The organism is Photobacterium kagoshimensis, from assembly GCF_050337045.1.
Classification (GTDB): domain Bacteria; phylum Pseudomonadota; class Gammaproteobacteria; order Enterobacterales; family Vibrionaceae; genus Photobacterium; species Photobacterium kagoshimensis.
The window spans coordinates 1-57,671 of the sequence record NZ_JAKJSO010000019.1; the positions used below are offsets into that span (position 1 = coordinate 1).

General features: G+C 46.1%; 48 protein-coding genes and 1 tRNA gene (1 of these 49 running past the window's edge). 22 read left to right on the plus strand and 27 right to left on the minus strand.

From position 1 onward, the window contains the following. Positions 1–476: 476 nt before the first annotated feature. From L4C35_RS17510 to L4C35_RS17545, 8 genes are all read right to left on the minus strand, one after another. Positions 477–2,132, minus strand: a complete 1,656-nt coding sequence (locus tag L4C35_RS17510; protein WP_428464106.1) for a methyl-accepting chemotaxis protein — start codon at positions 2,130–2,132, stop codon at positions 477–479. A 224-nt stretch (positions 2,133–2,356) separates the two neighbouring features. Next, positions 2,357–2,441: transfer RNA gene (locus L4C35_RS17515), tRNA-Leu, on the minus strand. Between the two features lie 177 nt (positions 2,442–2,618). After that, positions 2,619–3,614 carry a LacI family DNA-binding transcriptional regulator gene (locus L4C35_RS17520; protein ID WP_428464107.1) on the minus strand — a complete coding sequence of 332 codons (996 nt, stop codon included), beginning with the start codon at positions 3,612–3,614 and terminating at the stop codon, positions 2,619–2,621. 106 nt (positions 3,615–3,720) lie between these two features. Beyond that, positions 3,721–4,452, minus strand: a complete 732-nt coding sequence (gene chbG / locus L4C35_RS17525; protein WP_428464108.1) for a chitin disaccharide deacetylase — start codon at positions 4,450–4,452, stop codon at positions 3,721–3,723. Positions 4,453–4,533: 81 nt separating this feature from the next. Continuing rightward, positions 4,534–5,844 carry a 6-phospho-beta-glucosidase gene (locus L4C35_RS17530; RefSeq protein ID WP_428464109.1) on the minus strand — a complete coding sequence of 437 codons (1,311 nt, stop codon included), beginning with the start codon at positions 5,842–5,844 and terminating at the stop codon, positions 4,534–4,536. Further along, positions 5,837–6,166 (minus strand): PTS lactose/cellobiose transporter subunit IIA, encoded by a 330-nt coding sequence (locus L4C35_RS17535; RefSeq protein WP_428464110.1) that lies wholly within the window; start codon positions 6,164–6,166, stop codon positions 5,837–5,839. Before L4C35_RS17535 ends, L4C35_RS17530 begins: the two co-directional genes overlap by 8 nt. 62 nt (positions 6,167–6,228) lie before the next feature. Next, positions 6,229–7,563, minus strand: a complete 1,335-nt coding sequence (locus L4C35_RS17540; RefSeq protein ID WP_428464111.1) for a PTS sugar transporter subunit IIC — start codon at positions 7,561–7,563, stop codon at positions 6,229–6,231. Positions 7,564–7,671: 108 nt separating this feature from the next. After that, entirely contained in the window at positions 7,672–7,986 is a 315-nt protein-coding gene (locus tag L4C35_RS17545; protein ID WP_428464112.1) for a PTS sugar transporter subunit IIB, read from the minus strand. 441 nt (positions 7,987–8,427) lie between these two features. On the opposite strand from L4C35_RS17545, the gene L4C35_RS17550 reads away from it, so the two are divergent. Next, positions 8,428–8,919 (plus strand): RDD family protein, encoded by a 492-nt coding sequence (locus tag L4C35_RS17550; protein WP_428464113.1) that lies wholly within the window; start codon positions 8,428–8,430, stop codon positions 8,917–8,919. 67 nt (positions 8,920–8,986) lie between these two features. Here the strand turns inward: L4C35_RS17550 and lptG are convergent, their stop codons facing one another. Both lptG and lptF read right to left on the minus strand, forming a co-directional pair. Then, positions 8,987–10,057 carry an LPS export ABC transporter permease LptG gene (gene lptG, locus L4C35_RS17555; protein ID WP_428464114.1) on the minus strand — a complete coding sequence of 357 codons (1,071 nt, stop codon included), beginning with the start codon at positions 10,055–10,057 and terminating at the stop codon, positions 8,987–8,989. Beyond that, a complete protein-coding gene (gene lptF, locus L4C35_RS17560; protein ID WP_428464115.1) occupies positions 10,050–11,156 on the minus strand; it encodes an LPS export ABC transporter permease LptF in 1,107 nt (368 codons plus the stop codon). Before lptF ends, lptG begins: the two co-directional genes overlap by 8 nt. Before the next feature lie 196 nt (positions 11,157–11,352). Here lptF and pepA point away from each other — a divergent pair, with 196 nt between their 5' ends. The 4 genes from pepA (at position 11,353) to L4C35_RS17580 (ending at position 16,878) form a co-directional block, all read left to right on the plus strand. After that, the gene (pepA, locus tag L4C35_RS17565) at positions 11,353–12,861 is read left to right on the plus strand and encodes a leucyl aminopeptidase (protein ID WP_428464116.1); all 1,509 of its coding nucleotides are present in this window, start codon (positions 11,353–11,355) and stop codon (positions 12,859–12,861) included. 54 nt (positions 12,862–12,915) lie between these two features. Next, positions 12,916–13,368, plus strand: a complete 453-nt coding sequence (locus L4C35_RS17570) for a DNA polymerase III subunit chi (RefSeq protein WP_428464117.1) — start codon at positions 12,916–12,918, stop codon at positions 13,366–13,368. Between the two features lie 28 nt (positions 13,369–13,396). Then, positions 13,397–16,270 (plus strand): valine--tRNA ligase, encoded by a 2,874-nt coding sequence (locus L4C35_RS17575; RefSeq protein ID WP_428464118.1) that lies wholly within the window; start codon positions 13,397–13,399, stop codon positions 16,268–16,270. A 194-nt stretch (positions 16,271–16,464) separates the two neighbouring features. After that, on the plus strand, positions 16,465–16,878 hold the full coding sequence (locus tag L4C35_RS17580; protein WP_428464119.1) for a DUF2061 domain-containing protein: 414 nt from the start codon (positions 16,465–16,467) through the stop codon (positions 16,876–16,878). Positions 16,879–16,896: 18 nt separating this feature from the next. Here L4C35_RS17580 and L4C35_RS17585 read toward each other — a convergent pair whose 3' ends face one another. Next, positions 16,897–17,895 carry a M48 family metallopeptidase gene (locus tag L4C35_RS17585; RefSeq protein ID WP_428464120.1) on the minus strand — a complete coding sequence of 333 codons (999 nt, stop codon included), beginning with the start codon at positions 17,893–17,895 and terminating at the stop codon, positions 16,897–16,899. 435 nt (positions 17,896–18,330) lie between these two features. On the opposite strand from L4C35_RS17585, the gene L4C35_RS17590 reads away from it, so the two are divergent. Continuing rightward, on the plus strand, positions 18,331–19,236 hold the full coding sequence (locus tag L4C35_RS17590; RefSeq protein WP_428464121.1) for a bifunctional helix-turn-helix transcriptional regulator/GNAT family N-acetyltransferase: 906 nt from the start codon (positions 18,331–18,333) through the stop codon (positions 19,234–19,236). A gap of 81 nt (positions 19,237–19,317) precedes the next feature. Here L4C35_RS17590 and rraB read toward each other — a convergent pair whose 3' ends face one another. After that, the gene (gene rraB, locus L4C35_RS17595) at positions 19,318–19,719 is read right to left on the minus strand and encodes a ribonuclease E inhibitor RraB (protein ID WP_048899478.1); all 402 of its coding nucleotides are present in this window, start codon (positions 19,717–19,719) and stop codon (positions 19,318–19,320) included. A gap of 541 nt (positions 19,720–20,260) precedes the next feature. Between rraB and L4C35_RS17600 the strand changes: the two genes are divergently transcribed. The 10 genes from L4C35_RS17600 (at position 20,261) to L4C35_RS17645 (ending at position 30,952) form a co-directional block, all read left to right on the plus strand. Beyond that, positions 20,261–20,479 (plus strand): hypothetical protein, encoded by a 219-nt coding sequence (locus L4C35_RS17600; RefSeq protein ID WP_428464122.1) that lies wholly within the window; start codon positions 20,261–20,263, stop codon positions 20,477–20,479. Between the two features lie 168 nt (positions 20,480–20,647). Next, on the plus strand, positions 20,648–22,093 hold the full coding sequence (locus L4C35_RS17605) for a YfcC family protein (RefSeq protein WP_428464123.1): 1,446 nt from the start codon (positions 20,648–20,650) through the stop codon (positions 22,091–22,093). A 1,091-nt stretch (positions 22,094–23,184) separates the two neighbouring features. Next, on the plus strand, positions 23,185–24,405 hold the full coding sequence (gene arcA / locus L4C35_RS17610; protein WP_428464124.1) for an arginine deiminase: 1,221 nt from the start codon (positions 23,185–23,187) through the stop codon (positions 24,403–24,405). An 86-nt stretch (positions 24,406–24,491) separates the two neighbouring features. After that, the gene (gene arcC / locus L4C35_RS17615; protein WP_062691832.1) at positions 24,492–25,403 is read left to right on the plus strand and encodes a carbamate kinase; all 912 of its coding nucleotides are present in this window, start codon (positions 24,492–24,494) and stop codon (positions 25,401–25,403) included. 124 nt (positions 25,404–25,527) lie between these two features. After that, entirely contained in the window at positions 25,528–26,538 is a 1,011-nt protein-coding gene (gene argF / locus L4C35_RS17620; protein WP_428464125.1) for an ornithine carbamoyltransferase, read from the plus strand. Positions 26,539–27,015: 477 nt separating this feature from the next. Then, positions 27,016–27,945 (plus strand): aspartate carbamoyltransferase, encoded by a 930-nt coding sequence (gene pyrB, locus L4C35_RS17625; protein WP_428464126.1) that lies wholly within the window; start codon positions 27,016–27,018, stop codon positions 27,943–27,945. A gap of 16 nt (positions 27,946–27,961) precedes the next feature. Continuing rightward, the gene (pyrI, locus tag L4C35_RS17630; protein WP_048899472.1) at positions 27,962–28,426 is read left to right on the plus strand and encodes an aspartate carbamoyltransferase regulatory subunit; all 465 of its coding nucleotides are present in this window, start codon (positions 27,962–27,964) and stop codon (positions 28,424–28,426) included. Positions 28,427–28,642: 216 nt separating this feature from the next. Then, positions 28,643–29,677, plus strand: coding sequence for a S1 family peptidase (locus tag L4C35_RS17635; RefSeq protein WP_428464127.1), 1,035 nt, complete (start codon positions 28,643–28,645; stop codon positions 29,675–29,677). 240 nt (positions 29,678–29,917) lie between these two features. Continuing rightward, on the plus strand, positions 29,918–30,412 hold the full coding sequence (locus L4C35_RS17640) for an arginine repressor (RefSeq protein WP_084711813.1): 495 nt from the start codon (positions 29,918–29,920) through the stop codon (positions 30,410–30,412). Positions 30,413–30,565: 153 nt separating this feature from the next. Continuing rightward, a complete protein-coding gene (locus L4C35_RS17645; RefSeq protein ID WP_048899471.1) occupies positions 30,566–30,952 on the plus strand; it encodes a Rid family detoxifying hydrolase in 387 nt (128 codons plus the stop codon). A gap of 57 nt (positions 30,953–31,009) precedes the next feature. On the opposite strand, the gene idi is transcribed toward L4C35_RS17645, so the two are convergent. The 8 genes from idi to nudF all read right to left on the minus strand — a co-directional run bounded on the left by idi (position 31,010) and on the right by nudF (position 39,476). Further along, entirely contained in the window at positions 31,010–31,546 is a 537-nt protein-coding gene (gene idi / locus L4C35_RS17650) for an isopentenyl-diphosphate Delta-isomerase (RefSeq protein WP_428464128.1), read from the minus strand. A gap of 102 nt (positions 31,547–31,648) precedes the next feature. Beyond that, on the minus strand, positions 31,649–32,371 hold the full coding sequence (locus L4C35_RS17655) for a 1-acylglycerol-3-phosphate O-acyltransferase (protein ID WP_428464129.1): 723 nt from the start codon (positions 32,369–32,371) through the stop codon (positions 31,649–31,651). A gap of 163 nt (positions 32,372–32,534) precedes the next feature. After that, positions 32,535–34,802: a DNA topoisomerase IV subunit A gene (gene parC, locus L4C35_RS17660; protein WP_428464130.1), complete on the minus strand. Its 2,268-nt coding sequence runs from the start codon at positions 34,800–34,802 to the stop codon at positions 32,535–32,537. A gap of 105 nt (positions 34,803–34,907) precedes the next feature. Beyond that, positions 34,908–36,791, minus strand: coding sequence for a DNA topoisomerase IV subunit B (gene parE / locus L4C35_RS17665; protein ID WP_428464131.1), 1,884 nt, complete (start codon positions 36,789–36,791; stop codon positions 34,908–34,910). An 83-nt stretch (positions 36,792–36,874) separates the two neighbouring features. Next, the gene (yqiA, locus tag L4C35_RS17670; protein ID WP_428464132.1) at positions 36,875–37,468 is read right to left on the minus strand and encodes an esterase YqiA; all 594 of its coding nucleotides are present in this window, start codon (positions 37,466–37,468) and stop codon (positions 36,875–36,877) included. 2 nt (positions 37,469–37,470) lie between these two features. Continuing rightward, entirely contained in the window at positions 37,471–38,295 is an 825-nt protein-coding gene (gene cpdA / locus L4C35_RS17675; protein ID WP_428464133.1) for a 3',5'-cyclic-AMP phosphodiesterase, read from the minus strand. A gap of 105 nt (positions 38,296–38,400) precedes the next feature. Beyond that, positions 38,401–38,847 (minus strand): DUF1249 family protein, encoded by a 447-nt coding sequence (locus tag L4C35_RS17680; protein WP_428464210.1) that lies wholly within the window; start codon positions 38,845–38,847, stop codon positions 38,401–38,403. Further along, positions 38,832–39,476 (minus strand): ADP-ribose diphosphatase, encoded by a 645-nt coding sequence (gene nudF / locus L4C35_RS17685; protein ID WP_428464134.1) that lies wholly within the window; start codon positions 39,474–39,476, stop codon positions 38,832–38,834. The genes L4C35_RS17680 and nudF overlap by 16 nt, the downstream gene beginning before the upstream one ends. Positions 39,477–39,762: 286 nt before the next feature. Here nudF and tolC point away from each other — a divergent pair, with 286 nt between their 5' ends. Next, positions 39,763–41,064: an outer membrane channel protein TolC gene (tolC, locus tag L4C35_RS17690; protein WP_428464135.1), complete on the plus strand. Its 1,302-nt coding sequence runs from the start codon at positions 39,763–39,765 to the stop codon at positions 41,062–41,064. 106 nt (positions 41,065–41,170) lie between these two features. Here tolC and hldE read toward each other — a convergent pair whose 3' ends face one another. From hldE to L4C35_RS17705, 3 genes are all read right to left on the minus strand, one after another. Further along, a complete protein-coding gene (gene hldE, locus L4C35_RS17695; RefSeq protein WP_428464136.1) occupies positions 41,171–42,601 on the minus strand; it encodes a bifunctional D-glycero-beta-D-manno-heptose-7-phosphate kinase/D-glycero-beta-D-manno-heptose 1-phosphate adenylyltransferase HldE in 1,431 nt (476 codons plus the stop codon). A gap of 86 nt (positions 42,602–42,687) precedes the next feature. Further along, positions 42,688–45,570, minus strand: coding sequence for a bifunctional [glutamate--ammonia ligase]-adenylyl-L-tyrosine phosphorylase/[glutamate--ammonia-ligase] adenylyltransferase (gene glnE, locus L4C35_RS17700; protein WP_428464137.1), 2,883 nt, complete (start codon positions 45,568–45,570; stop codon positions 42,688–42,690). Between the two features lie 142 nt (positions 45,571–45,712). After that, positions 45,713–47,314 (minus strand): methyl-accepting chemotaxis protein, encoded by a 1,602-nt coding sequence (locus tag L4C35_RS17705; RefSeq protein ID WP_428464138.1) that lies wholly within the window; start codon positions 47,312–47,314, stop codon positions 45,713–45,715. Between the two features lie 167 nt (positions 47,315–47,481). On the opposite strand from L4C35_RS17705, the gene L4C35_RS17710 reads away from it, so the two are divergent. Further along, complete coding sequence (locus L4C35_RS17710) at positions 47,482–48,300, plus strand: potassium channel family protein (RefSeq protein ID WP_428464139.1); 819 nt, start codon at positions 47,482–47,484, stop codon at positions 48,298–48,300. Between the two features lie 75 nt (positions 48,301–48,375). Here the strand turns inward: L4C35_RS17710 and L4C35_RS17715 are convergent, their stop codons facing one another. Further along, positions 48,376–49,890, minus strand: a complete 1,515-nt coding sequence (locus tag L4C35_RS17715) for a CYTH and CHAD domain-containing protein (protein ID WP_428464140.1) — start codon at positions 49,888–49,890, stop codon at positions 48,376–48,378. 186 nt (positions 49,891–50,076) lie between these two features. Here L4C35_RS17715 and L4C35_RS17720 point away from each other — a divergent pair, with 186 nt between their 5' ends. From L4C35_RS17720 to L4C35_RS17730, 3 genes are all read left to right on the plus strand, one after another. Further along, the gene (locus L4C35_RS17720) at positions 50,077–50,757 is read left to right on the plus strand and encodes a TIGR00153 family protein (RefSeq protein WP_428464141.1); all 681 of its coding nucleotides are present in this window, start codon (positions 50,077–50,079) and stop codon (positions 50,755–50,757) included. Between the two features lie 32 nt (positions 50,758–50,789). Continuing rightward, positions 50,790–52,058, plus strand: coding sequence for an inorganic phosphate transporter (locus L4C35_RS17725; RefSeq protein WP_428464142.1), 1,269 nt, complete (start codon positions 50,790–50,792; stop codon positions 52,056–52,058). A 115-nt stretch (positions 52,059–52,173) separates the two neighbouring features. Continuing rightward, positions 52,174–52,791, plus strand: coding sequence for a TIGR04211 family SH3 domain-containing protein (locus L4C35_RS17730; RefSeq protein ID WP_428464143.1), 618 nt, complete (start codon positions 52,174–52,176; stop codon positions 52,789–52,791). Between the two features lie 123 nt (positions 52,792–52,914). On the opposite strand, the gene L4C35_RS17735 is transcribed toward L4C35_RS17730, so the two are convergent. Together L4C35_RS17735 and L4C35_RS17740 are read right to left on the minus strand one after the other, a co-directional pair. After that, the gene (locus L4C35_RS17735; protein ID WP_428464144.1) at positions 52,915–53,886 is read right to left on the minus strand and encodes a general secretion pathway protein GspB; all 972 of its coding nucleotides are present in this window, start codon (positions 53,884–53,886) and stop codon (positions 52,915–52,917) included. After that, positions 53,886–55,499 (minus strand): ExeA family protein, encoded by a 1,614-nt coding sequence (locus tag L4C35_RS17740; protein ID WP_428464145.1) that lies wholly within the window; start codon positions 55,497–55,499, stop codon positions 53,886–53,888. Before L4C35_RS17740 ends, L4C35_RS17735 begins: the two co-directional genes overlap by 1 nt. Positions 55,500–55,642: 143 nt before the next feature. Here L4C35_RS17740 and L4C35_RS17745 point away from each other — a divergent pair, with 143 nt between their 5' ends. Further along, entirely contained in the window at positions 55,643–56,881 is a 1,239-nt protein-coding gene (locus L4C35_RS17745) for a multifunctional CCA addition/repair protein (RefSeq protein WP_428464146.1), read from the plus strand. 84 nt (positions 56,882–56,965) lie between these two features. Here L4C35_RS17745 and L4C35_RS17750 read toward each other — a convergent pair whose 3' ends face one another. Next, positions 56,966–57,671, minus strand: the 3' portion of a protein-coding gene (locus L4C35_RS17750; protein ID WP_428464147.1) for an undecaprenyl-diphosphate phosphatase. The gene runs 98 nt beyond the window's last position; 706 of the gene's 804 nt are visible here — the last part of the coding sequence; its start codon lies off the right edge, out of view; it ends in the stop codon at positions 56,966–56,968.

Genomic DNA, 57,671 nt, shown 5'->3' on the forward strand with positions numbered 1-57,671 from the left:
ATCTGAGCCATGATCAAACTCTTCAATTTAAAGTTTTTGATGGCTCAATGAATACTGATTGAATATCGATAACTAGAAGCTAGTCATGATATTCGAATTGACTGTGCCAAATAATAAGTAAACTTAATATTTGTATTGGTCACTCAGTTCATTGATGCCAAATTCATTCTTACTTAAAAAGTAACAATGAATAGTTTTGACTATTCATTTCACGAGTGCCCACACAGATTGCATGGTCAAATTGTTAAAGAACAAACTGACTTATCGTTGCTGGCTAAGCGCCTTGCTCCGTGTCAGTGAGGACGCATTATAGAGATTACGATCGCATTGGCAAGTGTAAATTACAAAAAAATCGAAAATAAACACCAAGCGTTCAAAATGCAATCAAGAGGGGTGAATTTGACCAAATTCGAACCACCTCTTGTTGTGTTTCCTTTATATCGTCCATTAAACCAACAGGCATCAATTGGTGCGAGTTACCCTCGTGGTGCTGATTGCAGCTTAAATTTAATCAGTGAGGCTTTCAGGTGAGCAACCTGTTGTAATAAGACTTCCTGTTGTTGGCTACATTGGCTGATAACCTCATTATTATGGACTGCAATATTCGATACGCTCGATACGCTCTCCTTTATCGTCAAGCACGTTTGGCTTTGCTCATTAGCCGAATTCGATATCGCAGCAGCTTGCTCCTCTATAATAGAGAGAGATTGCTGCAGCTGCTCAATGGCATCGCTACTGCTCTTAACCCCACCGATATTCGCCTCTGTCGCTGCTGTGGTTTTTTGCACAATCGCAAGCGCTTCTTGTGAGCTTTGTCCTAAACGCTCAATAATGCCATCAACACTCGCGGTACTTTCTTGAGTTCGAGTGGCTAATTGTCTTACTTCATCCGCAACCACAGCAAAGCCTCGTCCTTGTTCACCCGCACGCGCAGCTTCAATGGCTGCATTTAATGCCAGTAAATTTGTCTGCCCTGCAATCCCACCAATTTCGGTGACAACACTTTCAATTTCATTAATGTCTTTATTCAATGCTGTCATGGCGGCGACTAGCTGATCGATATCAGACGATAATAGAGACATCATGTGAACAACATTATTTGTCATGGTCTGCGTATCACTGCCTTGATTCGAACAATGTAACGTCTCAGTAGCAACATGCTCTGCACTATGTGTAAATTCATTAGAAACTTGAGACAAATTATCGATGGCTTTTGCAAGTAATTCCGTTTCAACGGTTTGCTTATGGGCATGTTGGGTGAGGTCATCAAACGAATTTTTAGCCTGGCGAGAGTTTAGCTCCAACTGCTCGGCCATCATGACAGTATTATTGACGGTTTGGTTAAGGTCATTTCTCATTGAAATGAAAGCCGTATAAATACTGGAAGCGTCGGCTGAAGAGTTTTGCTCTGAAGGATGTACAGTGAGATCCCCGTCTTTCACACGCATCGCTAAGCGCGCTAAAGTTTCAGGCTCAGAGCCGAGTTGCTTCAATACCGCCTGAATTGAAAACCAAATGATGGCCCCCATCAATAAGGCAACCACAAGGCCGAGCGTCAGACGAAGAGAGATTTGCTCAATAAACTCATTGAAAATATGATCATTAGCAATACCATTGCCTACATACCAGCCCCAAACACCCGTTTTAATCGCAACAGAGTGGATCAGCGCTTCACGATCACCGTTTCGCGAAGACCAAACATAATCGACCATGGTGTTCGTTTTATTGCCAATGGCTCGCGCCAGAATTTCGCCAACATCATTATTATTGGCATCACGCAAAATATTAAAGTTTTCGCCTTGGATTTCAGGATCCAGCGGCGCAGAGATAAAGACACGATTCTCATCTGTTACCCAAACATACTCTGTCGGTGTATAGATGTTGGTTCTGAGCACCTCTAACGCAAGTGCTTTCGCTTCATCTTCAGGCAGGGTTCCGTTTTGTGCGAGGTCTTCAAAGGTATTCACTATTTTGCTGGCACTCATCAGCAGTTGCTCTACGCGTTTATAGTTGGCAGCTTCCAGTGCTTGTTTTTGACTCGTAGCACCCAAGTAAATACTGCCTAATAACAAGACGACCAAACTCACCACGAGAATGATGGCTTTGCGCTGTAAAGTCATTGATTGTTGCATCGTGCACCCCACATAAAAAATGTGCACCCTAGCGAATATAATTATGAGGTTCAATCACTATTGATTCAAAATAAAACCTTATCCTTTTAGCGCATATTACCGCTCTAAAAATACAAATATATGATTAAAAATATTATGAAAAAGAATAGTAAGAAGAGCGTTACAGAAGGGGATCGCCAGATGCAAAAAAGCCCCAGCGTAAGCTGAGGCTTTTCTACGAAAATTGGTGCCCGAGGACGGACTTGAACCGTCACGCTCGAAAGCAACGGATTTTGAATCCGTCGTGTATACCAATTTCACCACTCGGGCAGATGCAGCTCATTATACGTATGGACTTAACCTAAGCAAGCCTTTATTTTGAAAAAACAGTATCAAACCAGCCAACTGCTGAATAAACACACAGCCAGAGAGAAAACTGAACGTTTTCGACGTCTATTTTACTGATTTCACACTAAATATCTTAGTTAACCCTCGTGAAATTCAGAATTATCGCGGCAGGACACTCTGTCGAGTCATCAATTGTGGTAAAAAATGGCGCTCTATATCCGTTTCTTGCTTATTCAATAGATGATGAAGTACAGCAACTGCCGTTCGTGCCATATCACTAATAGGGAAATGTACTGCTGTCACCGTAGGATAAAAGCTGGCACACAAATCAACGCTATCAAAACTGGTAACAGATAGCTGTTCGGGCACTGCGATCTTATGTTGATGAAAGAATTGTAATGCCCCACTCATCATTTCTTCACTGCATGAGAATAACGCTTCCATGTCTTCATGTTGTTGGAAGAGTTTCTGCGCGGCTTGATAACCGCTTTCACGCCCATAGTTTCCTTCGCCCGTCAGGGAAGGATCAAAAGGAAGCCCAGCTGCGGCTAATGCATTCTTATATCCTTGAAAGCGCTGCCTGCTTGTTTCTCGGTTCAACGCCCCAGAGATACAAGCAATTTTCTGGTGACCTTGCGCTATTAGGTGGTTAACCGCTAATTGTGCCGCGAGGGTATGATCGAAAGTAATACACCTATCTTCCAACCCTTCCACTAACCGATCCAGCAACACAAAGGGCGTCGGCTGTTTTGCCAACTCGCGTAGTTCTTCATCGCTTAAATGGCGACTATGCAGAATATAGCCATCACAACGTAAATCGAAAAAGCGCTGAATGGCCTCTCGCTCACCTTCCGCACTATGATGACCTTGAGCCGTGATCAAAAACTTACCATGGCAATCTAATTCAGACTGCACTTGATCCATCATTTCACCGAAGAAGCCCCCTGTATAATAAGTCACTAACAGCCCAACCATATTCGATGACGCCGTTGCTAACGAACGCGCGATAGCACTGGGACGATAATTCAGTTCAGCCATGGCTTGTTCAACTTTGCGTTTAGTATCAGCACGAAACTTGCCTTCGCCATTGATGATTCGCGATACCGTTGATCGATTGACGCCTGCGAGTAATGCGACATCTTTTATTCTTGCCATACAGGCTTCATTCCTTTGTTTTGACACTATTCGTGCAAGCTATTGAACCATAGTCGCGAGAGCAACAACCAAACACGCTCGACAACACGACAAGGTATCAATCATCTCATGAAAAAACAGAGTAATCGCACAATGTAATACCGCGTTGATCTAATTGTTCTTGGAAGTCAGGATCCGTCAACACTGCCAATTCTTTCGCTCTTGGTATTGCATAACCACTGCATTCCAGCAACGGCTGATCGATATAAGCAGGATGGCACATGATTTCTAACACATCACAAGTTTCTCTATGTTGATCGACGAGGCTTAACAAGCTATCGAGAGCCACGGCGGTATCGTAAAATTTATCGCTAAATTCATAACGACAACCTTTCATTGGCTCACTGTCGTAAAGTCCGCGCACAGGCAAGTGATGAGAAGCGGCAATGGCTGTTATTACGGGTAAAATTTGAGGATGAAAATGGGCATGGTGATGACTATCTAAATGACTTAGTGGGATCCCCAATGCTTTAAATGCCTGGATCTGTGCTTCAATTTCATCAGCGAGTTCTACCTCATCAAAACCTCGATAACCCTTCATCACTTCTTTAGACCAACACTGGCCTTGCGGATCCGCTAATGTACGGCCAGATGTTAATGGTTTACCAGCCGTAAAACGCAGGTGTAATCCAATATTTAACGGCAATGACGGTTTTAACAAGCTCAGTGCATGCTGCTCGGCTGGCATCCCTACCATCAACGTTGTGGAACGCACCGCACCGTATAGGCTTGCATCGACAGTGCCAAGGTTTACGCCTTTTGTTAACCCAAAGTCATCGGCATTAACGATCAGTTTCATCATTTATCCTTTTAAACGACACACAGGTTTGCCTAGCCTTGTAACCACATACGAACAAGGCTAGCCAGTTCCAATTACACCCTAGCGAAATTGCGGTAGGTAGTCATAATTTGTTCGTAAAATATCGTCTAAGATCGCCTTTGCTTTACTGATATCAGGCACCAAAGGATTATTGGTCAATGCCATTAACGCTTTGTCATAGTCACCATGCACTGCAGCCTCGACGGTTAATTGCTCATAGGCTTTCACTTGGTGGATCAAGCCCGATACCGCTGGGCTTAATGATTCAATAACCAGTGGTCTCGCGCCCGCACTGCCGACAACAGCGCTACATTCGATAACAACATCATCAGGTAAGAAACTTAACGTGCCGTTATTTCGCACGTTCACCACATTGATGGTATTTCGGTTATTGTACAGCGCATCCACTAAGTTTAAGGATGCATCAGAATAATAAGCGCCACCGCGCTCTTCTAACAATGCAGGCTTTTCATCCAGCGAAGTATCTTGATAAAGCTCAAACAAGGCTTGCTCTGTTACCATGACTTGCTCTGCTCGCGTCCCGCCATGTGCTGCCGTTTCTTTTTCTTCAGCGAGCATTGCTTCAGTTTGATAAAAATAACGATGATAAGGACATGGGATAGCGCCAAGTGCATGTAAGAAGTCAGGATCCCAAGGCTCCTCAAAGATATTCTTCATACTGAAGTTGGCACCATCCCCGACTTTCTCGAGTACCTGCTCGGTTATATCCTCACCATTGAGCCAAGCGCGATGCGCCCACAGCAAATGATTGAGGCCAGCACTTTCCAACGTCAGTTCCTCTGGCTGGCACCCCATCATTTCGGCAATCATCATGGTCATAGAGACAGGTACATTGCATAAACCAATCGTTTTTACTTGGGTGTACTTCAGTACAGCTTCAGTGACTAACCCAGCAGGATTGGTAAAGTTAAGCATCCAAGCATTGGGGGCTAATGCTTCGATATCTTTACATACATCGAGAATGACAGGGATAGTGCGCAAGGCTTTGGCAAAACCACCAGGTCCTGTCGTTTCCTGTCCGATCACATCATATTTGAGCGGGATCCGCTCATCATTAGCACGAGCTTGTAGCCCTCCGACCCGAAACTGGGTCATCACAAAGTCAGCGCCAGTAATAGCCGCACAACGATCTAACGAGGCATTGATCGTTATGTCTGCACCACATTTTTTAACCATGCGTTTCGCTAATGCAGCAATAATCTCTAACTTCGCTTGCCCAGCTTCAACATCGACAAAATGAATTTCTTTAACCGGTAAATACTCCAGTCGCTTTAACACCCCTTCCACCAGTTCAGGGGTATAGCTACTACCACCACCAATGATAGCTAACTTTAATGCACCTCTAGCCATGTTGAACTCCTTGTTCCACTTGTCGCAATTCGTGTAACACCACCAACTCAGTAGCAAGCTCATGGGCAAGAATTGTGGTCATCAAGTGATCTTGTGCGTGAACCATCACAAGCGTCATTTTCACTTTGCCCTCGCCTTCATCAGCTTCAATCAATTTGGTTTGCGTTAAATGGGCACGGTTCAAACACGCTTTTGCTTGCGTTAAACAATCACGCGCAGTCTCAATCTGTTGCTTTCTTGCCTGCGCCAAAGCTTCAAAGCATAGGCTTCTCGCTTCCCCTGCATTAACAATAATGTCCATCACTACAGCTTCTTGATCCATCTTGATTCTCCCTTTTCATGTTCTTCTTTGAAGAGGCAATGCCTCACCTCCTCGCTCATCCATTAAGCTGCAATACCTTCGCCTGCTGGGGTTGCTGTTGCTTCATTGGCTTTTTCTACTTTGCTCTCCTCCTCCAATAATTGTTTTTCAAACATTTTGAAGAAAGGTAAGTAGATAAAAATATCCATAATCAACAAGGCAACAACTAACAACACAGGGGAAAGCGTCCAACCTGCTCCCCATGACGCCCCAAGCAAAGCAGGTGCTGTCCAGGCAGTTTGTGAAACCGCCATCCCCACAATGCCCATGTGAACGGCGGTATAAGCAATAATGGCGTTAACAACTGGCGCGAAAATGAAAGGAATGAACATGGTCGGGTTTAGCACAAGTGGGCTACCGAAAATAACGGGTTCATTAATTTGGAAGAAACCAGGCACAACACTCATGCGGCCTAAACTACGAAGGTGAATGGATTTACTAAACACCATCAAAATCACCAAGGCTAACGTGGCACCGGAACCACCAATGAAGATATAGAAATCCCAAAAAGGTTGGGTAAAGACATTTGGGATCGGCTCACCCGCTAAAAACGCTTCTTGGTTAGCACCAATATTGGTGAGGAAGATAGGAGACAACAAGCCAACCACGATGGCTGCGCCATGAATACCTGCAAACCATAGCAGCTGACACAGTAATAAAGCGCCAATGATGGCAGGCAGTGAGTTAGAAGCGCTCACGAGTGGACGGAACATTTCCAACACCAGATCAGGAATTAACATATCGAACTGCGTTTGGAAGAACAGGCTCAGTGGGTAGACAGTCAAGAAAACAAACAGCACAGGGATCAGAATTTCAAAGGAACGTGCTATCGCTGGCGGTACTTGCTCTGGCAATCGGATAGTGACGTTATATTTATTCAAAATACGGATAAGTTCGACCGAGAAGAACGCACTGATCACTGACGTAAATATCCCCGTCCCCGATAAATGACTCGTCGACAACGCACCATCTGCTACCGGTGCTGATGCCACTAAAAAAGTCATTAAAGATAACGATGCACTGGTAATGCCATCCATATTATAGGCTCGAGCGAGGCTATAGCCGATCCCCATCGATACAAAAATCGCCATCAAGCCCATGGTCATTTCGTAGGGCAGCATAATATTGTCAAAATTCGCCGCAGCAAAATCTAACCATGCACGCCCAAAAGTATTCTGCGTATCTTCAGCAAAAGGAGGAAACGCAAATACCAACATGAAACTACCCACAATAATAAAGGGCATGGCAACAATAAAACCATCGCGCATCGCGCGTATATGTTTTTGGTTACCGACCTTCACGGCGATTGGTGCGATCTTCCCTTCAACAATTTTTATTATTGAATCGTAGAGCTTCATAACATGAATCCTTTTTTGAATATGAAACATCCCACCCCACATAAATAAATGCAGAGTAAATTTACTTTAAATAAAACCGCTAAATAACTTTAGCGGCTATAAATAGATTTAAGCGATTTCAGGCAATAAAGATAACGCCAGCGCGAGTGTTTCCTCACCTTTCATCATGCCGTACATTTGAGGAGGAATCGGCGCAACCTGCTTGTGGTACATGTCGGCAACTTTCTGAAGTTCTGCTTGTTGAAAGCGTACCTGCGGCCCCAGAAGGCAAACATCAAACTCCTGAATTAGCTCATTAAAATGAGTGACAGCATGCGCCTCTATCAAGCAAGCGACACCTTGCTTTTCAGCGGCTTGCTGCATTTTTTTTACCAACATACTGGTCGACATCCCCGCACTACAGCATAACAAAATCTTTTTCATTTTCTGCTCCTTGCTTTCTGTTATTCATCTTATTTTCACTGTGTACAAATTGTATACAAGACAAACAAAACTTAAAAGCGCAACCGGTTGCGTTAACATTAAAAAAGGGTGAGAAAGATCGAAGTTCAATTATTTAAAAATGTAAACTTTTACATTTAAACACATCGCTATATTTATTTAATTTCAAAAAATAAATATAAAATACAAATAAAAACGTTCATTATTAACTTAATCAAGCCATAAAGATTAATTATTTAACTGCTACTTACTAAAAGTTACTCACTTAATATCAGTAACTTACAATAGCGTTCCTTTATTAGCTGTAACAATCTTTGTCTGTTTCAGAAGAAACAAATAATGATAAACTGCCCTTAGAGCAAGCAATATTACCGTCATAGCTACAGCTATCGGTGATCTGTAGATGGAATTATCGGAGTTATCATGAAAAAAAAGCAGCAAAATGTGCAACCAGCTAAAGAGTACGCCACTTTACCTCGCCGACTAGGCGCTTGGCTCTATGATGTATTGATTGTTGCCGCTGTACTTATGCTCGCTGGCGGGGTAGCCATGGCACTCGTTGCCGGACTACTTCAGCTGGGCCTACTGGATATCTCTGGTTATGAAGATGCTAGCGCCTATCTAGGTAAACATCCTGTTGCGGGTATGCTTTACTCGGGCTATTTAGCCGCGGTTATCATCGCTTTCTATGCCTTCTTCTGGTGTAAAGCAGGACAGACCTTAGGCATGCGAGCATGGAAACTGCGCTTACAGAACAGCGATGGTTCTAATATTCGCCTCACACAAGCTTTCATTCGTATGGCGACATCTGCCTTTGGCTTGGGCAACTTTATCGCGCTGTTTAGTAAAGAAAAGCAATCTTTCCAAGATATTATGGCTGAGTGTGAAATGATCATCACACCAAAGGTTCACTGATCCCTTTTCTTCCAATAAAAAAGGAGCTTCACGCTCCTTTTTTAATCATGCTGTTTTGCGCTTCGATTTATAACTTACGGCGCAATAGATAGATAGTGATCAGCAAGAACACCACACTCGGCCCCATCGCCCCGATAATCGGCGGCAAGCTATACACCAAGCTCATCGGTCCAAACACTTCGTTTGATATATAGAAAGCAAAACCAAAGATCACCCCTGATAATACGCGAGCCCCCATGGTGACGGATCGTAATGGACCAAACACAAACGAGAGTGCAAGTAACATCATTACCGCAATCGTCACAGGCTGTAAGGCTTTGCGCCAAAAAGCCAATTCATAACGAGAAGCATCTTGCTTCGACTCTTTGAGGTAAGAGACATAATCATAGACACCAGATAACGCAAGCTCTTCAGGCTTCACTGTCACTACAGCCAGCTTATCTGGCGATAATACCGTATCCCAAATCTTACTCTCAAAATGAGTATTAGTTTGGCGATCTTCTTTAAAGGTGGTTTCAGTTACATCGCGTAATTGCCACCCTTCATCGGCTAAGTACTGCGCAGAGCTGGCATAAACCGATTTTTGCAGTTTATCGTTATCATCAAATTCCCAGATGTTAACGCGCTCTAGTCCCTGCTTTTCTTTGACCCGCCCGATATAGATAAAATCATTGTTATCTTTTGCCCAGACCCCGCTTTGCACTGACAGCATACTGCCACCAGAAGTCCAAATAGTACGAAGTTCACGCGCCATCTTCTGCGCTTGAGGTGAGCCCCACTGCCCTAGTGCCATGATAATAAGCATCAGAGGCACGGCGGTTTTTAGTACAGACAAACCGATATCGAGTTTTGAAAAGCCTGCCGCTTGCATCACCACCAGCTCAGAGCTTGACGCCAGCATACCAAGGCCTATCAAAGCCCCCAGCAATACCGCCATCGGGAAGAACATTTCAATGTCACGCGGAATACTCAAGGCAACAAAGCCTAATGCTTTCCATAAGTCGTAGGTGCCCTCACCCACTTTACGTAACTGCTCTACATACTTGATGATTGCAGATAGCCCCACCAATGTGGCCAGTGTCAGCGAAGAAGTCGCAATGATGGTACGGCCGATGTACCAATCAAGGATCTTAAACATTACCACGTCTCCGGAACTTATCTTTTAATACACGAATAGGCATGGTGTCCCACATATTCAGTACGATAGCCACCAGCAGCGTCACCACATTCACCGACCATAAGCCAATATAAGTCGGTATTGTCCCGTCTTCCAATGCTGATTTAGCCGCACTCATTGCTAAGAAGTAAGCAAGGTAAATCATGATCGCAGGGAATAATTTCGCAAAGCGCCCCTGTCGAGGGTTAACCGCTGACAATGGCACGACCACCATGGTTAATAGTGGAATACATAAGAACATCGACACCCGCCACTGGAACTCAGCAACGGCAGAAAGATTCGATTGTTTAAGCAGTTCAACCGTCGGCACCGCTTCCCACGAGCGGGTTTTCTCACGCACAGCACGCTGACCAATCAGTGCTTGGTAATCTTCAAAATCAGTGATGGTGTAATCCAAACGGGTCGGTAACCCTTCGTAACGGGTACCGTCTTTAAGATCGAGTACCTGTCGACCATCGGGTAATTCACTCACATAACCACGATCAGAGAACGTAATGCTAGGACGCAGTGTATCGGTAGAGAAGGGCTGAGCCACAAACACTCGATGCAGCTTCTTACCACTCTCTGTAATGTCATCGACAAACACCACGCCTCGCCCATCAGGCGAACCTTGGAATTGGCCTTTAACTAACAGGTTCAGCCCTGAATCGGACTCAGCTTGTTCCATCACCTTGGTTTCTTGCTCTGCTGCCCACGGGGTTAACCATAGGGCATTAAAAGCCGCAAAAGTACCCGAAATCAGCGCCAGTAATAGCGCCGCTTGGATCAGAAATTTATTACCTATCCCCGTGGCATTCATCACAGTGATTTCACTTTCGGCATACAATCGACCGAATGTTAGTAAGATCCCGATAAATAAACTCAGCGGTAGCATCATTAACGCCATGTATGGGAAGTAAAGCCCCATAATGGTCAATATTAGATCACCAGGCAGCGAGCCTTCCGATGCGGAGGCTAAAATACGAATAAACTTTTGACTGAGAAATATCAAAAAAAGCACAAAAAGAATCGCAAATTGGCTCTTTAATGTTTCACGTGTCAAATACCGAACAATAATCACGCTTTATATACCCATAGAAAACTTGTTTTTTTGCTGGAATAACTATAGTTTCTCGGTAAACCAGTTATTTTTTTATCTTTCAGCTAAATGTTAGCCTGCACTTTAGATCCTATACTGTTACAGCGATCCAGCAAGTCAGTACGGCATTATCCAACATTTAGCCCTAATTGTCTTTATATAGGATGTAGGAGTACGCATGGAGTTCAGTGTTAAAAGTGGCAGCCCCGAGAAACAGCGCAGTGCCTGTATTGTCGTGGGTGTATTTGAACCACGTCGACTTTCTCCAATTGCTGAACAACTAGATAAGATTAGTGATGGCTACATTAGTTCCCTACTTCGTCGTGGTGATCTAGAAGGTAAGCCTGGCCAAATGCTACTGCTTCACCATGTACCTAACGTACTGTCTGAGCGTGTACTACTTGTCGGTTGTGGTAAAGAGCGTGAACTTGATGAGCGCCAATACAAGCAAATCATCAAAAAAACGATCAGTACCTTGAACGAAACAGGTTCAATGGAAGCGGTATGTTTCTTAACTGAGCTGCACGTTAAAGGCCGCGATACTTACTGGAAAGTACGTCAAGCGGTAGAAACAACCAAAGACAGCCTCTACACCTTCGACCAATTCAAGAGCAACAAGCCGGAAACGCGTCGTCCACTACGCAAGCTAGTATTTAACGTTCCGACTCGTCGTGAGCTGTCACTTGGCGAACGTGCAATTGCCCATGGTCTAGCTGTTGCCTCTGGCGTGAAAGCAGGTAAAGACCTAGGTAACATGCCACCAAACGTGGCAAACCCAGCTTACCTAGCTTCTCAAGCTCGTCGTCTTGCTGATGATTTTGAGACAGTGAACACCAAGATCATTGGTGAACAAGAGATGAAAGAGCTAGGCATGACTTCGTACCTAGCCGTAGGCCAAGGCTCGAAGAACGAAGCCATGATGTCGGTTATTGAATATAAAGGTAACCCAGATTCAGACGCGAAGCCGATTGTTCTTGTGGGTAAAGGTCTGACATTCGATTCAGGCGGTATCTCCATCAAGCCAGGCGCGCAGATGGATGAAATGAAGTACGACATGTGTGGTGCGGCAACCGTCTTCGGTGCGATGAAATCACTGGCGAAGCTAAACCTACCAATTAATGTAGTGGGTATTCTTGCTGGCTGTGAAAACATGCCTGGTGGCAATGCCTACCGCCCAGGTGACATCCTAACCACTATGTCAGGTCAAACTGTTGAAGTACTTAACACTGATGCAGAAGGCCGCTTAGTGCTGTGTGACGCGCTAACTTACGTTGAGCGTTTTGAACCAGAATGTGTGGTTGACGTTGCCACCCTAACCGGTGCTTGTGTTGTTGCCCTTGGCCACCACATTAGCGGTCTTATCGCTAACCACAATCCACTGGCACACGAACTGATCAACGCATCAGAACAAGCGGGTGACCGCGCTTGGCGTCTACCAATGGCTGACGAATACCAAGAGCAACTGGCAAGCCCATTTGCGGATATGGCCAACCTAGGTTCACCTGGTGCAGGTACTATCACCGCGGGTTGCTTCCTGTCGCGCTTCACGAAGAAGTACAACTGGGCGCACCTTGATATTGCTGGTACCGCTTGGGTCGGTGGCAAAGCCAAAGGCGCAACAGGTCGTCCCGTCCCATTACTAGTCCAATTCTTACTTAACCGAGCTGGCCTAGAGAACGTCGAATAAGACGAATCATAGAACAAGGGCCTAAGGGCCCTTTTCTTTTAGCGAGTAAACACGATGACTCATGCTACATTTTATATACTTGAAGACACCCATTTAGCCACTGATAATAACTATCAGTTGCACTTCGCCTGTCATCAAGCAGCATGGAGTTATCAGCAAGGTCAAAAAGTCTATATTCTTGCCGAGAGTAAAGACCAAGCAGAACAGATAGATGAATACCTTTGGCAACAAGAGCCCGATAATTTCGTGCCCCACAATTTGATTGGTGAAGGCACTCGCGGTGGCTCTCCAGTTGAAATTGGTTGGCAAGGTCTTCGTCATACTGGTCGTCGTGGTGTCTTGATTAATTTAAGCCCAGATGCACCAAATTTTGCGGTTACCTTCGCACAAGTGATAGACTTCGTGCCTTGCGACGAAAAACTCAAGCAGCTAGCACGCGAACGCTATAAAGCTTATCGGCTAAATGGCATTCAATTGCAGACAATCGCTGCCCCTGAGACGCCCTAATTCCCATATAGATCCTTCTAAGAGCGCTATGGAAAAGACATACAACCCACAATCAATTGAACAGGCGCTATATCAGCGCTGGGAAGAGGCTGGTTACTTTAAGCCTCACGGTGACACATCTAAAGATGCTTACAGCATCATGATCCCACCGCCGAACGTCACGGGTAGCCTACACATGGGCCACGCGTTCCAGGATACCATTATGGATACCCTGATCCGTTGTGAGCGTATGAAAGGCAAAAATACCCTTTGGCAAGTCGGTACCGACCACGCAGGTATCGCAACCCAAATGGTTGTGGAGCGTAAGATTGCAGCCGAAGAAGGCAAGACTAAACACGACTACGGCCGTGACGCTTTCATCGACAAAATCTGGGAATGGAAAGCGGAGTCTGGCGGTAACATTACCCAACAGCTTCGTCGCCTTGGTGCATCGGTAGACTGGGATCGTGAACGCTTCACGATGGATGACGGCCTATCCAATGCAGTACAAGAAGTATTCGTACGTCTTTACGAAGACGACCTTATCTACCGTGGTAAGCGTCTAGTTAACTGGGATCCTAAGCTACACACTGCGATCTCAGATCTAGAAGTTGAAAACAAAGATAAGAAAGGCCACATGTGGCACTTCCGCTACCCGCTTGCGGACGGCGTGAAAACAGCCGACGGCAAAGACTACATCGTAGTCGCTACCACACGTCCAGAAACCATGCTGGGTGATACAGGTGTTGCTGTTAACCCTGAAGATCCGCGTTATCAAGATCTGATCGGTAAAGAAATTCTACTGCCTATCGTCGGTCGTCGTATTCCAATTGTTGGCGATGAACACGCTGATATGGAAAAAGGCACAGGTTGTGTGAAGATCACCCCTGCGCACGACTTCAATGACTATGAAGTAGGTAAACGTCATAGCCTGCCTATGATCAACATCCTAACTTTCAATGCAGACATCCGTGATGCGGCTGAAGTTTTCACCACTAACGGTGAGCCAAGCACAGCATACAACACAGATTTACCAGCGAAATACCACGGTATGGAGCGCTTTGCAGCACGTAAAGCTATCGTCGCTGAATTTGAAGAGCTTGGTCTACTTGAAGAGATTAAAGATCACGATCTAACCGTACCTTACGGTGACCGTGGTGGCGTTGTTATCGAACCAATGCTAACTGACCAATGGTATGTACGTGCTGCACCTCTTGCAGAAACGGCAACCAAAGCCGTAGAAGATGGTGAGATCCAATTCGTACCTAAACAATACGAAAACATGTACTTCTCTTGGATGCGTGACATTCAAGACTGGTGTATCTCTCGTCAACTTTGGTGGGGCCACCGCATCCCAGCTTGGTACGATAACGAAGGCAATGTATACGTTGGCCGTACAGAAGAAGAAGTACGTGCAAACAACAACCTTGCACCTGTTGTTGTCCTACGCCAAGACGACGATGTACTGGATACATGGTTCTCATCAGCATTGTGGACATTTGGTACACAAGGCTGGCCTGAGCAAACACCCGATCTTAAAACCTTCCACCCGTCTGACGTGTTGGTAACAGGTTTTGACATCATCTTCTTCTGGGTTGCTCGCATGATCATGATGACCATGCACTTCTGTAAAGATGAAAACGGCAAACCACAAGTACCATTCAAAACCGTTTATGTTACTGGCCTTATCCGTGACGAAAACGGCGACAAGATGTCGAAGTCGAAAGGTAACGTTATCGACCCAATCGACATGATTGACGGCATCGGCCTTGAAGAGCTAGTAGAGAAGCGTTGTGGCAACATGATGCAGCCAAAACTAGCGGCTAAGATCGAAAAACAAACGCGTAAAACGTTTGAAAATGGCATTGAAGCATACGGTACGGATGCACTGCGCTTTACCCTAGCTGCAATGGCATCAACCGGTCGTGATATCAACTGGGACATGAAGCGCCTAGAAGGTTACCGCAACTTCTGTAACAAGCTATGGAACGCAAGTCGTTACGTGCTAATGAACACAGAAGATCAAGATTGTGGCATGACAGCTGATCTGACTAACGCTGCTGAGATGGAATTCTCACTGGCTGACAAGTGGATCGAGTCTCAATTTGAGCTAGCAGCAAAAGATTTCAACGCACACATCGAGAACTACCGTCTTGATATGGCAGCGGGCACAATCTACGAGTTCATCTGGAACCAATTCTGTGACTGGTACCTAGAGCTAACGAAACCGGTTCTATGGAAAGGCACTGAAGCACAACAACGTGCGACACGCTACACCTTGATCACTGTGCTAGAGAAGACATTGCGTCTTGCTCACCCTGTACTGCCGTACATCACAGAGTCAATCTGGCAGAGCGTGAAGCCATTAGTGGCAGGCGTTGATGGCGAAACCATCATGACGCAGGCACTGCCTCAGTTTGAAGAAGCAAACTTCAACGCTGATGCTGTTGCTGATATCGAGTGGGTGAAAGCCTTTATTACTAGCATTCGTAACCTACGTGCTGAATACGATATCGCGCCAAGCAAAGGCCTAGACGTCATGCTGAAAGTGGCAGACGAGAAAGACGCTACACGCCTTCAAGCAAACAGTGTGGTTCTACAATCACTGGCGAAGCTAGACAGCATTAAAGTGTTGGCTGATGGTGAAGCAACACCAGCATGTGCTACGTCTCTTGTTGGTAAGTCTGAGTTAATGATCCCAATGGCGGGTCTTATCGATAAAGATGCAGAGCTAGCGCGTCTAGACAAAGAAGTCGCTAAGATCCAAGGCGAAATCAAACGCATCGAAGGCAAGCTAGGTAACGAAGGTTTCGTTGCTAAAGCCCCTGAAGCGGTTATCGCGAAAGAGCGTGAAAAACTAGAAGGCTACCAAGAAACACTGGCTAAACTAGAAACGCAAAAAGTAACGATTGCTGCGCTGTAAGCCATACAGCACAAGCGTATAAATAGCATTAAGCCCGACGATAACTCGTCGGGCTTTTTTTGATCACGATAATCCCTCATCAAGCTCTTCACTTTAAATCAATAGCCACTAGCTATCAAAACAATAAAAACAATCGAATTTAACTATGAAAGTAAAAAGGAAATAATGACGGCATAAAGAATGAGGACACCACCATGAAAAAGACCATTAGCTTTGCCGCAATTCACTTTACCGTTGCCTTTACTGTTGCTTACCTACTGACAGGTGACATTTTGATCGGTAGCCTGATTGCGATGATCGAACCTATGGTTAACACGGTGGCGTTTTACTTCCATGAAAAAGCATGGCAAACCAAGGCGCTTAAACAGTCTCATTACAGTGCGCCTGCAAGTAAAACGATCAGCTTCGCTGTTGTTCACTTCACCGTTGCCTTCACCGTGGTTTACCTATTAACAGGCGATATCTTGATCGGTAGCGTGATGGCAATGATTGAGCCTGCTATCAATACCCTAGCCTACTATTTTCATGAACGTGTATGGCAGAACAAAGAGCAAAAGCAGAGCCAACCAACGTCTAACCTCTTCGAAATAATGCTTTGCCAACACTAAGCTTTTCATCAATATGAATTACTCGCCCAACCTTTCCACCCGAGTTTCGAGTGCAGGATGAGTATTGATCCACTCTGGTAACTCATTCGCGAGGCCATTCGGCGTCATAAAAAGCTGTAACATTTGCTGCATGGGTTCTGTTGTGCCATATAAATCCAGCATCGACCTTACCGCAAATTCATCGGCTTCCAACTCGGCCTTTCGTGAATAGCCTTGCATCACAAAAAACACGCCCGAGCCGTTAAAAGTATCAATCAGTTCAGCATGATCATCCGTTAATAGCGCAACGGATGTTGAAAGTAACGTCGACCGCACTATCGATTTCATCACATGCTGGTGCTGAATATGCCCCAGTTCATGTAGCAAGATGCTGTCTAGTTGCTCTGGGGTTTTCGCTAATGTAACCAAGGCATCAAATACCACAATTGAGCCATCACTCAACGCTAGCGCATTGGGTCTTGCGTGCCAACGACGAAAACGGAGCTGTGGTTTAACGGGCATAGGCGGTAATTGTGCCACCATAGTTTGAAACCGTTGTTTCATTAGCGCTTGCTGCACCATACTCAATTCTGTCGGGGCCAAAGCCTTTTCATCAAGTGTCTGCAACACATGCTGGCCCACTCGAACAGAGATATCCTGAGGCAAAGCTTTAACAATACCACTGGTCAACCACGGTAGACCATGAGTAAAAAACAAAGCAAATAACAGCCCCATCAGCACTAATCCACTCGCGATAATAGGAAGGTAACGCTCAATCCAGTGTAACCAGGTCCGTTTTCTTGCTTTCAACACCCCTTCCAACAATAAAGAGTTGTAAGGTATGAATTGCGAGCCATCAGGAAAAGCAAGGCGGATAGGTAAACGCCCCAAGGGTTCACTGATATTCACCACCTCTAATGGCATGACATGATGCCCTTGAGCTGTGCTTAACTGAAGCCGCCCTTCAGACAATAGCATCACACTCGCCGCCTGCTTTTCAGTACTACGTGGAGGATGGCAAAAGCCTCTGATGATCATCTCGTCCCCCTTTTAGAGTCACAGCCTTCAACCTCAAACATGCTTACTGCCTGTGGTATATTCATAATCCAATCACGACTAAGTTCACGGACTTGGCCATCATCAACCCGAACTCTATTCTCACTATTCACAGCCCGCTTCGTCTCTCTATGCGTTGTCCTGCAGCGAATTTCGACAAGTCATCTGATTGAAATATCAGTAAATTGTCTGCACATCGCCACATTATCTGCTGAGCTAACAACGTTTAAAAATAAAAAACCAGATCTGAATAATGACACCCTATAACCCGCTAATAAGTGCTTATCGGTAATATTGGAAGATAGATCTCGATGTTTGTCGATAATGGAAAATAAAAGGCATAAGCGAACAAATATTGACATGGTTGCGGTGCGCAATTAAATTTGGTTGTATATCGCAACCAACAAGGGAAGGTTTATGCAACCACAACATCTTCGTCAGTTATCACGACAACTTGTTCGCCAGTTAGGGATGCTTGATAGCCATTGCGGCTCATTCAAACTCACTCCCGTTCAAGCACATACGCTGATAGAACTAGAAAAAACGCCTTGTACTGTTAGTCAGATGGCTGAAAAACTCAATGTTGATAAATCCAATGCAAGCCGTACTCTCGCCATTTTGTTGAATCTCGGGTTAGTACAAGCAACCAGTAATCCAGATGACAAACGTAGCCAGTTGTCACAACTCACAACAGCAGGCCAGCAAACACTCACGGCGCTGCACCAACAATTGAATCAGCAGGTGCAAGGTATTTTAGATCAAATGGACTGCGATGAAATTAATCAGCTTGAAAGCAGCTTACATCGCTATTCACGTTCAATTAGCGCGGTAGATAAACAGCAAGACGTTATTGTACGCTCGCTCACACCGAGTGATGATCCTTCGGTAGCTGCTGTTATTCGCCGCGTATCAGCGGAATATGGTTTAACCGAAGATAAAGGGTATGGCGTCGCCGATCCGACATTGGATAGCATGCACCGCGTCTATGCCGAGGCTAAAAGTCATTACTGGGTGATCGAGCAAGATCAACGGATTTTAGGCGGTGGTGGTGTCGCGCCACTGGCTGGCTCAGACAATTTGTGCGAATTACAAAAAATGTACTTTCTGCCGCAATTACGCGGTAAAGGACTCGCGCGCATGTTGGCAGTGAAAGCGCTGAAATTTGCCCGAGAACAAGGCTATAACGGCTGCTACTTAGAAACTACGGCCAACCTCAAAGAAGCCATTGCCTTGTATCAGTCATTGGGGTTTGTTGTTATTCCGCATGCGTTAGGCAATACCGGGCATGATGCCTGCGAAGTCCGAATGCTAAAAACCTTCTAGCCATTATTAACATCATTAATTTCAGGTATAAAAAAGTCGGCCAATAAGCCGACTTTTCATACTTAGAACAGCAAAACGCGATTACTCGTCGTCGTCTTCACCGTCTTCGTCTTCATCTTCACCCGACTCGAAGTATGTACCCCAGCCGTCGTAATCAATGTTGTGTTTTTCAGCAAGCTGAATCATTTTTTCAGCTTGTTCGTCAATTAGTTCTACTTTTAGTGCTGATTCCATTACGGCATCAAAACAAACAACTTTACCACCACCATCTTCAGGCGCCAGTTCAAGTTCTTCTGCTTCCATCACCTCGTAGCCCATCTTGAATGCTTCTACAGCCGCTGCTTCAAGCTCTTCAAACGTATCTGCTGAAAAGTGGTGCTCAATAGTGTAAAGCGCTTCAGGCTCGCTGCCATCTTCTAAGATAGCGGCAATAATTTCGCGAGTCTCTTCCTTCTGCTCTTCAATCAGTTCTGCATAAGACATGGGGTAACTCCAACTATGGAATAAATTTGCTGGCAAATATCGCATGGATTTAGACGAATTACCATCCTGTTAATGTTACGAGAAGGTAAAATTGATTTTAATCAAAAATATTGTCGATTTATTATTGCACTAAGCCGCCTAAGTCCCAATTTAACGAGTGAATAAAGTTTCAACTTATGCAAAACACCCCAAACCAGTGAATGCGTAATTAAAAAGAAAAAACGCATAAGAAAACGGAGATGTTATAAAACCTAGGCATAATTTATCGGTTTTATGCGGTCTTTAGGCTAAAAATTAACATTCTGATGAATATTTACCCTCTTATAGCACAACACCAAAAAACATATTCATCCATTAATTAATGGGAAATACCCCAACACACAAAGTGTGTGGTTATTTCCGCCAAAATGGCCTTCTGGAAAAGTGTGAACGGCTGCAAAGTTACCTATTTAGTAGCAGATTACAATCACTGCGTCCAAAGAGATATGACTCGGTGGCAACAACCAACCGGGCACTATATAAAATAAAGAGAGATACGATCATGAGTAAGTTCACTATCGATACAGGAGCACGCAACGTCCGTCGACGAAGTCAACTCCACCGTTCTCGAAGAGCGCTCACTCCATTCACCCACTCTGACCATAGTGTGCCGTTGCCTTTCGAGGTATTGGTTAACGATAAAGGGGTGACTGAGCGTTACGCGCCCAAAGTCATAACTTCAATAGCCGATAACCATTTCGCTTCGACGTTACCCAATTAAGTAACTCAAGCAAACGTGGTTGTGTGTAACAACACACACCAAGCTAACTTCCAATAACACGTTTTACTGAACGCTACTGTTCAGGGAGCCCTTTTGCGCCTACATCATTGTTCGGCGTACTGGATCACACCCATACACCACCACAAATATGGGTGCAAGGAGATAAAAATGACGACTCAAACGGTACAACAAGAAGAGAAAGGCGGCTTCTTTGCCAACTTTAAATTCCCTTCTGCCTACACCATCCTGTTCGGCCTCATTGCGTTTGTCGCACTGTTAACCTGGATTGTTCCAGCGGGTCAGTATGAGCGCGTAATGAATGAAGATCTTGGCAAAGAAGTGCCAGTAACGGGCACCTACCACGCAGTAGATAGTAACCCTCAAGGCGTTATTGATGTACTTATCGCACCGATTGATGGCTTCTACGATCACAATACTTACGAAGCTGCTGCAATCGATGTTTCACTATTCATTCTTGTTATCGGTGGCTTCCTTGGTCTAGTGACTAAAACAGGTGCTATCGATGCGGGTATCGAACGTGTAACTGCTCGCTTACAAGGGCGAGAAGAAATGATGATACCTATCCTGATGGCATTGTTTGCTGCGGGCGGTACTATCTACGGTATGGCGGAAGAGTCACTACCTTTCTACACCCTACTTGTTCCAGTAATGATGGCGGCACGCTTTGACCCAGTCGTAGCAGCAGCAACTGTACTACTTGGCGCTGGTATCGGTACGCTTGGTTCAACCATTAACCCATTCGCAACAGTAATCGCAGCAAACGCCGCGGGTATCCCATTCACAGACGGCATCATGCTTCGTGTTGCTATGCTGGCTATCGGTTGGGTAATTTGTGTTGGCTACGTAATGCGTTATGCAAAAATGGTTCGTGCTGACAAAACTAAATCTATCGTTTACGACAAATACGAAGAGAACAAAGCACACTTCCTAGGCAACCAGTCTGGCGAAATGTTGGAGTTCACTACAACACGTAAAATCATTCTTGCTATCTTCGCTGCATCATTCGGTATCATGATTTACGGTGTATCTGTTGCGGGTTGGTGGATGGCTGAAATTTCAGGCATGTTCCTAGCGTCAACAATCATCATTGGTCTGATTGCTCGCATGAGCGAAGAAGAATTCACGTCAAGCTTTATCGATGGCGCACGTGACCTACTTGGTGTTGCACTTATCATCGGTATCGCACGTGGTATCGTGGTAATCATGGACCGCGGTATGATCACAGATACAATTCTGTTCGCAGCTGAAAGTGCTGTAACAGGTCTGTCTTCTATCGTGTTCATCAACGTAATGTACTGGTTAGAAATCGTTCTTTCATTCCTAGTACCTTCTTCATCTGGTCTAGCTGTACTAACCATGCCTATCATGGCACCACTTGCTGACTTCGCAGGCGTGAGTCGTGACCTAGTAGTAACGGCTTACCAATCTGCATCAGGTATTGTAAACCTAATGACCCCAACATCTGCGGTTGTTATGGGTGGTCTGGCTATCGCACGCGTTCCTTACGTTCGCTGGGTAAAATGGGTAGCACCGCTACTAGGTATGCTAACTGTACTTATCATGATTATGCTAAGTGTGGGCGCAATCCTTTAAGCAATACTGGCTTTATCTTCATCCCCTCCAAACCGCCTTCGGGCGGTTTTTTTATAACCCCCTCCATTTTATGCCTCCCTCCCCGCTTCTTTGCCATCTTTGCATCACCATGACATCACTACTCGTTATCATGCCCATAACGCCGCCTAGGTCAGCGTCCTGTTAGCTTCCTTTCCCCCCTTCTGCGGTAGCACTATTTTGCTGAGGGCAATTAATCTATAGCCCTACTGACTTACAGACTTATTTGCCTACAATTCTACTTATCTGAAGGCCTGCTTTCCTGAGCTCCTATTAACCAATAGCCCTACCATTTGGCGTTCGCAATACACTATCTAACTCACAAGAGTAAGCCCCGTTCCTATTTAATCCCCTCACAACCAATGCTGCTATTACATAATTATCCTCACACGAGAAATTAATGCTCTGCTTTTAAATAGTCGTTGTAATAAATAATTACCAAAAACGGCAACTTATACACCACAAAATAAAACAACCAACTGTGGCAGTATTAATATTTACTTACATCATCATGACAGCAATATTACCGACCTAGTAGAAAGCAGCCCTCGCAATATTAATAACAATCAATATAAACAGAGTAAATTAAAGCTATTTACAGAATGTTTTAAAATTACAAAAACAGTTTTAGATCAAATTAAAAGAAAAAGTTTTGTTACCAACAGATTAACAAACCCATGTTTTTTAGATAGACAGCCATTTTATGTGCATAAGATTGTATTTTAAGCATCAAACCTTCGACATAAAAAATGCATAAAGTCTCCACAAAAAAACCAAAACACATAAGAAACAACAAGATAAAACAACAAAGACGTGCATAAACCCACTTAAACAACATAAATTCCCAGCCATGAAAACTAATAACAAATGCATTGAAAATGTTAAAAAAATAGCGAGATAAGTTATTTTGTTATTATATAAAGTGTGACAAACCTCTAAGACTAATACCCCGTTAAGAGTAGAATGATTCACAACAAAGGAGAGCAGGGAAATAAACAAACGTTGGTTTCCCCGCCATAAAATAAATAAAGCCAACCGGATTTAGTTGGCATATTAAATAGAGAGATACGATCATGAGTAAGTTCTACGTAGGTTCTGAAATAGGTCAACTACGCCGCGTTCTAATTCACCGTCCAGAACGTGCGCTGACTCACCTAACTCCATCAAACTGTCACGATCTACTATTTGATGATGTATTAGCGGTTGAGCGCGCTGGCCAAGAACACGACGTATTTGCTAACACACTACGTGAGCAAGGTGTTGAAGTAATGCTTCTTGGTGACCTACTAGCAGATACGCTAGAAGTGCCAGAAGCGAAAGAATGGCTTCTTAACACGCAAATCTCTGACTACCGCTTAGGTCCAGCATTCGCAAATGACGTTCGCTGCTTCCTAGCTGACCTTCCTAGCAAAGAATTGTCTTCTATTCTTCTAGGCGGCCTAAGCTACGCTGAGCTACCAATTAAATCTTCTTCAATGATGCAAGGCCTACACGCATCAAATGATTTCATCATTGAACCATTACCAAACCACCTATTTACTCGCGACACATCTTGCTGGGTATACGGCGGTGTTTCAATCAACCCAATGGCTAAGCCTGCTCGTCAACGTGAAACAAACCACGTTCGTGCAATCTACCGTTGGCACCCAACCTTCGCTGGCGCAGATTTCGTTAAATACTTCGGCGACGAAGAGAAAATCTACGACAACTCTACAATTGAAGGCGGCGACGTTCTAGTTATCGGTAAAGGCGCAGTTCTTATCGGTATGTCTGAGCGCACAACAGCACAAGGTGTTGAGCAACTAGCATCTAGCCTATTCAAACACGGCGAAGCGAAACAAGTTATCGCGATGCAACTACCTAAGCACCGCTCTTGCATGCACCTTGATACAGTAATGACTCACATGCGTGAAGATACATTCTCTGTATACCCAGAAGTTGTACGTAAAGACGTTCAATGCTGGAGCCTAACAGGTGACGAGTCTGGCGCTGTTAAGATTAAAGAAGAAGGTTACTTCGTAACTGCAATCGAGAAAGCACTAGGCGTAGATAAACTAAACCTAATCACAACTGGTGGTGATAGCTTCGAAGCAGAACGTGAGCAGTGGAATGATGCGAACAACGTATTAACTGTTAAACCTGGTGTTGTTGTTGGTTACGAAGGTAACACTTACACCAACGAAAAATACGACAAAGCTGGTATCACAGTTCTTCCAATCCCTGGAGACCAACTGGGTCGTGGTCGCGGTGGCGCACGCTGCATGAGCTGCCCAATCGAACGTGACGGCATCTAAGCAATAGTCTTTCACTAGACAATGCTCAGACGGTTAGCCGGTAACGCTATCGGCTAACCACTTTAAAACCAAGAGAGAATAATCCCATGACTAAGCAAACTGTTGTTGTTGCATTGGGTGGTAACGCACTACTTCGTCGCGGTGAGCCATTAGAGGCTTCAACCCAACGAATCAATATCGCAAAAGCTGCACAAACTATCGCGGCTATCGCAGAAGAATACAACGTGGTGTTAGTACACGGTAACGGCCCACAAGTTGGTCTACTAGCACTTCAAGGTTTGGAATACAAAGCTGTAAATCCATACCCACTAGATGTACTAGGTTCAGAAACACAAGGCATGATCGGCTACATGCTGATGCAAGAGCTGAAAAACCTACTACCAGAACAACACGTTTCATGCATGTTGACGCAAATGACTGTAGATCCAGCGGATCCAGCATTTATCGACCCAACAAAACCTATCGGCCCTGTATACCAAGAAGCCGAAGCGCGTGAACTAGCAGAAAAATACCACTGGACAGTAAAACCTGACGGCGAATACTTCCGTCGCGTAGTACCAAGCCCACAACCAACCGGTATCGTAGAAGACGATGCAATCACAGCACTGATTAAACAAGGTCACCTTGTAATCTGTACTGGTGGTGGCGGTATCCCAGTGAAGAAAGTCGACGGTAAATTAGTTGGCGTAGAAGCTGTAATCGACAAAGACATGTCAGCAGCCTTCCTAGCGAAACAACTTGAAGCTGATGCACTGTTGATTCTGACAGATGCACAAGCGGTATTCCTGGATTGGGGCAAGCCAACGCAAAAAGCATTGAGCAGCACTACTCCAGCAGAATTAGCGAATTACGAATTTGATGCAGGTTCTATGGGACCGAAAATCGAAGCGTCATGTGAATTCATCAATCAAGGTGGCAAATTAGTAGGTATCGGCGCTCTAGAAGACGGCCTACGCATCCTGAAAGGTGAAGCTGGTACGAATATTATTTCAGAATAACAAAATAGTTATTCACAAAAACCCAATAATACGATAAACAATAGATACTACTTACCGACAGCGTAACCGCCAATTACTCGGCCGCTGTCGGCAGAGAGATACCGATTCTTAAAAGGAAATCATCATGGCTTTTAATCTTCGCAACCGTAACTTCCTAAAATTACTAGACTTCACTCCACGTGAAATTCAACACATGCTAGAACTAGCCGCTGAGTTGAAAAAAGCGAAATACAACGGTTACGAGCAGCCTCGCCTAACGGGTAAAAACATTGCGCTTATCTTTGAAAAAGCGTCAACTCGTACTCGCTGTGCATTTGAAGTTGCTGCATACGACCAAGGCGCTAACGTAACTTACTTAGGCCCATCTGGTTCTCAAATCGGTTACAAAGAATCAATGAAAGATACAGCACGTGTTCTTGGCCGTATGTACGATGGCATTGAATACCGTGGCTTCGGTCAAGACATCGTTGAAGACCTAGGCGCATACGCTGGTGTTCCAGTATGGAATGGTCTAACTGACGAATTCCACCCAACTCAAATCCTAGCTGACTTCCTAACTATGCAAGAGCATGGTCGTGGCAAGCAACTACACGAAATGACTTTCGCTTACCTAGGTGACGCTCGCAACAACATGGGTAACTCACTAATGGTTGGTGCTGCTAAAATGGGTATGGACATCCGTCTAGTTGCTCCTAAAGCATTCTGGCCTGAAGAAGCACTTGTTGCTCAGTGTCGTGAAATCGCTGAAGAAACTGGCGCTAAAATCACAATGACTGAAGACGTTCAAGAAGGCGTTAAAGGTTGTGACTTCCTATACACTGACGTATGGGTATCTATGGGTGAAGCGAAAGAAGCTTGGGCTGCACGTATCGACCTAATGATGCCTTACCAAGTAAACATGGACATGATCAAAGCAACTGGCAACCCACATGTTAAATTCATGCACTGCCTACCTGCATTCCACGGTGAAGACACTGTAGTTGGTAAAGAACTAGCTCAAGAATACCCTATGCTTAAAGACGGCGTAGAAGTGACAGATGAAGTGGTTGAGTCTAAGCACTCTATCGTATTCGACGAAGCTGAAAACCGTATGCACACCATCAAAGCAATCATGGTTGCAACACTAGGTCAGTAATCGACTCTCTTGAGTTTTTATTCTGAACGAATAGTAAAGCTCTTATAATTAATGCCAACCTTCGGGTTGGCATTTGCATTTATGGTACGGTAAAACTGCATAGCCGCACTGAATGTCCCCCTCCAAAAAAGCTAAATTTTCAGCAAGTTACCCCCTCACCCACCCATGAAAAATATGCAGCAAAATATGCATAAACTCCCATTAAATGAATAGTTTACGCAAACGCTTGCGCTCGCAAAAAATGGGCGTATAATCCTTCGCAATTTGTCTAAACAGAGATGGAAAATGATGACTATCCTTCAGCAAAATTTGCTAAAGACGCGCCGAAAAATGGCGTTAGTTGCGTTTTTCATTATTTCTGTTTTTTATAAAAAGAGCCTCCTTTTTTAAGGGGGCTTTTTTTTGTCTGTTTTTTACTAAGAAAGAGAGCAGACAGTGTTTCGTTCGTATATTGAATCAACAGAAGGGAAGAGAGCCATGGCGAATTCGCTGTTCCAAAAGCACATCATTTCCATACCGGAATTAAACCGCAGTGAACTAGAACTGATTGTTGAAACGGCTGGTAAATTGAAAGCAGAGCCAAATCCAGAACTACTGAAAAATAAAGTCGTTGCTAGCTGCTTCTTTGAACCATCAACCCGTACTCGCCTATCATTTGAAACGGCAGTACAGCGCCTAGGTGGCACAGTAATTGGTTTCGATAACGGTGGTAATACATCGCTAGCGAAAAAAGGTGAAACGCTGGCTGACTCAGTACAAGTGATTTCTTCATACGTTGACGCTTTCGTCATGCGCCACCCACAAGAAGGCGCTGCACGTCTAGCCTCTGAGTTTTCAAACGGTGTGCCTATCGTTAATGGCGGTGACGGTGCTAACCAACACCCAACACAAACCTTGCTAGACCTGTTCTCTATCTTCGAAACCCAAGGGCGCCTAGACAATCTTAACGTCGCGTTCGTCGGTGATTTAAAATACGGCCGTACCGTACACTCACTAACACAAGCACTATCGAAGTTCGATAACATCAACTTCTTCTTCGTGGCACCAGAAATCCTAGCGATGCCTGATTACATCTGCGAAGAATTAGATGAAGCCGGTATCAACTACAGCCTGCACGCCACCATGGAAGAAGTAATTCCTGAGCTAGACGTGCTTTACATGACTCGTGTACAAAAAGAGCGTTTCGACGAATCTGAATACGCGCACATGAAAGCGGCTTACATCCTAACAGCACCTATGCTGACCGAAGCGCGCGACAACCTGAAAGTACTGCACCCACTACCACGTGTGGATGAAATCACAGTCGATGTCGACAAAACGAAGCATGCTTACTACTTCGAGCAAGCAGAGAATGGGGTTTACGCCCGTGAAGCCCTACTGGCACTTGTACTAAACGAACAACTTTAAGCAGGAGAGCGCAGTCATGACTAAAGAAACTCAACTACAGGTTGAAGCAATTAAGAACGGTACTGTTATCGATCACATTCCTGCGAACGTTGGCATTAAGATTCTTAAATTGTTTCAAATGCACAAAACTAACCAACGTGTCACTGTTGGCTTAAACCTGCCGTCTTCGGCACAGGGTGCAAAAGATTTAATTAAAATCGAAAACGTCTTTATCAGTGAAGACCAAGCAAACCAGCTTGCGATGTACGCACCGAAAGCAACGGTTAACCAAATCGAAAACTACGAAGTCGCGAAGAAACTAAGCCTGACACTGCCAGAGCAAATCAATGCGATTTTCGAGTGTCCGAACAGCAACTGTATTACTCACGGTGAGCCTGTTGATAGCAGCTTTAAAGTGATTAATAAAAATGAAGACGTTCAGCTTAAGTGTAAATACTGCGAGAAAGTATTCTCACGTGAAATCATGACTGAACGCCGCTAAGACATTTTTGCATCGCTAAGCCTTGTATTAAGACTTGGCTTTGGTGCTCAAATAACAAGAAAGCCTGCTCACAAATGAGCAGGCTTTTTTATTCTCATTTCTACCGCAACGCCACTTTGTCGCTATGGCTAGTTTGTTAAAAGCAGCCCACGATAACATCAACATCTCGTCTTTACGTGCTGGCTGCCCATAACAATAATTTATAGGCGTACGGCAATGGCACAGTTAACTTCACCTACAATCAAACATTACGGCAAAGTCTTGCTTACCACACTCTTGGCGATCTCGTTAACACAGTGTATCGCGAGCAATGGCAGCGTCGAACATACTCACTCACATGAAGCCAATAACATGGTGGTGATCGGTGTCCCTATGTTGCTGGGAGGCTTTGGCTCTTCGGTGCCCATCAACGAGCAATATCACATCACCGCCAAACATGTTGCACAGCTGTCGTGGGATCTTGATGTTATTCATCACCCCTATTGTGATTTATCGTTAGTGCGCTCACGTACCTCGGCAGAAGCTATCCCACAATGGGGGCTGATCTATCCCGATCAAGCAGTCAGTCACCAAGGACACTCGCTACTAGGCACCACGATAAAAGGCGAAGGCAAATACTTACAAGACGTACTCGATACCAACAGTAAGTGCTTATATTCGTTAAGTGATGCCCCGAGTATGTCAGGCATGAGCGGCGGCCCTGTTTTTAATGCACAAGGGCAAATCGTTGGGATCACTGTTGCGATCCTCGATAACCCAGAAGATATCCAAAATTTACGACAAGCAGAACGGTATACCCAATTTGTTCCTGCAACGTTAATCTTTGATTGGTTAACCCAATTAGGCGTTGATACCGCCTACGCCAGCCCAGATCTTGCCAACATTCAAGTCGCGCCCTATATCAAACACATTAATACCCCTCACGAATTGCGAGGAAATCGTGCAGAACTAACCGCAACCACTCGTCAACCAACACTCAATCAAATACATAATGATGAAGAAAACACCAGCGCCACCGTCTCTGTTTTCAATCATTACGCCGTCGTACAACACCCTTTAGCTTCGTCGCGCACCTCTTCGTCACCCAGCGTGCTGACACCACAAATAACAGGGGCTCACGACAGTCAAAGAACAACCACTAATTCACAACAAAAACAGGGAGATAAACCACAAAAAGAACAAATAAAAGCATTCCCAAAGACAAACAATAAGCTAATGAATGAAATAGGATTTCAACCTACCTATTGGTAGTGCAACCAGTTCATTATTTTGGTGACTAGGGTCAAACAAACGATACGATCTTACTGGTATGATTCTTGTGCAAGATTATGCAAGGCTTGAATAATCTGGCACACAAAATCCCATAACAAATAAAAGTAACGATTCAGCTCGCTAATGCTGTTGACCTTGCTACACCAACAGACAAACGCTCTGCGCTGAATAGCTACAAGATACGATCTTTGTACCTACTAAAATAAAAAGGAGTTGCCCGTGAATGGATACGAATTACACGGCGCGCTAGAGTTGAGTGCATCTGACGAAGACATCATGACAGCATGTAAGCGTCTATTGCAGCAGCAAAGCTTTTCTACCCAAGATGATATTCGCCAAAGCTTGATCGACATGGGTTATACCGATGTCAGCCAATCAACCGTGTCACGCCTGCTTTCACGTATGGGCGTAGCCAAAGTACCTAATGCCTATGGCAAAAAGGTCTATTGCTTAACGGTTGAAAACGAACCAGTACAAGTGGGTTCTTCAATCGCATCACAGATTGAATTTATCACTCATAACCAACTTGTCGTGGTGGTAAAAACACACCCAGGTGGTGCACAATTGGTAGCGCGCTTAATTGATGTCCAGCCACATGCTGAAATTCTAGGTACCGTTGGTGGCAACGATACCGTGATGGTGGCACCGAAAGACATCAATCGCATTGATGAGTGTGAGAAAGTGGTCAAAACACGTTTAGGGATCCCTGCCTAAATTACCTTTCTCGATTGAAAATCTTTGACCTCAAGCAGTGAGAGTTGCTAGCCTCTAGACTCTCAACTGCTCAATACCAAGCAGCCTAACGGTGAGTGCAGCATGATGGCATGCCGCTTGGTATTTACTTTGATACTTATTTAAGGATTTTCAATGACTCAAGTTCTACACACCGAACAAGCACCAGCAGCAATTGGCCCTTACGTACAAGGTGTTGACCTAGGCAACATGGTACTGACTTCAGGTCAGATCCCTGTTAACCCTGAAACAGGCGAAGTAGCAGAAGACATTGCAGCGCAAGCTCGTCAGTCACTAGACAATGTAAAAGCAGTGGTTGAATCTTCAGGTCTTAAAGTGGCTGACATTGTTAAAATGACAGTATTTGTAAAAGATCTAAACGACTTTGCCGCGGTTAATGAAGTGTATGGTGCATTCTTTGATGAGCACAACGCCCCTTACCCTGCGCGCTCTTGTGTTGAGGTTGCTCGTCTACCTAAAGACGTGAAAATCGAAATTGAAGCAATTGCGGTTCGTAAGTAATGCTCAACACTCATAAAAAAAGCTGCCGATGGCAGCTTTTTTTATAAGTCTAATTAGCTATTGCGTCACATGCGCCAATACAAGTTGCCACACTTGTGGAAACCACGCGGTAAAATTAGCAGGCTTGTCCGCTAAAGCGGTAACCAACTCAGATTCAGGCCACCAGTGATACGCCATCACTTCATCCTCACTCGGGTTAATATTAACTGGGCCACAGTTAGCAATAAGCACATGATCGAGCTCGTGCTCTATCAAGCCATTATCAAGCTCTGCACGGTATAAAAATGTGGCGATGTCTTGCAATGGGATAAAATCCGTAATCCCCATCTCTTCATCAAGGCGGCGAATAGCCGCAGCAATAAAAGACTCACCTTGGCGAGGGTGCGAACAACAAGTATTGGTCCACAACCCACCACTGTGATACTTCCCTAACGCGCGTTGATGCAGCAGATACTCTCGCTCTTCTTGACCATCGCGATACAAGAGTACTGAGAATGCTAAGTGCAACTGACCGTCGTAGTGTGCCTGCATTTTCTCTTGTAACCCAATCGGCTCACCTGCTGGTGTCACAAGTACCACTTGCTCTTTTTTCATACGACAGCCTTACCAAATCATTACGTCTATTTTTTATTTTAAAACAAAAGAAAAAGGACAAGCTAAAAGCTCATCCTTTTCATTGTACAGAGACAAAACAGCTTATGCGGTGCGCTGTGCAACCTCAGCATTCAACTGTTCAAGCTTGTCTTTCATTTGATTACGACAAGACTCAGATAAGCCACGTACATCTTCTTTGGTCAAACCGTCAGTCGACACTGGCGCCATAACTTCAACAATCACGACACCATTATCCCAACGGTTCAGCTTCACGTTTTCCGTCGAGCTACACACAATAGGGACCACAGGTACATTTGCACCAATAGCAGCATGAAAAGCCCCCGTCTTAAATGGCAATAAACCACGACCACGAGAGCGTGTGCCTTCAGGGAACATCCATACCGATACATTACGTTGTTTGATCTTTTCAACGATCTGGCCAATGGTACCGACCGCTTTGCTGCGGTTGGCACGGTCAATCAAAATATTACCGGTGATCCAGTACAGCTGACCGAACAAAGGCATCCACACCAAGCTCTTTTTACCGACCGTCACGGTGCGTGGCATGATAGCGCCAGAGACAGTAAACAGATCGTAGTTATTTTGATGGTTTGCTATATATACGCTGGAGCCCACACCTTCAGCGCCATCAGCATAGCGAACTTCAAGTTTGATCCCTAAGATACGTGCCATTTTGCTAAATTGGCGGCCACAGGTATATACGTGTGTCGGATTACGAGGGCTTAATAGGCAATAGCCACAGCCAAATACAAACATGAGTACGGCAAAAAGTGCCATGGCAATCATGCGGAACAACAATATCATTGATATCTCCTCAGCGTACAAGCGTTCGCTAGTATACTTAGGCAACAGGAAATTACACCTTCTTTTCAGTATCAATCAGAAAAAACAAAGCCCTCATCACTGAGGGCTTTATGACTGTTCTAGTACGAGTCGCTAGGTGCGATGTATTACACCGTACACAATATTACTCATCGCTGGTATTGGCGTCAGGTGCTGAAATTTCCATCTCAGTCACGCGCTGCAAGCCACGCGGTAACATCGCACCACGACGACCACGCTCACCGCGGAAATTATCCAAATCCGATGGTTTCAAACCAAGCTTTCGCTTACCGGCATGCAGAGTGATGTGGCTATTGGCTGGCAAGATGATCATGTGTGCCACCATTTCCTCACGCGCTTTGGATCGAGCTGCTGGAATGTTGATGATCTTATTACCTTTACCCTTGCTAAGCTGTGGTAAATCTTTGACAGGGAACATCAACATGCGCCCTTCATTGGTGATCACCAATACATCATCGCTATCAAGATCTGTGACCGGTTGTGGCGGTAACACCAAAGCACTTTCAGGTACAGTAAGTAGCGCTTTACCATTACGGTTCTTCGATACCATGTCGCTGCCTTTACAGATGAAGCCGTAGCCCGCATCTGAACTCATCAGCCACATTTGCTCATCTTCAGACATCAGCACTTGGCGTACATGGCTGCCCGCCGTCAAGTTCAAGCGACCGGTAATTGGCTCCCCCTGACTACGTGCCGATGGTAATGAGTGCGACTCAAGCGCATAGCTACGCCCGTCAGTCCCTAAGAAGACAGCTGGTTGGTTACTCTTACCTCGCGCGTGCGCTAAGTAATTATCACCCGATTTATAGCTCAGCGTTGATGGGTCAACATCATGGCCTTTGGCATGACGGATCCAACCTTTATCTGACAGTACCACTGTGATAATTTCACTAGGGATCAAATCACGCTCTGTCAGTGCTTTCGCTTCTTCACGCTCAACCAAAGGTGAACGGCGATCATCGCCATATTTTTCAGCATCGGCAATGAGCTCTTTTTTGATCAAGGTGTTTAAGCGACGCTCAGAACCCAGTAGTTTTTCTAGGTAATCACGCTCTTTGGCTAACTCATCTTGCTCTGCACGGATTTTGATTTCTTCTAACTTCGCCAATTGACGCAGTTTGATTTCCAAAATCGCATCCGCTTGAATCGCGCTTAAATCAAAACGCGACATCAATTCAGCTTTAGGGTTCTCTTCAGTGCGGATAATCTCAATCACTTCATCAATGTTGAGGTAAGCCGCAAGTAAACCTTCAAGAATATGAAGACGAGCCAACACTTTGTCTAAACGGTATTGCAGACGACGACGCACGGTTGAGCGACGGAATTCAAGCCACTCGCCAAGGATTGTTACCAACCCTTTGACCTGTGGACGTCCATCAAGACCCAGCATGTTCAAGTTCACACGGAAGCTTTTCTCAAGATCGGTCGAGGCAAACAGGTGATTCATCAACTGATCGCAATCAATGCGGTTAGAGCGCGGTACAATCACGATACGCGTTGGGTTTTCATGATCAGACTCATCACGTAAGTCTTCAACCATCGGCAACTTTTTAGCGCGCATCTGATTGGCGATTTGCTCAAGCAATTTCGCACCAGAGGTTTGATGTGGCAAGGCAGTGATGACAATCTCACTGTTTTCTTTATGCCAGATCGCACGCATTTTGATACTGCCTTTACCCGTGCGGTATAGCTTACTCAAATCGCTCTTAGGCGTAATAATTTCCGCTTCAGTTGGGTAATCAGGGCCTTGAACAAAGCCCATTAGCTCATCAAGTTCAGCTTTCGGGTGATCAATCAAATGCACCACAGCATTCGCCACTTCGCGGGCATTATGCGGTGGAATATCGGTTGCCATACCCACGGCAATACCGGTTACACCATTCAATAGAATATGAGGCAAACGTGCTGGCAGCATTTTTGGTTCGTTCATGGTGCCATCAAAGTTTGGCACCCAATCTGCCGTACCTTGGCCTAGCTCTGCCAGCAGTACTTCAGAAAAACGCGATAAGCGCGATTCGGTATAACGCATTGCAGCGAAAGATTTCGGATCATCCGGCGCACCCCAGTTACCTTGGCCGTCTACTAGCGGGTAACGGTATGAGAATGGCTGGGCCATTAATACCATCGCTTCGTAACATGCCGAGTCACCATGCGGGTGGTACTTACCTAATACATCACCGACGGTACGCGCCGATTTTTTGTATTTAGCGGTGGCCGATAAACCCAGCTCTGACATCGCGTAAATAATACGGCGCTGTACAGGCTTAAGGCCATCACCTATGAAAGGTAAAGCACGATCCATGATTACGTACATGGAATAATTGAGGTAAGCGTCTTCGGTAAACTTCCTTAGCGGAAGCTGTTCAACGCCGTCCATTGAGACATCAGTCATCGTCGGTAATCCGTTTCAATCTTACTTTGAAGGCTGGTAAGCACTATGCCACCAGCCTCCATCATTCGTTATTGGGGTAACCCCACCTGAACGTAACGCTCGCCGTTACACTTCAGCCATATCGCCTTTGTCTTGCAACCAGTGACGACGGTCTTCTGCACGTTTTTTACCTAGCAGCATGTCCATCATCTCGTTGGTTTGGCTGTCATCATCTATCGTGAGTTGCACCAAGCGACGCGTATTTGGATCCATGGTGGTTTCACGCAGCTGGAGTGGGTTCATTTCACCCAAACCTTTAAATCGCTGTACGTTCACCTTGCCTCGTTTGCTGCTCAGACGCTCTAGAATGCCGTTCTTCTCGCCTTCATCAAGGGCGTAATACACTTCCTTGCCTAAATCGATACGGTACAGTGGCGGCATTGCGATGAAGACATGGCCTGCTCGTACTAGCGCTTCAAAGTGCTTCATGAACAAAGCACACAGCAAGGTCGCGATGTGAAGACCATCGGAGTCCGCATCGGCAAGGACACAGATCTTACCGTAACGCAGGCCGCTCAAATCATCGCTGTCAGGGTCGATACCCAAAGCCACAGAGATATCATGAACCTCTTGCGACGCTAATACTTGGTCAGCAGAGACTTCCCAGGTATTCAGAATTTTACCACGCAGCGGCATGATCGCTTGGAACATACGATCACGTGCTTGTTTGGCAGAACCACCCGCCGAGTCCCCTTCCACTAAGAAGAGTTCGGTGCGGTTTAAATCTTGTTGCGAACAGTCGGCCAGTTTCCCCGGCAGTGCTGGGCCAGAAGCCACTTTTTTACGCACGACTTTCTTGCTGGCACGCATACGGCGGTGGGCATTGGCAATACACACTTCCGCTAGTTGTTCTGCAAGTTGCGGACGCTCATTCAGCCAGAGGCTGAAGGCATCTTTAACCACACCCGATACAAACGCCGCACATTGGCGTGACGACAAGCGTTCTTTGGTTTGACCGGCAAACTGGGGATCTTGCATTTTCACCGACAGCACGTAAGCACAGCGCTCCCAGATATCATCGGCGGTTAACTTCACCCCACGCGGTAGCAAGTTACGGAATTCACAGAACTCACGCATCGCATCAAGCAAGCCTTGGCGTAAGCCATTCACATGCGTACCGCCTTGTGCGGTAGGAATGAGGTTAACGTAACTTTCAGTGATCAGCTCACCACCTTCAGGCAACCATAACAGCGCCCAGTCAGCCGCTTCCGTTTGTGCACTGAACACACCAGTAAACGGCTCTTCAGGCAATAAGGTATAACCCTTTACGCCTTCGGCTAGGTAGTCTTTCAAGCCATCTTCATAACACCAACGAATGGTTTCATCGGTGTTTTTGTCGGTAAACACAATCTCTAAACCAGGGCAAAGTACCGCTTTGGCTTTTAAATTGTTTTTCAAACGAGTGGCTGAGAATTTAGGACTATCAAAGTAGCTCACATCAGGCCAGAAATGTACACGGGTACCTTTGGCACGGCGGCCACAAGTTCCTATCACTTCAAGTTCTGATACTTTATCGCCATTTTCAAAGGCAATTTGATACACCTGTCCATCACGCTTAACCGTGACTTCCACGCGCTTTGATAGGGCGTTCACTACCGAGATACCCACCCCGTGCAAACCACCTGAGAACTGATAGTTCTTGCCCGAGAATTTACCACCGGCATGGAGCTTACAGAGGATTAACTCAACCCCTGACACCCCTTCTTCAGGGTGAATATCGACAGGCATACCACGCCCATCATCGGTAACTTCTAAGGATTGGTCCGCATGGAGAATGACTTCAACTTTGCGGGCATGGCCGGCTAATGCTTCATCGACACTGTTATCGATCACCTCTTGACCTAAGTGGTTAGGGCGTACCGTATCAGTGTACATGCCGGGACGGCGGCGTACTGGCTCAAGGCCATTTAGAACCTCAATGGCTCCAGCGTTATAGCTTTGATCTGTCATATCACGGAAGTTTACGAGAAAATTTTGGCAACAATAGTCAGTAACCCCAGCTCAGTTGTCAAGCTGAGGTCGTTATAATCGGCTCAAAGGCCAAGAAATTGAATGATGTCGGCAGGAAAGCGTTCAAATCCGACGAAGCTATGATCTCCGTCAGCTTCAACCGTTTGTTTACAGTCGGCATATTTAGCGACAGCTTGGCGATAGTCGAGCACTTCATCGCCCTCTTGCTGGAGCAACCACAGTTGTTGGGGACGAGCAACGCGCGCGACATCCATTAAGCGTAGTTCATCCATATGATGAGGCGCTAAGTAATAGTGCTCATCAGTGTATGGATTTATTTGCTCACCTAAAAAGTCGGCCAGTAAATCATACGGTGTTACCGCAGGGTTCACTAGCACCGCAGGGAACTGGTAGCGATCATTCAACCAAGTTGAAATATAACCACCTAATGAACTGCCCACCAGCCCGATACGGAAGTCTGGCGCGAACGCTTGCACCGTATTATCAATGAACTCCGCCGCTTGGGCGGGGTAACACGGCATCTGCGGGATCTCAACCCGAATATCGGGACGATATTGGCGACAATAATCCAGCATTTGCTGTGCTTTCAATGACTTTGGCGAGCTATTAAAACCATGAATATATAGTAACAACGGCTTTTTTTGTGGTGTTTCCATCATTAGTACCCTGCGGCATCGAATTGTGGCGCAAACTGTGGCCCTTGCACACGAGACACCTGTGTATGGATATCACCGTTATTATAAAGCTCTAAATAACGCCAACCTGGGTTGACTTGGTCAAGCGCAAAGTCATTCGAATCAGGCAAGAATTGAATGCATGTTGACGGTGTCGCAAGCACTCGAACATTACGGTACATACGATCAAGTTCTTGATGAATATGACCACACAACACCGCTTTCACTTGTGGGTACTGATCCAGTACATACCACAGCGCTTCGTTATTATGTAATTGATGTTGATCCAGCCAGTAACTTCCCGCTTCTAACGGGTGGTGGTGCAATAATACCAAGGCATGACGCTCTGGGTGGGCACTTAATGCACTGTCTAGCATTTCAAGTTGTGCCGAACTCAAGGCGCCATGTGGTACACCTGGTACTTGGCTATCGAGTAAAATAACTTGCCAATGATCGCCCGCAAGCACTTGCTCACAAGGTTTTATCTGCGGTGATGGCAACACGGAACGCATGGTCGGTTGGTAATCATGATTACCTGGAAGCCAAAAACAAGGTTGTTTCCAACGGCTAATGCCGTCAGCAAAGCGCTGATAGGAGTTTTCACTGTGATCTTGGGATATGTCTCCCGTGGCTACAATCGCATCAAATGGGCGCGCAGCACCGTCTACAGCATCAAGCACTGCATGAAAACTTTTCTTTGTTTCTATGCCTAATAAGCTTCCTGATATGTCATCAAACAGATGCGTATCAGTAATTTGAAGCAAGACAACCTTATCTGGACCTTGCTGAGGCAACGTATACGTCTGCAAAATCGTTTAAATCCTGTAATGTCTCAATGTATGTACGGGTAACCACGAGAGGGGCTACCACTCATTGTCCCAATCTGATTTTTTATGGTAGTTACCAATAGAATATCAACAAACTGACTGTTTGCTGATGCCGTTTTTCAGGCAATAAGCTAACCAATCCCCAAGAAAGCGGTTAACTTGATGTTTTTCATCTTGTTGGTGCATTCGCATATTGGGGTAATCATACCTTGGCTTCAAGCGAGAAATCTGCTGCGCCGAACACACTTCTGCTACTCGTGCATCGTGGTATAAGCGAATAATCAGGTGCGGATGCATATAAGTTGGGAGTGATGCTTCGTCTTGCTGGAGCAGTTCGATCACCGTGGTATAGCGCGTCGACTCAGTAATGGTTATCGAATATTCATGACCCAAAACTTGATACGCACAGCTCTCTCCTACCTCATCAGATTTTGGTAGTAATGGAAGCAGCTTCGCATAGTTGGTTTCATACAAACGCATGATACCCGCGAGATCGACGGTATAGCGGTTTTTCAAACTTAATCCTTGCACCATTGGCGTTGAAGACGTAAATAATTCAGCTGCAACCATTGTAGCGCAATGATAGAAGCTGCATTTTCTATTTTACCAGATTCTACCCACTGATAGGCTTGTTCTCGCGAAACAACATGCACACGAATATCTTCACCTTCTTCAGGTAAGCCATGAATCCCCTCTGCGAGCTGGCTTTCAACACGGCCCACAAACACATCAAGGGTTTCAGAGCAGCCACCAGAACTGGCGAGGTAGCGGGTGATTTTTTCCACCTCATGCACATCGATACCCGCTTCTTCTTGTGCTTCGCGACGAGCAACCTCTTCTGAGATTTCATTCTCTTCGATCATGCCAGCCACCATTTCAAGTTGCCATGGTTCACAATCAGCGGCTAACGCACCAATCCGGAACTGTTCGACAAGTACAACCTGATCGTGTTTCGGATCATACGGCAGTAACACCGCAGCATGACCGCGTTCAAACATTTCACGATTAAGTTCACCACTCCAACCGCCAGAAAAAAGCTTATGCTTGAAGGTGTAAGACACCATTTTGAAGAAGCCCTGATAAAGCGGCTTTGTTGACAAAATTTCGACATCATCCTTGGTATACACTACCTGCGCTGACACTGTGGTGGAATCTTTGCTCATGTTTGTGTTCTCCTTTAGCACTATTTTTCCACTCAAGTTGAATATCAGCAATGATTTTATTCAACATTTTTGATAATTATTGTGATTTTATTTAAGTCGTATAATTTTTTATATCGCTTACAATCTTATACAGTAAGATCAATGATGTGATTCAAGTTTACGAACCAGACTTCACACTAAAAAATGATTATAAGTAAAATAGCGAATTGATCAGTTTACTGTCAGTATTCTTTCGTTACACTGATCGCTTGCACTATTTTGACTGTCAGGACCAGGAAAGGCATCCATGAAAAAATTGCTCCCACTCTTTATGAGCGTAGCCCTAGGTAGCATCAGCCACTCAGTATTGGCCGATGACCTTGCCGAAATTTATCAACAAGCGAAACAAAATGATCCGCAACTATTAAAAGCGGCTGCGGACAAAGATGCGTCATTTGAAGCAATCAATTCATCGCGTAGTACTTTGCTGCCACAGATCAATCTGAATGCAGGTTACAATGCCACTGAGCTAGCAGATAATAATGCGTCAAACGACAACGGCTTTAACGCTGGTGTGACCCTTAGCCAATCTATTTACAACCGTGCTAGCTGGGTAAACCTAGACATTGCTGAGAAAAAAGCGCGCCAGAGCGATGCTTCGCTAGCCGCAACACAGCAAGGTTTGATCCTACGTGTTAGCCAAGCATATTTTGATGTGCTTAAAGCGATGGACGATCTTGAATTCGTTCGTGCTGAAAAAGCTGCCGTTGGCCGTCAGTTAGAACAAACCAAACAACGTTTTGAAGTGGGTCTTTCTGCGATCACTGACGTACATGATGCACAAGCACAGTACGATACCGTGCTTGCCGATGAAATCTTGAAAGAAAACGCGTTAACCAACAGCTATGAAGGTCTACGTGAGATCACAGGTCAAGAGCACACAGATCTAAACATTTTGGATACCGCTCGCTTCTCCGCTAGCCGTCCACAATCTAAAGTGCTGCAATTGATCCAAGACGCTGAAAAAGAAAACCTGTCGCTACTAACCGCGCGTATCTCACAAGATATCGCACGTGATAGCATTTCATTGGCTGAATCTGGTCACCTACCAACCCTCGGCTTTAATGCAGGTTACAACTACAACGAACTGGATCCAACATCTTCTGATAACGGTAAATTAACGGCGGGTATTCGCCTTGACCTACCTGTATACAGCGGTGGTAAAACAAGTTCTGAAGTAAAACAAGCGCAATTCTCGTACGTGTCAGCGAGTGAGCAACTGGAAGGTTCTTACCGCACTGTTGTTAAAGATGTTCGTGCATTCTATAACAACATCAACGCTTCTATCGGTGCACTTCGTGCTTACCAACAATCTGTCATTTCAGCGCAATCGGCACTGGAAGCAACAGAAGCTGGCTTTGAAGTGGGTACCCGTACTATCGTTGATGTACTAGATTCAACCCGTCGTCTATACGATGCAAACCGCCAATTAGCGAATGCACGTTACGACTACATTCTAAGCCAACTTCAGCTAAAACAAGCTGTTGGTTCGCTTAACGAGCAAGACGTTGCAGATATCAACGCTGGCTTGATCAAAACGAAGAAGTAATTCTGCGCTCATCGCTGTCAGGTTTCGGCAGCGATCATCAGATAAGAAAAAAGCGCCTATCGGCGCTTTTTTCTTATCCGCTGACCTCTTTAAGGCCAATCACCGATTAACCACGACCACCACGGATCGCTTCGATGATTTCAGTAGTAGAACAGCCATCTTCAAAGTTCAGCACCAAGACTTGACCACCCGCGGCAATCACTTCTTGGCCGCCTGCAATCTCTTCAGGTTTGTAATCGCCACCTTTCACTAATAGTGTTGGCAGGATTTCACTGATCAGACGCTGCGGGGTTTCTTCGGTAAAAGGCACCACCCAATCAACCGCACCTAAACCCGCCAGTACCGCCATGCGACGATCTTCAGGGTTCACTGGACGGCCAGGGCCTTTCAGCGCTTGTACCGATGAATCTGAGTTTACCGCCACAATCAGGCGATCGCCCAATTTTGCCGCTTCGTTCAAGTAAGCAACATGACCGGCATGAAGAATATCGAAACAGCCGTTAGTCATCACCACTTTCTCACCACGCGCACGCGCTGTGAGTACCGCTTGTTTTAGCTGATCTTCTGCAATCACGCCAAAGCCGCTATCTTGGCTGCCGTGAATAGCATCAGTCAACTCGATAGTCGATAGGGTTGATGTACCTAGCTTAGCAACCACAACACCTGCCGCTGCGTTCGCAAGCTTACATGCATCAGACAATGATTTCCCTGCGGCAAGCGATGATGCCAGCACAGAGATAACCGTATCGCCTGCACCTGTCACGTCGTACACTTCTTGTGCTTGGGTTGGCATGTGCAGTGGTTCTTGGCCACGTTGTAGCAAGGTCATACCGTGCTCACTGCGAGTAACCAATAACGCTTCAAAGTCGAATTGTTCCATTAAGGCAAAGCCTTTTTCAACAATATCGGCATCGCCATTGACTTTACCGACCACGGTTTCAAACTCAGACAAGTTTGGTGTCAGTAAGGTTGCACCACGGTAGCGTTCAAAATCAGCCCCTTTCGGGTCAATAAGAACAGGCACACCCGCTTTACGTGCCATTTGGATCATGGTTTGGACATGTTCCAATGCACCTTTTGCGTAATCCGACAAGATCACCGCTTTCACTTGCGACAGTGATTGCTCAAGGCGTGGCATGATCAAATCAGGGTCCACATCGTGGAAGCCTTCTTCGAAATCCAAACGGATCAACTGCTGACCGCGGCTCATCACGCGTAATTTGGTGATGGTTGGGTAATCTGGCAGCGAAACAAAGTCACAACGCACTTTTAGCGATGATAGCTTTTCCGTCAAGGCTTTCGCTGGCTCATCAATCCCGGTTAAACCCACTAAGCGAGCATGACCACCAAGGGCTGCAATGTTCATTGCGACGTTTGCTGCGCCACCTGGACGTTCTTCAATCTGATCAACTTTAACTACGGGTACTGGCGCTTCTGGCGATATACGCCCTGTTGGCCCATACCAGTAACGATCTAGCATGACATCACCAACAACGAGTACATCAGCTTGATCATAATCAGGAAGAGTCAATTTCATTTTTATCTCCGGGAAAGTGAAAACTGCGAAATAGTATCACAAAGCAAAAAAAGCAAACACTCACCCAGTGCTTACTGTTCATTAAATTATTCGGCTAACGTATCAATACTGTCGTTTTTAACCAAATACTGTTGCCAAACTTGGCGAACAACCGCCCGTTCGGCACTAAACTGCTGCTCATCAACGTAAGCGGATTGCCCCAATAAGTTTAAGCGATGAATCGCGTCACGCATGGCACAATACGCCGACTTAATGGCTGTCACTTGTTCTGGTGACATTTGATTATGCTCGGCCATCGTATCGAAGATCCGCACATTGTCAGACCAATGCGCTAACGCAGGGTTCTCATAAGCATGTTGTAAGACCAAGTATTGGGCAATAAATTCAATATCTGTGATGCCGCCTTCATCTTGCTTCAAATCAAATAGGCCCGCTTTTTTGCTACCAAGGTGATCACGCATCTTATGGCGCATCTCAATCACCTTTTGACGCAGTGCAACAGCGTCACGCTCTTGCATCAAAGTCTGTTGGCGCACTTGCGAAAAGCCTTGTTGTAATTGCGCATCACCATAAATTAAACGCGCCCTCACTAAGGCTTGGTGCTCCCACGTCCATGCCTCTTGCTGCTGGTACTCATCAAAGGCCTCTAAGGTACTCACCAATAAACCTGACGCCCCTGATGGTCGTAAGCGTACATCGACTTCGTATAACACCCCCGATGCGGTGCGGGTCGAAAATAGGTGCACAATCCGCTGCGCTAAACGCAAATAGAACTGACGCCCATCGATTTCTTTCTTACCCGTGGTGTTCACGTTTGCAGGACAATCATGCAGGAACACCAAGTCTAAATCTGACCCATAGCCGATTTCCCAGCCACCTACTTTGCCATAACCAATAACGCCAAAACCTTTACCATCACGCCCTTCAAGGTGGCTTGGTGCGCCATATTTCTCGACCATTTGCAGCCAAGCCTGATTGACCACCGCTTCCACGATGGCTTCGGCTAAATAGGTTAAGTGGTCACTCACTTTCATCAGCGGCAATGCGCCCGCGATATCGGCCGCAGCAATGCGTAACAGTTGCGCTTGCTTAAACTGACGAATCGCTTCCATCTGTTGCTCCATATCCTCTTCAGGGATACGAGCCAAGTACTCTCGCAATTCTTCACGGTACTGATGCAGCGGGGTTGGGTTATACAAATGCTGCGGATCAAGCAACTCATCCAGCAAAATCGGGTATTGCGCCAGCTGCTCGGCCACCATAGGACTGGCCGCACATAGGCGTACTAATTGGTCGAGTGCGGCAGGATGTTCACCGAGCAACTCCAAATACGTGGTCCGGGTGGCAATGCGAACAATCAACTTGGTCACTCGCCCTAACACTTGCGCTGCATCAGGACGATTGACGATGCGGCTCAATACACACGGCATCAGGGTCGCTAATACTTCACGTCCACGAGGCCCTAAGGTACGTTTCGCTAATTCAGCTTTCATCCCCAGTAAAGTACTGGTTTGCTGGGCGGGGTCGTGCACATCCAGCTCAGCAAAGATCGATAACAGTACCTCTTCATCTTTACTCATTGCCCACAACTCTTGGTATTGCGGACTCGCAACACAAGCGCTATCACTCTCATCTTCATCACTACCGACGATAGCATCAAACACCTGATGAACATCCGCCATGTGCTGCTCTGTACTGGTTAACAGCTGTTGCCAGTCCTCAAAGCCCATCGCAATCGCTAAGCGCACTTGATCAAGTGGCTTATCGGGTAAGGTTTGGGTTTGTTTATCATCAATGGCTTGCAGTAAGTTTTCGAGTTTACGTAAGAAACAGTAACCGCGTTCGAGATCATCAACTTGTTCAGGCGGTAAATAACCTTGGTGTTTAATCGCTTCCAGTGTTTCAAGTAACCCTCGACCACGTAAACTGGGTTCTCGACCGCCACGAATAAGCTGGAAAGATTGAGCAATAAACTCCACCTCCCGAATACCGCCTGCGCCCAATTTAATGTTGTTACTGAGCCCACGACGGCGGACTTCGCTGCTGATCATCGACTTCATGCGGCGCAAAGCTTGAATGGCGCTAAAATCGATATAACGGCGAAACACAAACGGACGCAACATCTGACGCAATTCTTGGTACTGGCTAAAACTTTCACGCCCCATCACCCGCGCTTTGATCATCGCGTAGCGTTCCCAATCTCGGCCTTGCTCTTGATAGTAATCTTCTAACGCTGCATAGCTCATTACCAACGGACCACTGTCGCCAAAGGGGCGCAAGCGCATATCCACTCGATAGCAAAAGCCATCAAAGGTTTGCTGATCTAACGCTTTGATTAAGCGCTGACCTAAACGGGTAAAAAATTGGGCATTGGCGATACTGCGGCGTCCGCCTTGGGTTTCCCCATTCTCAGGGTAAGTAAAAATCAGGTCGATATCCGATGAAAAGTTCAACTCGCCACCACCAAGCTTGCCCATCCCTAAGATCAGCATAGGTTGTGCTTCCCCCTCGGCATTGGTTGGCGTCCCCCACTCGCTGCAACATTGCTGATACAGCCAATGGTAGGCTTGCATGATCAAGGCTTCAGCGAGCATTGAAAGATGCTCCAAACTATCGAGTAACGTCGATTTCCCCATAAAGTCACGCCAAGCTATCCATACCATTTCTTGGCGACGAAAAGCGCGAAGTTCACGCATCAGTCCCGCTTCGTCACTCACAAGGCTTAACCGTTCAGCCAATTGCTCGCGGTAATCATTACAACGCGAACCCTCATCAAGATGTGTCGCAAGCCAAGGAAGTAAGCGACCATCACGCACCATAGCGGAACTAATAAAGTCGCTGAATCCAAGCGCTTGCATCAATTCTGATTTACGTGACTCAGGCCACTGTGCCAACGCATCAGGGTGGGCACTTTGCAGTTTTTCCCACGCTTTGACTGATGCGGCTTGCAAACGCTCGTTGTGATTCATGACTCGTCCTCGATCTGTTCCTTGATGAATGCTAAAGCAGTAACGCTTTAAAATACCACAGCTAGTCGCTGGGGATAAGACAACAAAACGCCCGCAATCGCGGGCGTTATATCAACGTATTTACATCCGCGCTGACATGCAATTACACATGGAACGCCTGAATTTTTTTCTCTAAATCTGCCGCTTGCTCTTGCATCACATCAGAGGTTTCTGACAATTCAGTCACCACAGTCACAGAGGCTTCTACGAGCTCACGGACGTTACTCAAATTCTGGCTCATCTCTTCCGCCACCGAGCTTTGTTGCTCTGCGGCTGAAGCGATGTGGAAATTCATATCGTTAATGTTCGTCACTTGCTCAACGATTTTATCCAACTCGCCACCCGCATTCGTGACCAACTCAACCCCTTCGGCGGCTTCCACCACGCTTTGCTCCATCAGCGATACCGCTTGTTGGGCACTGTTTTGCAGCTGAGTGATCATGTCTTGAATTTCCACGGTTGCCGTTTGGGTACGTTGGGCAAGGTTACGCACCTCATCAGCGACCACCGCAAAACCACGCCCTGCATCACCGGCGCGCGCGGCTTCAATGGCTGCATTCAATGCCAGTAAGTTGGTTTGTTCAGAAATACCTTGGATGGTCACGATCACGCTACTGATTTGTTCAACACGACTTTCAACCTGATTCACCGCACCCGCCGATTGGCTGATGTCTTGTGATAATTGGTTAATCGTGCCGATTGTTTCAGACACAAAACGCTGTCCCTGCTCTGCTTGTTCAGACGTCCCTTCGGTAGCGTTCGAAGCTTGACGTGCATTATCCGCCACGGTTTGCACCGTTGAGGTCATCTCGCTCATGGCTGACGCCAGCTGATCAATCTCAGCAAATTCTTCTTGCGAGGACTCTTTGGTCTCTATCATGCTGATCGACATCACTTCAGCCAACCCCGACAACTCGGAGGATGCTTCACGCTGATTACAAATGACATCACGCAGTTGGACGCGCGTTTGTTCCAGTTCACGCGCCAAATCGCCATACTCATCTTTGCATTCCATCACGATAGGCTGAGACAAATCGCGCTGTGCCAAACGTTTAATGCTGTCTGCTAGGTAATTAATTTGGCGAAGCATAATACTGGAGCCCCCCAATAGAATCACCATGAACGACACTATCATCAGACCGGTTTGCCACGCGACTTGGACTAAGTAATCGTTATAGTAGCTATCAGCCTCAGAAGATGGCTGCGATGCGACTAACACCCAATCCAAATTAGGCATAGTCACCGCATGTTCAAATCGTTCACCTTGGCCTAGAACAATATCCCCCGAGCCTTGGAGTTGTGATAAGTAACCCGATAGCGAACCGCCTTGGTCCAATTGACTACCCAGTTGATTGATGGAGCGCGCACTAGGGTGACCGAAAACAGCCCCTGTGTCACGCTCGACCAAGTACAAATAAGCGCCGTCGCCAAAGCTATTTTCTTGCGCGAGAATGGCGGTCTCAGCTAAATGTTTTCCATTATCACTTTGCGTTAACAAGGCGCTCAATAAAGCGACATTGGCATTGGCGACTTCTTTTGAACGGTCTTGCTGGATCTTAACGACACTTTGGTAAAACGTATTAGCGTCCCACAACTGCTTACCAATCAATAATACGGTACTGAATACCATCAGTAACACTAACTTAGGCACTAAACGGATATTAGTGATCCCTTTTTCCCATGGCTTAAAAACCAACGTTGCCATTCTCAATCTCCCTATTTAATAAGCTCGCGAAACCCGACTATTGATGCGTTATAATATTGTTCGCACAGACATTGCGCTGGGTATTCACTCAAGTGCCGTGATTATACTTTCACAAGCTAAATTCATTACGACCATATTATATGTCGGCAGCTCATAGGGAAAATTGAATGTCTAAAAAAGTCGATGTCATCAAACATGAACTTAATCCTATGAGTTTGATGTCACTGGTTTTATCGATTGTATCCTTAGCCATAGTCACCAGCTTAATTTTCATTCCTAAGACTGATAACGTTTATACCCTGCTATTTGGTATTGATACCTTCATTTGCCTGTTCTTTTGGTTTCAACTGCTTACTGATTTATTCAGAAGTAACCAAAAATGGGCCTATCTCAAAGTTCACTGGATTGACTTTGTTGCCAGCTTGCCCGTGATTGAACAAGTCCGTTTTGCTCGGGTTATTCAAATTTTCCGAGTAATGCGCTTAATCCGTTCAAGTAATCAGATCCTCCATTACATTCGCAGTAACCGCCGAGAAGCGACCGTGGCTTCCATTTTCTTGTTACTGACGTTGCTGGTTACTGTAGGTTCTGCACTGATGCTAATGATTGAAGGGGATATTCCTGAGTCTAATATTCATGATGCCAGTGATGCGCTATGGTGGGTGTTTGTCACGATTTCCACCGTCGGCTATGGCGACCACTACCCGGTGACCACACTGGGGAAAATATTGGCTGCTGCGATTATCGTTTGTGGGGTAGGCTTATTCGGTATGGTGGCAGGCTTAGTCAGCTCTATGATTTCCGACCCAGGCAAGCTTAAACATGAAAAAGAGCAAGAGCGCCTGCACCAACAAGAGTGGCAACAAATGTTAGCGATGCAGCAACAGCTACTGCAACGTTTAGATCACCTGGAAGAGCACATGACCGCGGATCGAGTAAGAGACCAAGAAACGACAATTAACGCCACGCCACCAGCCACTAAATAACGCTAACCACATAAACAAAAACGCCGCCAATGTCATGACACTGGCGGCGTTTTTATCAATTAAAGCAGTATAGCGCTATGGCCAATATGGCGATAACTCGATGCCGATCTGGCGTGTTTGGTCCATCGCATGCAGCAGTGATTCCTCACGACGCTCCAACCATTTTTCCATTTGCACTAAGTCGTCATCTTGGTGTTCAGCCAATAATGAGCGGATCGGTTCAAGCTGGCGCAGATCTTCAATACCGCGTAACAGATCAAGCCAAGGCATTCTAAAGCCAGCACGCTTGTCTTCATCATATAAGTGAGCAAAGCATAGCCCGCTCATCAAGTTACGGATCAATCGAGGTTGTTGATCGCAGTATTCAACGCGATCAAGCTGGCGCTCAGCAGGGAAAACATCCTGCAACTCTTGCCAAGAACGCGCTAACGTTGCATCAGCATAGGGCTTCACGCTGCCTGCAAGCTTAGTGCGCCCTTTATCATCCAAAAACGGCTGCCAGCCTCGGCTTAAAATCCAACGGCTTAAATCGAGCAATAGATTGCAGTAACGCGACGATTGCATCAGTGCCAGCATCGCCTCTTCATCAGGCAAAGCTTCTTGACGTTCATGCAGTTGCTTCACTAGCACTTTTTGGGCGTTCAGCTTGCGCAGCATATAAGCTTTGTCTGCTAATAGCTGTTCAATGCTTGCCGCTTCATCTAGCCATTCTAACTCGCCTTCAAGCCATTGCAGTTCTTGGCGTAATAACGCGCTCGCACGACGAGGGATCATGCCGCCAAACAGAACAAAAACCTGGCGAATTAAACCCAACGCCTGCTTAATTTGAATTAAAGCATTGGCATCTTGGCGCTCGGCATAAATTTGCTCATGGCGATGCCAGTGATCTAGCGCATGCTCTAAAGTGCGTACAAATACCGTTTCAACCGATTCATCAGCACGTAATGGCATGAAATCCAGCGTGGTGATTTCATCTCCCTGATAGCCTGACGCTAAGCGATAACCTCGTGCTGCTTTGCTCAAGCTCCCCAAACGCATACCGCCTTCGGTACAAAGCTCACGTGCTAGCGTAAACAAGGCATCGGTTTGACCTGATTTCAGCTCAAGCTCAACTTCACAAATGGGATCGGTTAAGCCGTTTGTGCTCACCTCACCTTGGTCGAAAGCTAGCTCGATTTGACTGCCGTCAGGCATTGCAATTAGCCATTGCTGACGTTCAAAATCAGTCGAAAAAAGCGGCTGAAGCTGTTGCTGTACATCAGCAACCACAAAAGACTCAGGCCATGCATCAGCGGGATGCAGACTAAGGTCAGGATCAGTGCCATTGGTTTCAGCGTTGTATTCTGGGCGTTGGTGCAAACCTGCAACCACACGTCCTGCTGTCTTCAATGTCTGGACAAAAACATCATCAAAACGACGGACCCGAAGGCCAATATCGTGCTGGCGAAGAATTTGGTCTGGGGTGTCGAAGTAAATGTTCCCTAACATTCGACTACTTTGTTGCAGAATTTTCGCTTGTGATATTTTGCTCAACAATTGACTCGAAAATTCTGGTGAGACGAAAAACTTCAGTTCTATCTCGGTTTCCATATGGGTACCTATAAACAGTGGCAAACCAAGGATATTTCCTTATCCGCTCGGGGGCAAGTGAGAAATATCAACAAAACCTTGATCAAAATGGGTTCCCCTGCAGAAACTTATACGTTACCATTCGCGCCTCTGTGACCATCGCTCAAGATTTAGCCATATCGTAGGCACTCTTTAGGTTGATCGGCTATGCCAGTAAATACAATTATGGGGCTCTTTGCTAAATCCCCAATCAAACCACTGCAACGTCACGTTACTCGTGTAAATGAATGTTGCGAACTGCTTGTTCCATTCTTCGAAGCATGTAATGCAGGAGACTGGAAAAAGGCATCGATTATACGTGAGCAAATCTCGCAGCTTGAAAAAGATGCGGATGTGCTTAAGCGTGAAATCCGCCTTAAGCTTCCTCGTGGGCTTTTCATGCCAGTAGATCGTACTGATATGTTAGGTCTTCTAACCCAACAAGATAAGCTTGCTAACTTATCCAAAGATATCGCTGGTCGTGTCTTAGGTCGTGAGTTACAAGTTCCTTCTACAATGTACCCTGACTTTCTCGCGTACGTTCAACGTTGTCTTGACGCTGCTGAACAAGCACGTCGTGTGATCAACGAACTGGACGAACTGCTTGAAACAGGTTTCAAAGGCAGAGAAGTGACTTTAGTTGCGGAAATGATTAATCAGCTTGATGTTATTGAAGATGACACCGACAGCATGCAGATCAAATTACGACAACAACTAATGACCATCGAAGACCAATACAGTCCGGTGGATATCATGTTCCTGTATAAAATTCTCGAGTGGGTTGGCGGCATCGCTGATCAGGCACAACGTGTCGGCTCGCGACTAGAAATCATGCTATCGCGTTCATAAGCGAAGAGAATTAACAAAAACAAGGTTTTACAATGGAAATCCTGGCTAATTACGGCACCATTCTTATTTTGGTGGCGGCTATCTTTGGTTTTATGATGGCGATCGGTATTGGTGCAAATGATGTAGCCAATGCAATGGGTACATCAGTTGGTTCAAAAGCACTTACTGTTAAACAAGCGATCATTATTGCAATGATCTTCGAGTTTGCTGGTGCATATTTGGCTGGCGGTGAAGTTACCGATACGATTCGTAAAGGGGTTATCGAGACTTCTCTCTACGCTCACCAACCTGAAGTGCTGGTATACGGCATGATGTCAGCGCTACTTGCTGCTGGTACATGGCTACTGCTAGCGTCTTACATGGGTTGGCCGGTATCAACCACTCACTCAATCATCGGTGCTATCATCGGTTTTGCGTGTGTGTCTGTGGGTACTGAAGCTGTAGACTGGAGCTCTGTACAAGGTATTGTAGGTAGTTGGTTGATCACACCATTGATCTCAGGCCTATTCGCTTACATGATTTTCATCAGTGCTCAGCGTTTAATCTTTGATACCGATAACCCACTTGTAAACGCTAAACGTTTTGTACCTGTTTACATGTTTATCACTGCGCTTGTTATCGCTTTGGTAACCATTAAAAAAGGTCTTAAACACGTTGGCCTTCACCTTTCAAGTGGTGAAGCATGGGTAGCTTCTATTGCCGTTTCAGCTGTCGTTATGTTTTTAGGCTATGTTTACATTGGCCGTAAATATACCGACGATGGTAGTTCAGTTGACAGCAACGGCTATGCCGGCGTTGAACGTGTATTCAGCCTACTAATGGTTGTAACCGCTTGTGCGATGGCGTTTGCACACGGCTCAAACGACGTAGCTAATGCGATTGGTCCACTGTCTGCTGTTGTTTCCACCGTGGAGCATATGGGCGAAATTACAACGAAAAGTCAGATTGCGTGGTGGATCCTTCCACTGGGCGGTATTGGTATCGTTGTCGGCCTTGCGACCATGGGCCACAAAGTAATGGCGACTGTTGGTACAGGTATTACTGAACTAACACCAAGCCGTGGCTTTGCCGCTCAGCTAGCAACAGCGTCAACCGTTGTACTGGCTTCTGGTACTGGCCTACCAATCTCAACCACACAAACGCTTGTTGGTGCGGTATTGGGTGTTGGTTTTGCGCGTGGTATCGCGGCACTGAACCTAGGTGTTGTACGTAATATCGTAGCATCTTGGGTTATTACACTCCCAGCAGGGGCATTGCTTGCAGTCATTTTCTTCTACGGAATGCAAGCCATCTTCGGTTAATTAGTGGCACAGGTTCAAAAGAGGGAGGCTTTGCCTCCCTCTTTTCTTGCACCTTGCGCGTAAAATTTTTAGTATCTGACCCCATACCGTGTTCAGGCTCCTCAAGGATCAAATCGTGAAGCAACTAATCAGCTTATTTTTACTCGCTTGCGCTGTGCTGACAGCACCCGCGCATGCTGAACAAGTACGTTATATCTCTGACGACTTGTTTACTTACATGCACAAAGGCCCAAGCACACAATTCCGTATTATCGGTAGTGTGAATGCAGGCACTAAGGTTTCACTACTTGAGACCAACAAAGAAACAGGTTACAGCCGTGTAACCGATAGCCGTGGCCGTACTGGCTGGGTTAGCAGCAAATTCATTTCACGCCAAGTTGGCTTGAAAGACCGAGTACCTGCCCTAGAGAAAGAGCTAACGAAAGTGAAAGCCGCTCTAGCAGAAGCAGTGAAATCAAGCGACGAGCAAAATGCGGGCTTGAAAAACTCACTGAAATTACGCAACAACCAGATCACTGAGCTTGAAGCACAAAATACCAACCTGAACGATCAGCTTACAACCTCTCAGGCTGAAATCCGTGAGCTTCGCGCTAAGATCGATACCCAGAAAGATGACCTGCTCATGCGCTGGTTCACTTACGGCGGTATGGTGGCTGGTGTAGGTCTACTACTTGGTTTAGTGCTCCCACATTTAATCCCACGTCGTCGTAAGAGCAATAACGGCTGGGCATAATGCTGATGTACTTGCAGCAGCCATCATGCTGAGAGCAAGCAATGAAAAAGGGTAGCCACATTGGCTACCCTTTTTGTTTATGCCGTCTCGCTTTCAGTTAAAACGCCGCACACCAACGAGGCATTACCATTCTGATAACGCGGGCATGGCGATGCGGTAGTTTTCAAAATCAAACACAATCTGACGCGGCTCGATACTGCGCAGGGTCACCCCTGGCGCAATGGCGTCACCTTCAAAGATCTCTCGTCCATTCACTTTGACCCAGCGGCTCTGCGCGTTGGAGGAATAGATGTGCGCTTGTAAATTCATGGTCGGTAGACGTTGCTGCACGCTTGCTGGTAAATCCCCAATTGCCATAACAGCATTGGCGGCACGATCAGCTGAAGTACTGCCCTTAGTATTAGACGCAGCGCCATTCGGTGTCACCGCCTGCTGACTCTGGACATCAAAATCAGCACTGTCTTCCACACTGCCTGTCGTACTGTCTGTTGCGGCTATGGCTGATTGCAGTTGGCTGGCCAGTTCAGGGGATAAACCCGATAAGTCGAGCTTATCTAAATTCCAGCTATCATCTTGTCTACTCAACGGCTTCGCCGAGATCACCTTAGGCTCACTTGGCACAGTATTCACCTCAAACTCCTCTGCCGCATTTACTGTGTTATTGGTAACCAGAGCTCGCGATTGATCCCAATTGGCCTCAGGCAAAGCTTCGGTGATCAACTCGGGATATGGCAAGAAACTCACCTCGGGCAAGACATCATGCTGTGTATGCAGGCGCTTAGCCATAGCGCTCGCTTCCCGCACTTTGCTCGCCTGCTGAATACTATCAGTCAGTTCCAGCGTTGCTGTGCGAGTATCCGTAGTATGGGCCGTTGCGCTATGCTGTGCGATTCTAAGTGCAGTGGTGTTTAAGTAAGGCTGTAACAGCGTATAGCCAACAACGGCAACCACGGGCAAAGCAAACAGAGCAATACTGCTCCAACCACGACCAGCCGCAGGCGTAGCTTGCTGTTGCGCATAAGTTGGCCTAGTCAACGTGGATTGTGTTTGGTAATTTTGTTCTGATTGCGCAATGGCGCTAAATAATTTCGACATTAGCTTTCCCTCGGCTGTAGTGTCGGCCCAGGTAAATCCAAAGCGGCATCAAGTACCATCAATGTTTTTGGCCCTGCGATGCCATCAGCAGATAAGTTTTGCGACTGCTGAAAACGGCGTAATTTATCAAGCACACTTTGATCGAAGCGATTATGCGATGTCATCGGCTCACCCAGTAAGGTGCTAAGTTGTTGATTCAACCATTCCACGCGTTCGCCACGCTGACCAAATCGAATACTGGTTTTGTCGCCAAGCGGTGGACGCCACAGTAAGGTGTAATCCCCCAGCCAATGGCGCTCAAACCAAGCATGACTCACCGCTAAACGCTGCCCGCCGACCAACAACTCAACCTGCTCACGAGAATAACGATAGAGCACCGCGAAATAATCACCGTACTCCTCACTGTGCATTTTCATCAATGCAGGGCGATTAATCAGCGCCAGTCCACTAATGGTAGCGCCACTGTCTGCTGAACTATCTGTGTAGCAAGACAGGTACAAACGTTGGCTGGTCGTACAGTTTGCTTGGCTCAGCGAAGTATCGTATCCCCATAGTCGATATAACGTCTGCATGGCATCACGATCACTGCGACTCTGCGCAATCGCTTGTGCTAGCAATACCGCTTCTGATTGAATATTCGGCCTTACTTGAGGCTCAATCTCTGATGGGCGTTGTGCTGCGCGCGAGACAGACTCCACTGGCGACTCCAGTGCGACCTCTTCACCACTCAACCAAGCTTGCTGCTGAGCAAACCAATAGCCACCAAGTGCCACTGCGATACCCAAGGTTAAGGCCGTTAAGTGCTGCATCACCGAATTGGGCGCATAGGCCGTCGACTCTCGCCCCGTTGCTCCCACAGCAAGAGTGCTTGGCTGATGCCAACTCAAGACTTCATCGCAAGCCTGACTCATCAAAGCTTTAGAGACTTGATGGGTGCTTTGCTGATAGGCCAATTGCATCGCTTTATCACACACCAGATTAATCAAGCGCGGGATCCCTTGAGTGCGCTTAGCAATAACAGCTGTGGCGTGATCATCAAATACAGCAAACAAACAATTCACCGCACGTAGGCGGTATTGCACGTATTCACTTACTTCTTGCCCTGTTAAGGCTAAGAGGTGGTAACGAGAAGTAATTCGTTGGGCTAGCTGACGCAGGCGATCTTGCTGCAACAGTTGTTGTAATTCTGGCTGGCCAATCAATACGACCTTTAACAGCTTACGACTTTCTGTTTCAAGGTTGGTCAATAGACGCAACTGTTCGAGCACATCAGGCATCAGGTGCTGCGCTTCGTCAATCAATAGCAGTGTTTGACGGCCTTCACTGTGGTTGCTCAATAAATGCTGATAGATGGTATCCATCAGTTTTTTGTAGCTGGCGGTTTCAGGGTAGCTCAACCCAAGTTCATCACAAATAGACGCCAATAGCTCTTGCGCTGACAAGGCTGGATTTAAAATCACCGCCACTTGCGTATCTTGGGTTAGACGAGCAATCAAGGCGCGTAAGACGGTCGTTTTCCCTGTACCGACTTCACCGGTTAATAAACCAAACCCACCGCCGTCAGTTAAACCATTGAGCAAATGTGTAAGCGCTTCTCGGTGCCGATCACTCAAATAGAGAAATCGAGCGCTAGGCACAATTGAGAATGGTGCCTCAGTTATACCGAAAAAATCCTTATACATGCTTTATACTCTGATACCGATGGAAAAATGATTCTATAACGATAAAACGCATAGTTACATGATAGGAGCTAGATTTGCAGACATATCTTGTTGGAGGTGCGGTACGTGACGCACTTCTCGGTCTCGCCGTCAAAGACAAAGACTGGGTCGTGGTTGGGGCAACCCCAGAACAAATGATTGCCCAAGGCTATAGCCAAGTCGGCAGTGATTTCCCTGTTTTTTTGCACCCACAAAGCAAACAAGAATATGCGTTAGCACGTACTGAACGTAAATCAGGCATGGGCTACACAGGTTTCGTTTGCCATGCAGCACCAGATGTCACGCTAGAAGAGGACTTAATGCGCCGTGATTTGACGATCAACGCTATTGCGCAAGCCGATGATGGTAGCCTGATCGACCCATACAACGGCCAAGCCGATCTTGAAAACAAATGGCTACGTCATGTATCACCAGCCTTTGTTGAAGACCCCCTACGCGTACTACGTGTGGCTCGCTTTGCTGCCCGCTTTTCACACCTGGGTTTTCATGTGGCCCCTGAAACGATGGCCTTGATGCAAGAGATGGTGATCAAGGGGGAGCTCAGTGCATTAACACCAGAGCGCGTCTGGAAAGAGTGGGAAAAATCGCTCGGCTACGCCAACCCAGAAGTCTTCCTAACGGTATTACGCCAATGTGGTGCACTGCGTGTCATCATGCCCGAGATTGATGCGCTGTTTGGCGTGCCTCAACCAGAACAGTGGCACCCTGAAATTGACTGTGGCATTCACACGCTGCTCGTCGCGAAGCAGGCCGCTTTGCTCAGCGACAGCCCTATTATTCGATTTTGTGCCCAAGTCCACGACTTAGGCAAAGCGCTGACGCCAGAAAGCGAGTGGCCAAGCCACAAAATGCATTGTCATACAGGCCTCAAAGCCATCAAGCAGCTATGCCAACGCTTACGTGTGCCGAACGATTACCGTGATACCGCGCTCATGGTGTGCGCGCAACATACGAAGATCCACCGGGCTGCAGAAATGCGCTCTGAGACCTTCATCAAAATTTTCGATCAGATGGATGCATGGCGTAAGCCTGAACGTATTGAGCAGCTTGGCCTTTGTTGTCGGGCTGACATTCGTGGTCGTACTGGCTTTGAAAACGATGCCTACCCGCAAGCCGATTTGCTAATGCAATGCTTTGAGGCCGCTGTTGCTGTGGCAGTAAAGCCGATAGTGGAGGCTGGATTCAAAGGTAAAGACATCAAAGAGCAATTAGCTATTCAACGCAGCCAAGCGGTTAACGTCGTGCTAACTCAATACCGCCAAGCCGCGAACTAAATTCCTGAGATAAAAAAGGCTCAAACCTACATAGGTTTGAGCCTTTTTCGTGTTTCTGTACTGGTTTAAACCAATTACGCTGCGTTACTGCATCAGCAAAAACGCAAACAAGCCAACACCCAGCAATAGACGGTAAATCACGAACGGTAACATACCCAAGCGTGTAACGAGCTTCAGGAACACGTGAATACAGGCGTATGCACTCACAAACGATACCGCCAAACCAATCCCTAAGCCGCTCACGTCAATAGGCGCGCCACTGGTCACGAGCTTCAAAGTCAAGTAGCTCCCCGCCAGAAGAATGATCGGAATCGACATCAAGAACGAGAAACGTGCAGCCGCTTCGCGCGTAAAGCCTAAATGCAGTGCCGCAGTCATGGTCGCACCAGAGCGCGAAGTACCAGGAATGATCGCTGCCGCCTGCGCTAAGCCAATGAACAAGGCTTGTTTCCAACTGGTTTGCTCTTCACTAACTTGCTGAGTCGCACGTTTATCCACCCACCAAAGTAGCAGACCAAAAATAATGGTGGTACAAGCGATCACCCATGCTGAGCGCAGGTAAAGCTCGATAAAGTCTTTCATCAATAAACCAAAGATACAGGCAGGGATCGTTGCTAATGCAATCATCCACGCCAGCTTTGATTCTGCGCTATGCTGGCGTTTAAAGATCGACCCCACCCACGCTGATAGCAAAGACACCACTTCTTTACGGAAGTACAAAACAACAGCCGCTAAAGTACCAACGTGCACGGCAACATCAAAGGCCAAACCTTGATCATCCCAGCCTAAA

What these genes read in the sequence shown, in the direction of transcription:
- L4C35_RS17590 (WP_428464121.1), top strand. Translation starts at nt 18,331, where the DNA reads ATGCAACCACAACATCTTCGTCAGTTATCACGACAACTTGTTCGCCAG.
- L4C35_RS17600 (WP_428464122.1), top strand. Translation starts at nt 20,261, where the DNA reads ATGAGTAAGTTCACTATCGATACAGGAGCACGCAACGTCCGTCGACGA.
- L4C35_RS17550 (WP_428464113.1), top strand. Translation starts at nt 8,428, where the DNA reads ATGAAAAAAAAGCAGCAAAATGTGCAACCAGCTAAAGAGTACGCCACT.
- L4C35_RS17535 (WP_428464110.1), bottom strand. Translation starts at nt 6,166, where the DNA reads ATGGATCAAGAAGCTGTAGTGATGGACATTATTGTTAATGCAGGGGAA.
- arcC (WP_062691832.1), top strand. Translation starts at nt 24,492, where the DNA reads ATGACTAAGCAAACTGTTGTTGTTGCATTGGGTGGTAACGCACTACTT.
- L4C35_RS17645 (WP_048899471.1), top strand. Translation starts at nt 30,566, where the DNA reads ATGACTCAAGTTCTACACACCGAACAAGCACCAGCAGCAATTGGCCCT.
- L4C35_RS17725 (WP_428464142.1), top strand. Translation starts at nt 50,790, where the DNA reads ATGGAAATCCTGGCTAATTACGGCACCATTCTTATTTTGGTGGCGGCT.
- L4C35_RS17605 (WP_428464123.1), top strand. Translation starts at nt 20,648, where the DNA reads ATGACGACTCAAACGGTACAACAAGAAGAGAAAGGCGGCTTCTTTGCC.
- tolC (WP_428464135.1), top strand. Translation starts at nt 39,763, where the DNA reads ATGAAAAAATTGCTCCCACTCTTTATGAGCGTAGCCCTAGGTAGCATC.
- lptG (WP_428464114.1), bottom strand. Translation starts at nt 10,057, where the DNA reads ATGTTTAAGATCCTTGATTGGTACATCGGCCGTACCATCATTGCGACT.
- argF (WP_428464125.1), top strand. Translation starts at nt 25,528, where the DNA reads ATGGCTTTTAATCTTCGCAACCGTAACTTCCTAAAATTACTAGACTTC.
- L4C35_RS17715 (WP_428464140.1), bottom strand. Translation starts at nt 49,890, where the DNA reads ATGGAAACCGAGATAGAACTGAAGTTTTTCGTCTCACCAGAATTTTCG.
- L4C35_RS17520 (WP_428464107.1), bottom strand. Translation starts at nt 3,614, where the DNA reads ATGGCAAGAATAAAAGATGTCGCATTACTCGCAGGCGTCAATCGATCA.
- L4C35_RS17705 (WP_428464138.1), bottom strand. Translation starts at nt 47,314, where the DNA reads ATGGCAACGTTGGTTTTTAAGCCATGGGAAAAAGGGATCACTAATATC.
- idi (WP_428464128.1), bottom strand. Translation starts at nt 31,546, where the DNA reads ATGAAAAAAGAGCAAGTGGTACTTGTGACACCAGCAGGTGAGCCGATT.
- L4C35_RS17735 (WP_428464144.1), bottom strand. Translation starts at nt 53,886, where the DNA reads ATGTCGAAATTATTTAGCGCCATTGCGCAATCAGAACAAAATTACCAA.
- chbG (WP_428464108.1), bottom strand. Translation starts at nt 4,452, where the DNA reads ATGAAACTGATCGTTAATGCCGATGACTTTGGGTTAACAAAAGGCGTA.
- L4C35_RS17720 (WP_428464141.1), top strand. Translation starts at nt 50,077, where the DNA reads ATGCCAGTAAATACAATTATGGGGCTCTTTGCTAAATCCCCAATCAAA.
- nudF (WP_428464134.1), bottom strand. Translation starts at nt 39,476, where the DNA reads ATGAGCAAAGATTCCACCACAGTGTCAGCGCAGGTAGTGTATACCAAG.
- pepA (WP_428464116.1), top strand. Translation starts at nt 11,353, where the DNA reads ATGGAGTTCAGTGTTAAAAGTGGCAGCCCCGAGAAACAGCGCAGTGCC.
- yqiA (WP_428464132.1), bottom strand. Translation starts at nt 37,468, where the DNA reads ATGGAAACACCACAAAAAAAGCCGTTGTTACTATATATTCATGGTTTT.
- L4C35_RS17635 (WP_428464127.1), top strand. Translation starts at nt 28,643, where the DNA reads ATGGCACAGTTAACTTCACCTACAATCAAACATTACGGCAAAGTCTTG.
- parE (WP_428464131.1), bottom strand. Translation starts at nt 36,791, where the DNA reads ATGACAGATCAAAGCTATAACGCTGGAGCCATTGAGGTTCTAAATGGC.
- arcA (WP_428464124.1), top strand. Translation starts at nt 23,185, where the DNA reads ATGAGTAAGTTCTACGTAGGTTCTGAAATAGGTCAACTACGCCGCGTT.
- glnE (WP_428464137.1), bottom strand. Translation starts at nt 45,570, where the DNA reads ATGAATCACAACGAGCGTTTGCAAGCCGCATCAGTCAAAGCGTGGGAA.
- L4C35_RS17545 (WP_428464112.1), bottom strand. Translation starts at nt 7,986, where the DNA reads ATGAAAAAGATTTTGTTATGCTGTAGTGCGGGGATGTCGACCAGTATG.
- parC (WP_428464130.1), bottom strand. Translation starts at nt 34,802, where the DNA reads ATGACTGATGTCTCAATGGACGGCGTTGAACAGCTTCCGCTAAGGAAG.
- L4C35_RS17710 (WP_428464139.1), top strand. Translation starts at nt 47,482, where the DNA reads ATGTCTAAAAAAGTCGATGTCATCAAACATGAACTTAATCCTATGAGT.
- hldE (WP_428464136.1), bottom strand. Translation starts at nt 42,601, where the DNA reads ATGAAATTGACTCTTCCTGATTATGATCAAGCTGATGTACTCGTTGTT.
- L4C35_RS17540 (WP_428464111.1), bottom strand. Translation starts at nt 7,563, where the DNA reads ATGAAGCTCTACGATTCAATAATAAAAATTGTTGAAGGGAAGATCGCA.
- L4C35_RS17575 (WP_428464118.1), top strand. Translation starts at nt 13,397, where the DNA reads ATGGAAAAGACATACAACCCACAATCAATTGAACAGGCGCTATATCAG.
- L4C35_RS17570 (WP_428464117.1), top strand. Translation starts at nt 12,916, where the DNA reads ATGACTCATGCTACATTTTATATACTTGAAGACACCCATTTAGCCACT.
- rraB (WP_048899478.1), bottom strand. Translation starts at nt 19,719, where the DNA reads ATGTCTTATGCAGAACTGATTGAAGAGCAGAAGGAAGAGACTCGCGAA.
- pyrB (WP_428464126.1), top strand. Translation starts at nt 27,016, where the DNA reads ATGGCGAATTCGCTGTTCCAAAAGCACATCATTTCCATACCGGAATTA.
- pyrI (WP_048899472.1), top strand. Translation starts at nt 27,962, where the DNA reads ATGACTAAAGAAACTCAACTACAGGTTGAAGCAATTAAGAACGGTACT.
- L4C35_RS17655 (WP_428464129.1), bottom strand. Translation starts at nt 32,371, where the DNA reads ATGATATTGTTGTTCCGCATGATTGCCATGGCACTTTTTGCCGTACTC.
- L4C35_RS17580 (WP_428464119.1), top strand. Translation starts at nt 16,465, where the DNA reads ATGAAAAAGACCATTAGCTTTGCCGCAATTCACTTTACCGTTGCCTTT.
- L4C35_RS17530 (WP_428464109.1), bottom strand. Translation starts at nt 5,844, where the DNA reads ATGGCTAGAGGTGCATTAAAGTTAGCTATCATTGGTGGTGGTAGTAGC.
- L4C35_RS17680 (WP_428464210.1), bottom strand. Translation starts at nt 38,847, where the DNA reads ATGGTGCAAGGATTAAGTTTGAAAAACCGCTATACCGTCGATCTCGCG.
- L4C35_RS17585 (WP_428464120.1), bottom strand. Translation starts at nt 17,895, where the DNA reads ATGATCATCAGAGGCTTTTGCCATCCTCCACGTAGTACTGAAAAGCAG.
- L4C35_RS17510 (WP_428464106.1), bottom strand. Translation starts at nt 2,132, where the DNA reads ATGCAACAATCAATGACTTTACAGCGCAAAGCCATCATTCTCGTGGTG.